The sequence below is a fragment of the Streptomyces sp. NPDC059785 genome, assembly GCF_042732375.1.
In the GTDB taxonomy this organism is placed as follows: domain Bacteria; phylum Actinomycetota; class Actinomycetes; order Streptomycetales; family Streptomycetaceae; genus Streptomyces.
Window position 1 is genome coordinate 110,128 of record NZ_JBHWHV010000010.1, and the last position, 54,381, is coordinate 164,508.

53 protein-coding genes, 1 tRNA gene, 1 pseudogene and 1 riboswitch (2 of these 56 cut by a window edge) are annotated in these 54,381 nt (G+C 71.9%); of the genes and pseudogenes, 30 read left to right on the forward strand and 25 right to left on the reverse strand.

Translation table 11 applies throughout. The annotated features are described in order from the left end of the window. Together ACFV6E_RS10475 and ACFV6E_RS10480 are read left to right on the forward strand one after the other, a co-directional pair. Positions 1 to 554 carry the 3' portion of an SDR family oxidoreductase gene (locus ACFV6E_RS10475; protein ID WP_385460480.1) on the forward strand. It extends 376 nt beyond the left edge of the window, so 554 of the gene's 930 nt are visible here — the last part of the coding sequence; its start codon lies beyond the left edge, outside the window; its stop codon occupies positions 552 to 554. Positions 555 to 839: 285 nt separating this feature from the next. Further along, positions 840 to 1,256: a hypothetical protein gene (locus tag ACFV6E_RS10480; RefSeq protein WP_385460483.1), complete on the forward strand. Its 417-nt coding sequence runs from the start codon at positions 840 to 842 to the stop codon at positions 1,254 to 1,256. 88 nt (positions 1,257 to 1,344) lie between these two features. On the opposite strand, the gene ACFV6E_RS10485 is transcribed toward ACFV6E_RS10480, so the two are convergent. After that, on the reverse strand, positions 1,345 to 1,497 hold the full coding sequence (locus tag ACFV6E_RS10485; RefSeq protein WP_385161065.1) for a hypothetical protein: 153 nt from the start codon (positions 1,495 to 1,497) through the stop codon (positions 1,345 to 1,347). A gap of 201 nt (positions 1,498 to 1,698) precedes the next feature. Then, positions 1,699 to 2,388 (reverse strand): phosphate signaling complex protein PhoU, encoded by a 690-nt coding sequence (phoU, locus tag ACFV6E_RS10490; protein ID WP_385161063.1) that lies wholly within the window; start codon positions 2,386 to 2,388, stop codon positions 1,699 to 1,701. 242 nt (positions 2,389 to 2,630) lie between these two features. Between phoU and ACFV6E_RS10495 the strand changes: the two genes are divergently transcribed. After that, complete coding sequence (locus ACFV6E_RS10495) at positions 2,631 to 3,905, forward strand: sensor histidine kinase (RefSeq protein ID WP_385161061.1); 1,275 nt, start codon at positions 2,631 to 2,633, stop codon at positions 3,903 to 3,905. Beyond that, positions 3,902 to 4,582, forward strand: a complete 681-nt coding sequence (locus ACFV6E_RS10500; RefSeq protein ID WP_009340348.1) for a response regulator transcription factor — start codon at positions 3,902 to 3,904, stop codon at positions 4,580 to 4,582. The genes ACFV6E_RS10495 and ACFV6E_RS10500 overlap by 4 nt, the downstream gene beginning before the upstream one ends. A 142-nt stretch (positions 4,583 to 4,724) precedes the next feature. Here the strand turns inward: ACFV6E_RS10500 and ACFV6E_RS10505 are convergent, their stop codons facing one another. Then, on the reverse strand, positions 4,725 to 5,429 hold the full coding sequence (locus ACFV6E_RS10505; protein ID WP_385460486.1) for a DUF461 domain-containing protein: 705 nt from the start codon (positions 5,427 to 5,429) through the stop codon (positions 4,725 to 4,727). An 841-nt stretch (positions 5,430 to 6,270) separates the two neighbouring features. Between ACFV6E_RS10505 and ACFV6E_RS10510 the strand changes: the two genes are divergently transcribed. From ACFV6E_RS10510 to ACFV6E_RS10535, 6 genes are all read left to right on the forward strand, one after another. Beyond that, a complete protein-coding gene (locus ACFV6E_RS10510; RefSeq protein ID WP_003953493.1) occupies positions 6,271 to 6,753 on the forward strand; it encodes a CarD family transcriptional regulator in 483 nt (160 codons plus the stop codon). Positions 6,754 to 7,179: 426 nt separating this feature from the next. Beyond that, positions 7,180 to 7,929 (forward strand): 2-C-methyl-D-erythritol 4-phosphate cytidylyltransferase, encoded by a 750-nt coding sequence (ispD, locus tag ACFV6E_RS10515; RefSeq protein ID WP_385161056.1) that lies wholly within the window; start codon positions 7,180 to 7,182, stop codon positions 7,927 to 7,929. Further along, positions 7,919 to 8,449, forward strand: a complete 531-nt coding sequence (gene ispF / locus ACFV6E_RS10520) for a 2-C-methyl-D-erythritol 2,4-cyclodiphosphate synthase (protein WP_385161054.1) — start codon at positions 7,919 to 7,921, stop codon at positions 8,447 to 8,449. The genes ispD and ispF overlap by 11 nt, the downstream gene beginning before the upstream one ends. Positions 8,450 to 8,608: 159 nt before the next feature. Then, positions 8,609 to 10,009: a cysteine--tRNA ligase gene (gene cysS / locus ACFV6E_RS10525; protein WP_385161052.1), complete on the forward strand. Its 1,401-nt coding sequence runs from the start codon at positions 8,609 to 8,611 to the stop codon at positions 10,007 to 10,009. 133 nt (positions 10,010 to 10,142) lie between these two features. Beyond that, positions 10,143 to 11,087, forward strand: a complete 945-nt coding sequence (gene rlmB / locus ACFV6E_RS10530; protein WP_385161050.1) for a 23S rRNA (guanosine(2251)-2'-O)-methyltransferase RlmB — start codon at positions 10,143 to 10,145, stop codon at positions 11,085 to 11,087. 135 nt (positions 11,088 to 11,222) lie between these two features. Further along, entirely contained in the window at positions 11,223 to 13,004 is a 1,782-nt protein-coding gene (locus ACFV6E_RS10535; RefSeq protein WP_385460561.1) for a DoxX family membrane protein, read from the forward strand. 163 nt (positions 13,005 to 13,167) lie between these two features. On the opposite strand, the gene ACFV6E_RS10540 is transcribed toward ACFV6E_RS10535, so the two are convergent. The 3 genes from ACFV6E_RS10540 to ACFV6E_RS10550 all read right to left on the reverse strand — a co-directional run bounded on the left by ACFV6E_RS10540 (position 13,168) and on the right by ACFV6E_RS10550 (position 15,880). Beyond that, the gene (locus tag ACFV6E_RS10540; protein ID WP_385161048.1) at positions 13,168 to 13,899 is read right to left on the reverse strand and encodes an NDP-sugar synthase; all 732 of its coding nucleotides are present in this window, start codon (positions 13,897 to 13,899) and stop codon (positions 13,168 to 13,170) included. A gap of 99 nt (positions 13,900 to 13,998) precedes the next feature. Then, the gene (locus ACFV6E_RS10545; protein WP_385161046.1) at positions 13,999 to 14,460 is read right to left on the reverse strand and encodes a hypothetical protein; all 462 of its coding nucleotides are present in this window, start codon (positions 14,458 to 14,460) and stop codon (positions 13,999 to 14,001) included. 283 nt (positions 14,461 to 14,743) lie between these two features. After that, on the reverse strand, positions 14,744 to 15,880 hold the full coding sequence (locus ACFV6E_RS10550) for an ABC transporter ATP-binding protein (protein ID WP_385161044.1): 1,137 nt from the start codon (positions 15,878 to 15,880) through the stop codon (positions 14,744 to 14,746). Positions 15,881 to 16,150: 270 nt separating this feature from the next. Here ACFV6E_RS10550 and ACFV6E_RS10555 point away from each other — a divergent pair. Then, positions 16,151 to 16,224: transfer RNA gene (locus ACFV6E_RS10555), tRNA-Thr, on the forward strand. Positions 16,225 to 16,277: 53 nt separating this feature from the next. On the opposite strand, the gene ACFV6E_RS10560 is transcribed toward ACFV6E_RS10555, so the two are convergent. From ACFV6E_RS10560 to ACFV6E_RS10570, 3 genes are all read right to left on the reverse strand, one after another. Then, positions 16,278 to 17,711: an NAD(P)/FAD-dependent oxidoreductase gene (locus tag ACFV6E_RS10560; protein WP_385161042.1), complete on the reverse strand. Its 1,434-nt coding sequence runs from the start codon at positions 17,709 to 17,711 to the stop codon at positions 16,278 to 16,280. A gap of 126 nt (positions 17,712 to 17,837) precedes the next feature. Next, positions 17,838 to 18,818 (reverse strand): zinc-binding dehydrogenase, encoded by a 981-nt coding sequence (locus ACFV6E_RS10565; RefSeq protein WP_385161040.1) that lies wholly within the window; start codon positions 18,816 to 18,818, stop codon positions 17,838 to 17,840. Between the two features lie 123 nt (positions 18,819 to 18,941). Beyond that, positions 18,942 to 20,114: an NAD(P)-binding protein gene (locus ACFV6E_RS10570; protein WP_385161038.1), complete on the reverse strand. Its 1,173-nt coding sequence runs from the start codon at positions 20,112 to 20,114 to the stop codon at positions 18,942 to 18,944. Between ACFV6E_RS10570 and ACFV6E_RS10575 the strand changes: the two genes are divergently transcribed. Both ACFV6E_RS10575 and ACFV6E_RS10580 read left to right on the forward strand, forming a co-directional pair. Then, positions 20,113 to 20,265, forward strand: a complete 153-nt coding sequence (locus ACFV6E_RS10575) for a hypothetical protein (protein WP_385460489.1) — start codon at positions 20,113 to 20,115, stop codon at positions 20,263 to 20,265. The two genes, ACFV6E_RS10570 and ACFV6E_RS10575, sit on opposite strands and share 2 nt — an antisense overlap. A 60-nt stretch (positions 20,266 to 20,325) precedes the next feature. Then, the gene (locus tag ACFV6E_RS10580; protein ID WP_385161034.1) at positions 20,326 to 21,078 is read left to right on the forward strand and encodes a pentapeptide repeat-containing protein; all 753 of its coding nucleotides are present in this window, start codon (positions 20,326 to 20,328) and stop codon (positions 21,076 to 21,078) included. 31 nt (positions 21,079 to 21,109) lie between these two features. Here ACFV6E_RS10580 and ACFV6E_RS10585 read toward each other — a convergent pair whose 3' ends face one another. Both ACFV6E_RS10585 and ACFV6E_RS10590 read right to left on the reverse strand, forming a co-directional pair. After that, on the reverse strand, positions 21,110 to 21,568 hold the full coding sequence (locus tag ACFV6E_RS10585) for a hypothetical protein (protein WP_385161032.1): 459 nt from the start codon (positions 21,566 to 21,568) through the stop codon (positions 21,110 to 21,112). Between the two features lie 90 nt (positions 21,569 to 21,658). After that, positions 21,659 to 22,159 (reverse strand): hypothetical protein, encoded by a 501-nt coding sequence (locus tag ACFV6E_RS10590; RefSeq protein ID WP_385161165.1) that lies wholly within the window; start codon positions 22,157 to 22,159, stop codon positions 21,659 to 21,661. Between the two features lie 7 nt (positions 22,160 to 22,166). On the opposite strand from ACFV6E_RS10590, the gene ACFV6E_RS10595 reads away from it, so the two are divergent. After that, positions 22,167 to 23,603: a M1 family metallopeptidase gene (locus ACFV6E_RS10595; protein WP_385161030.1), complete on the forward strand. Its 1,437-nt coding sequence runs from the start codon at positions 22,167 to 22,169 to the stop codon at positions 23,601 to 23,603. Positions 23,604 to 23,764: 161 nt separating this feature from the next. Here the strand turns inward: ACFV6E_RS10595 and ACFV6E_RS10600 are convergent. Next, positions 23,765 to 24,274 (reverse strand): annotated as a pseudogene (locus ACFV6E_RS10600) (GNAT family N-acetyltransferase); the annotation flags it as partial. Positions 24,275 to 24,512: 238 nt separating this feature from the next. After that, positions 24,513 to 25,088: a TerD family protein gene (locus ACFV6E_RS10605; protein ID WP_385161028.1), complete on the reverse strand. Its 576-nt coding sequence runs from the start codon at positions 25,086 to 25,088 to the stop codon at positions 24,513 to 24,515. A gap of 228 nt (positions 25,089 to 25,316) precedes the next feature. Here ACFV6E_RS10605 and arfB point away from each other — a divergent pair, with 228 nt between their 5' ends. Together arfB and ACFV6E_RS10615 are read left to right on the forward strand one after the other, a co-directional pair. Continuing rightward, the gene (arfB, locus tag ACFV6E_RS10610) at positions 25,317 to 25,745 is read left to right on the forward strand and encodes an alternative ribosome rescue aminoacyl-tRNA hydrolase ArfB (RefSeq protein ID WP_385161026.1); all 429 of its coding nucleotides are present in this window, start codon (positions 25,317 to 25,319) and stop codon (positions 25,743 to 25,745) included. Between the two features lie 153 nt (positions 25,746 to 25,898). Next, a complete protein-coding gene (locus tag ACFV6E_RS10615) occupies positions 25,899 to 26,906 on the forward strand; it encodes a sigma-70 family RNA polymerase sigma factor (protein WP_385460492.1) in 1,008 nt (335 codons plus the stop codon). Between the two features lie 41 nt (positions 26,907 to 26,947). On the opposite strand, the gene ACFV6E_RS10620 is transcribed toward ACFV6E_RS10615, so the two are convergent. Further along, positions 26,948 to 27,544, reverse strand: coding sequence for a flavin reductase family protein (locus ACFV6E_RS10620; RefSeq protein ID WP_385460495.1), 597 nt, complete (start codon positions 27,542 to 27,544; stop codon positions 26,948 to 26,950). A 533-nt stretch (positions 27,545 to 28,077) separates the two neighbouring features. On the opposite strand from ACFV6E_RS10620, the gene cdgB reads away from it, so the two are divergent. Together cdgB and ACFV6E_RS10630 are read left to right on the forward strand one after the other, a co-directional pair. After that, complete coding sequence (gene cdgB, locus ACFV6E_RS10625) at positions 28,078 to 29,787, forward strand: diguanylate cyclase CdgB (protein WP_385161020.1); 1,710 nt, start codon at positions 28,078 to 28,080, stop codon at positions 29,785 to 29,787. Between the two features lie 118 nt (positions 29,788 to 29,905). Then, positions 29,906 to 30,898, forward strand: coding sequence for a carbohydrate-binding protein (locus tag ACFV6E_RS10630; protein WP_385161018.1), 993 nt, complete (start codon positions 29,906 to 29,908; stop codon positions 30,896 to 30,898). A gap of 100 nt (positions 30,899 to 30,998) precedes the next feature. Here the strand turns inward: ACFV6E_RS10630 and ACFV6E_RS10635 are convergent, their stop codons facing one another. The 3 genes from ACFV6E_RS10635 to ACFV6E_RS10645 all read right to left on the reverse strand — a co-directional run bounded on the left by ACFV6E_RS10635 (position 30,999) and on the right by ACFV6E_RS10645 (position 34,234). Then, positions 30,999 to 31,928 (reverse strand): 1-phosphofructokinase family hexose kinase, encoded by a 930-nt coding sequence (locus tag ACFV6E_RS10635; RefSeq protein WP_385460498.1) that lies wholly within the window; start codon positions 31,926 to 31,928, stop codon positions 30,999 to 31,001. Positions 31,929 to 32,066: 138 nt separating this feature from the next. Continuing rightward, positions 32,067 to 33,239 carry an N-acetylglucosamine-6-phosphate deacetylase gene (gene nagA / locus ACFV6E_RS10640; protein WP_385460501.1) on the reverse strand — a complete coding sequence of 391 codons (1,173 nt, stop codon included), beginning with the start codon at positions 33,237 to 33,239 and terminating at the stop codon, positions 32,067 to 32,069. Beyond that, positions 33,239 to 34,234 carry an ROK family protein gene (locus tag ACFV6E_RS10645; protein ID WP_385460504.1) on the reverse strand — a complete coding sequence of 332 codons (996 nt, stop codon included), beginning with the start codon at positions 34,232 to 34,234 and terminating at the stop codon, positions 33,239 to 33,241. The genes nagA and ACFV6E_RS10645 overlap by 1 nt, the downstream gene beginning before the upstream one ends. Positions 34,235 to 34,427: 193 nt before the next feature. On the opposite strand from ACFV6E_RS10645, the gene ACFV6E_RS10650 reads away from it, so the two are divergent. The 3 genes from ACFV6E_RS10650 (at position 34,428) to otsB (ending at position 37,074) form a co-directional block, all read left to right on the forward strand. Beyond that, a complete protein-coding gene (locus tag ACFV6E_RS10650; protein ID WP_385460564.1) occupies positions 34,428 to 35,645 on the forward strand; it encodes an extracellular solute-binding protein in 1,218 nt (405 codons plus the stop codon). Positions 35,646 to 35,733: 88 nt separating this feature from the next. Next, a complete protein-coding gene (locus ACFV6E_RS10655; protein ID WP_385161010.1) occupies positions 35,734 to 35,970 on the forward strand; it encodes a DUF3263 domain-containing protein in 237 nt (78 codons plus the stop codon). A 249-nt stretch (positions 35,971 to 36,219) separates the two neighbouring features. Further along, positions 36,220 to 37,074: a trehalose-phosphatase gene (otsB, locus tag ACFV6E_RS10660; protein WP_385166337.1), complete on the forward strand. Its 855-nt coding sequence runs from the start codon at positions 36,220 to 36,222 to the stop codon at positions 37,072 to 37,074. Positions 37,075 to 37,100: 26 nt separating this feature from the next. Here the strand turns inward: otsB and ACFV6E_RS10665 are convergent, their stop codons facing one another. Then, positions 37,101 to 38,504, reverse strand: coding sequence for a trehalose-6-phosphate synthase (locus ACFV6E_RS10665; RefSeq protein WP_385460506.1), 1,404 nt, complete (start codon positions 38,502 to 38,504; stop codon positions 37,101 to 37,103). Between the two features lie 98 nt (positions 38,505 to 38,602). Then, positions 38,603 to 39,547 carry a glucosyl-3-phosphoglycerate synthase gene (locus ACFV6E_RS10670; protein WP_385460509.1) on the reverse strand — a complete coding sequence of 315 codons (945 nt, stop codon included), beginning with the start codon at positions 39,545 to 39,547 and terminating at the stop codon, positions 38,603 to 38,605. 181 nt (positions 39,548 to 39,728) lie between these two features. Then, a riboswitch (SAM riboswitch) is annotated at positions 39,729 to 39,876 on the forward strand. Between the two features lie 17 nt (positions 39,877 to 39,893). On the opposite strand from ACFV6E_RS10670, the gene thrC reads away from it, so the two are divergent. The 5 genes from thrC to ACFV6E_RS10695 all read left to right on the forward strand — a co-directional run bounded on the left by thrC (position 39,894) and on the right by ACFV6E_RS10695 (position 45,556). Continuing rightward, positions 39,894 to 41,210: a threonine synthase gene (thrC, locus tag ACFV6E_RS10675; protein WP_385166341.1), complete on the forward strand. Its 1,317-nt coding sequence runs from the start codon at positions 39,894 to 39,896 to the stop codon at positions 41,208 to 41,210. Further along, on the forward strand, positions 41,207 to 41,482 hold the full coding sequence (locus tag ACFV6E_RS10680) for a MoaD/ThiS family protein (RefSeq protein ID WP_385166343.1): 276 nt from the start codon (positions 41,207 to 41,209) through the stop codon (positions 41,480 to 41,482). Before thrC ends, ACFV6E_RS10680 begins: the two co-directional genes overlap by 4 nt. Positions 41,483 to 41,940: 458 nt before the next feature. Then, complete coding sequence (locus ACFV6E_RS10685; RefSeq protein ID WP_005315736.1) at positions 41,941 to 42,144, forward strand: cold-shock protein; 204 nt, start codon at positions 41,941 to 41,943, stop codon at positions 42,142 to 42,144. A 402-nt stretch (positions 42,145 to 42,546) separates the two neighbouring features. Further along, positions 42,547 to 44,169 carry a chaperonin GroEL gene (groL, locus tag ACFV6E_RS10690; protein WP_385166345.1) on the forward strand — a complete coding sequence of 541 codons (1,623 nt, stop codon included), beginning with the start codon at positions 42,547 to 42,549 and terminating at the stop codon, positions 44,167 to 44,169. Positions 44,170 to 44,422: 253 nt separating this feature from the next. Beyond that, entirely contained in the window at positions 44,423 to 45,556 is a 1,134-nt protein-coding gene (locus ACFV6E_RS10695; RefSeq protein ID WP_385460512.1) for an NADH:flavin oxidoreductase, read from the forward strand. Between the two features lie 121 nt (positions 45,557 to 45,677). Here the strand turns inward: ACFV6E_RS10695 and ACFV6E_RS10700 are convergent, their stop codons facing one another. The 4 genes from ACFV6E_RS10700 to ACFV6E_RS10715 all read right to left on the reverse strand — a co-directional run bounded on the left by ACFV6E_RS10700 (position 45,678) and on the right by ACFV6E_RS10715 (position 49,907). Continuing rightward, positions 45,678 to 46,259 (reverse strand): hypothetical protein, encoded by a 582-nt coding sequence (locus ACFV6E_RS10700; protein ID WP_385166348.1) that lies wholly within the window; start codon positions 46,257 to 46,259, stop codon positions 45,678 to 45,680. 126 nt (positions 46,260 to 46,385) lie between these two features. Continuing rightward, positions 46,386 to 47,801: a PTS transporter subunit EIIC gene (locus tag ACFV6E_RS10705; protein ID WP_385460515.1), complete on the reverse strand. Its 1,416-nt coding sequence runs from the start codon at positions 47,799 to 47,801 to the stop codon at positions 46,386 to 46,388. 94 nt (positions 47,802 to 47,895) lie between these two features. Further along, positions 47,896 to 48,888, reverse strand: a complete 993-nt coding sequence (gene murQ / locus ACFV6E_RS10710; protein WP_385166352.1) for an N-acetylmuramic acid 6-phosphate etherase — start codon at positions 48,886 to 48,888, stop codon at positions 47,896 to 47,898. Between the two features lie 95 nt (positions 48,889 to 48,983). Beyond that, a complete protein-coding gene (locus ACFV6E_RS10715) occupies positions 48,984 to 49,907 on the reverse strand; it encodes a MurR/RpiR family transcriptional regulator (RefSeq protein WP_385166354.1) in 924 nt (307 codons plus the stop codon). A 55-nt stretch (positions 49,908 to 49,962) separates the two neighbouring features. Here ACFV6E_RS10715 and ACFV6E_RS10720 point away from each other — a divergent pair, with 55 nt between their 5' ends. Then, complete coding sequence (locus ACFV6E_RS10720; RefSeq protein ID WP_385166356.1) at positions 49,963 to 50,370, forward strand: hypothetical protein; 408 nt, start codon at positions 49,963 to 49,965, stop codon at positions 50,368 to 50,370. Further along, a complete protein-coding gene (locus ACFV6E_RS10725; RefSeq protein ID WP_385460517.1) occupies positions 50,367 to 50,648 on the forward strand; it encodes a DUF4031 domain-containing protein in 282 nt (93 codons plus the stop codon). Before ACFV6E_RS10720 ends, ACFV6E_RS10725 begins: the two co-directional genes overlap by 4 nt. Before the next feature lie 237 nt (positions 50,649 to 50,885). Here ACFV6E_RS10725 and ACFV6E_RS10730 read toward each other — a convergent pair whose 3' ends face one another. Both ACFV6E_RS10730 and ACFV6E_RS10735 read right to left on the reverse strand, forming a co-directional pair. After that, entirely contained in the window at positions 50,886 to 51,956 is a 1,071-nt protein-coding gene (locus ACFV6E_RS10730; RefSeq protein WP_385166359.1) for a GNAT family N-acetyltransferase, read from the reverse strand. Between the two features lie 219 nt (positions 51,957 to 52,175). Beyond that, the gene (locus ACFV6E_RS10735; protein ID WP_385166361.1) at positions 52,176 to 52,835 is read right to left on the reverse strand and encodes a hypothetical protein; all 660 of its coding nucleotides are present in this window, start codon (positions 52,833 to 52,835) and stop codon (positions 52,176 to 52,178) included. Between the two features lie 56 nt (positions 52,836 to 52,891). On the opposite strand from ACFV6E_RS10735, the gene ACFV6E_RS10740 reads away from it, so the two are divergent. Beyond that, a complete protein-coding gene (locus ACFV6E_RS10740; protein ID WP_385460520.1) occupies positions 52,892 to 53,560 on the forward strand; it encodes a maleylpyruvate isomerase family mycothiol-dependent enzyme in 669 nt (222 codons plus the stop codon). 113 nt (positions 53,561 to 53,673) lie between these two features. Beyond that, positions 53,674 to 54,381, forward strand: partial view of a winged helix DNA-binding domain-containing protein gene (locus ACFV6E_RS10745; protein WP_385460523.1) — the 5' portion only. It continues 390 nt past the right edge of the window; only the first 708 of its 1,098 coding nucleotides appear in the window; its start codon is at positions 53,674 to 53,676; its stop codon lies off the right edge, out of view.

Below are 54,381 nucleotides of genomic sequence, written 5' to 3' on the forward strand. Positions count from 1 at the left end.
GGGACGTGCCCGCGCTCGACGGCTCGGCGACCTCCGTCCGGCAGGCCACGGCGCAGGCGGCGCTCGCCCTCGCCTCGCGCGGCGTGCGCTCCTGCGTCGTACGGCTCTCGCCGACCTGCCATGGCGACGGGGACAACGGGTTCATGGCGGCGCTGGTCGCCACCGCCCGCGCCAAGGGCGTCTCCGGTTACCTCGGTGACGGCGCCACCCGCTGGCCCGCCGTGCACCGTCTCGACGCCGGGCGGTTGTTCCGGCTCGCGGTGGAAAAGGCACCTGCCGGCTCCGTGCTGCACGGCGTCGCGGAGGAGGGCGTCGCGCTCCGCGACGTCGCCGAGGTGATCGGCCGGCAGCTCGACGTGCCGGTGACCTCCGTGGCCCCTGAGGACGCGGCCGGGCACTTCACCTGGCTGACCCCCATGCTCGGCCTGGACAGCCCTGCGTCGAACGCCCTGACCCGCGAACTGCTCGACTGGCAGCCGACCCAGCCCGGCCTCCTCGAGGACCTCGGCAAGGGGCACTACTTCGACGTGCCCGCGACGCCCGCCACCTCCTGACGCCGAGCCCCGGCACCGTCCCGTGCGCATCCCTGTCGTACGCCGGCCGCACACGCGTTCCCTGCGTGTCGCTCCACCATCGAGTGAACGAGCGTGATGAGTCAGCGCCCGCGGGGGACCGTACGGGCGGGCAGTAGTTCACGGGGCGACCGGAGCCGGATCCGCGCGACGGCGGCGACAGGGACGCTGAGGCGTTGCGCTGGATGGTCGTGGGGCGGGTTTGGATGAAGAGCCCGTGGTCGATTGCTGTTGACGACCCTTCAACCCCCGAAAAAGGGAGTCTTCATGCGTATGCGCACCATGGTCGCCGCGGCCGTGCTGTCGGCCGGATTCGTGCTGGGCGGTTCTGCCTCGGCCCTGGCCCACGGAGGCGACGGACCGGGCGACGACGACCGCGGCGCGTGCGGCATCTTCGCAGGCGCGGGCCACGGTCACGCCAACTACGGCGAGGGCTGCATGTGGGCCAAGAGCCACCGCGAGGGCTACGACGACGGCCGCTGGGACGGCGACGACGGCCGGCACAACGGCGACGACGGCCGCTGGGAGGGCAACGACGGCCGGCACGAGGGTGACGACGGCCGGCACGAGGGTGACGACGGCCGCTGGGACGGCAACGACGGCCGGCACGAGGGTGACAACGGCCGCCACGAGGGCGACGGCCACGACGACGAGGGCGGGCCGGGCTTCGACGGCCGCCACTGAGCGTTCCGCCGTCCGGGACGGATGAAGGGGCCTCGCTGGAAAGCGAGGCCCCTTCATCACTACTACGTGCTGTGTGTGCTGTATGTGCTCAGCCGCACTGGCAAGGGCTGCCCGACTGGCAGCCGCAGCCGCAGCCGGCGCCGCAGCCGCACGCGCCGACGAGCGGGAGACTCTTGATCTCGGCGGGCTGCTGGGTGTCGCGGTCCTGCGTGGGGTCGGGCGTGCTGGGGGATTCGGCCATGGTTCCCTCCTTCAGGCACCGAGGTGTGCGAGGCCCACTGCACCGCACAGCTCCTGTGGCCATTGCATGCCCGTTCCGGCGGGCGCATCAACGGCGCACAGAGGCTTTCCGGCCCGCCGCGGAGCCGTAGGGGCCCGGCGCGGGAGCCACGCCAGGCTCTGCGGTCCACCCGTGCCACAGCCGTGCGAGCCCGCCCGGCCGTCAGGCCCCCTCCACCTCCGTGACCGGCTGGATGTCCGGCTGGATCTCGTCCGCGTGCTCGCCGGTCACCAGGTACACCACCCGCTTGGCGACCGAGACCGCGTGGTCGGCGAAGCGCTCGTAGTAGCGGCCGAGCAGGGTGACGTCCACCGCCGTCTCGATGCCGTGCTTCCACTTGTCGTCCAGCAGGTGCTGGAACAGGGTGCGGTGCAACAGGTCCATCTCGTCGTCGTCCTGCTCCAGCTGGAGGGCGAGGTCGACGTCCTTGGTGATGATGACCTCGGCGGCCTTGGCCATCAGGCGCTGGGCGAGCTGGCCCATCTCCAGGATGGTGGCGTGCAGGTCGTGCGGGATGGCCCGCTCGGGGAAGCGCAGCCGGGCCAGCTTGGCGACGTGCTGCGCCAGGTCGCCGGAGCGCTCCAGGTCGGCGGACATGCGCAGCGACGTCACCACGATCCGCAGATCGGTGGCCACCGGCTGCTGGCGGGCCAGCAGGGTTATCGCCCGCGCCTCCAGCTCGTGCTGAAGGTCGTCGACCTTCTCGTCCGCCGCGATCACGGACTCGGCCAGCTTCAGGTCGGAGTCGAGGATGGCCGTCGTGGCGCGTCCGATCGCCGACCCGACGAGCCGCGCCATGTCGACGAGGCTGTCGCCGATCGAGTCAAGTTCCTCGTGGTACGCGTCCCGCATCAGGGTGTCCCTCTCTTACGTACGTCTGGTCGGGGGTCCGGGGGCCGGGTCCTGGCTGCCGGACAGGCAGGTTCTGAGACAGGTCCTGGAACCCCACGCTCCCACGTTCTGGCCTGTACGCGTCCGTTTCCGCCCGCTCAAATGAACCATTACTGGCTCCCAGGTGAACTCTGGGCGACGAGTGACGGTGCTCTCCCCGCGATGGCTGTGGCCAGGCGTTACGACGTGCCTAACCTTGACGCATGGACGTGAACGCGGCGGTCGCCGCAGCGGCAGCGATCGCCGGAGTACTCACCGGCGTCATCGCCATGCTGGCGTTCCGCTGGAGCGAGCGCGACCAGAAACGGCCGACCAGGACTTCCCTGCACACGGACCCGGTGCTTCCGCCGGGCGTCGACACGGTGCTCTCCGTGCTCCGGTCCTCCGCCGTCGTGCTCGACGAGGCGGACGCCGTCGTCAAGGCCAGCTCCGCGGCGTACGCGCTCGGCCTGGTCAGGGGCGGGAAGCTGGCCGTGGAGCCGATGCTCCAGATGGCCCGGGACACCCGCCGCGACGGCGAGATACGCCAGGTCGAGCTGGACCTGCCGCGCCGCGGCACGGGCCGCGGGGAGGGTCTCGCCGTATCGGCGCGGGTCGCGCCCCTGGGCTCGCGCCTGGTGCTGCTCCTGGTCGAGGACCTCACGGAGGCCCGCCGGATCGAAGCCGTACGGCGCGACTTCGTGGCGAATGTCAGCCACGAGCTCAAGACGCCCGTCGGCGCCCTGTCCCTGCTCTCCGAGGCGGTCATGGACGCCTCGGACGACCCGGAGGCCGTGGAGCGCTTCGCCGGGCGGATGCAGATAGAGGCCACCCGCCTGACCAACCTGGTGCAGGAGCTCATCGACCTCTCCCGGGTGCAGAACGACGACCCGCTGGAGGACGCCGAGCCGGTGCGCGTCGACGAACTCGTCGCCGAGGCGATCGACCGCTGCCGCCACCAGGCCGGCACCAAGCAGATCACCATGGCGGCGGGCGGCACCGCCGAACTGCACCTGTGGGGCAACCGCGGCCAGCTCGCCGCCGCCCTGGGCAACCTGGTGGAGAACGCCGTCAACTACTCGCCCGCCCGCACCCGGGTCGGCATAGCCGCGCGCCGGGTCGCCGCGCCCGGCGGAGACCTCATCGAGATCGCCGTGACCGACCAGGGCATCGGCATCTCGGACAAGGACAAGGAGCGCGTCTTCGAGCGCTTCTACCGCGTGGACCCGGCCCGTTCCCGTGCCACCGGAGGCACTGGCCTTGGCCTCGCGATCGTCAAGCACGTGGCCGCCTCGCACGGCGGGGAGGTCACGGTGTGGAGCTCGGAGGGACAGGGCTCCACCTTCACCCTGCGGCTGCCGGAGGCGGGTGCGGCCCGCGACCGCGTGAGCCATCACATGCCTGGACTCGACGAAGAAGACGAGGCCGCGCAGCCCGACGGGACGACCACCGTCACATCCCCGTACGAACCGCTTCCTGCCCCGGAGGTCCTTCCGTGACCCGAGTGCTCGTCGTCGAGGACGAGGAGTCCTTCTCCGACGCCCTGTCGTACATGCTCCGCAAGGAGGGCTTCGAGGTCGCCATCGCGACCACAGGGCCCGACGGTCTCGACGAGTTCGAGCGCAACGGAGCCGACCTCGTCCTTCTCGACCTGATGCTGCCCGGCCTGCCGGGCACCGAGGTCTGCCGCCAGCTCCGCGGCCGGTCCAACGTCCCGGTGATCATGGTCACCGCCAAGGACAGCGAGATCGACAAGGTCGTCGGCCTGGAGATAGGGGCCGACGACTACGTGACCAAGCCCTTCTCCTCGCGCGAGCTGGTCGCCCGGATCCGGGCCGTCCTGCGCCGCCGCGGGGAGCCCGAGGAGGTCACCCCGGCCGCCCTGGAGGCGGGTCCGGTCCGCATGGACGTGGACCGGCACGTCGTGACCGTCTCCGGCTCCAAGGTCGACCTCCCGCTCAAGGAGTTCGACCTGCTGGAGATGCTGCTGCGCAACGCCGGCCGGGTGCTGACCCGGATGCAGCTCATCGACCGGGTCTGGGGCGCCGACTACGTCGGTGACACAAAGACCCTCGACGTCCACGTCAAGCGCCTGCGCGCCAAGATCGAGCCCGACCCGGGCGCGCCGCGCTACCTGGTGACGGTCCGCGGCCTCGGCTACAAGTTCGAGCCGTAGACCGGCCGCGGCCTCCGTCGGCCGCTCCGGGCCGCTCTGGTACGACGAAGGGCGGGACCCCGTGCGGGGTCCCGCCCTTCAGCCGTGTTCAGGCCTTGAGCGACCGCGTGTTCAGGCCCTCAGCGACCGCGTGTTCAGGCCCTCAGTGCCCGGAAGCGTTGTCCGAGGCCGAGGCCGAGCCCGCGGTGTCCGACGGCGTGTCCGAAGACTCGTCGGCGTCTTCGCCGGACGCCTCGCCCGACGCCTCGCCCGACGGCGAGGAACCGGCCGACGGCTTGCCGCTCGCGGATCCGGTGCCCTCCGACTCGGAGGGCGAGGCGGAGGCGCCCGGGGCCTCGGGGATGTCGCTCGGACCCCAGTCGGTGAACTGGTGCTCGGCCGGCACCACGAACGCCCGCAGGGACACGGCGCCGGTCTTGCTGAAGTCGAAGGTGACCTTCTGCGCGTTGCCGTCCTTGACGACGTCGCCGCTGGACAGGACCGCGGAGGCGTTGTCCTTGCCGCCGACGGTGACGTAGCCGCCGGCCGGGATGCTCACCTTGCCGGAGCCCTTGGCGGGCTTGATCTCGGCGGTCTGGCCCTCGACGGTGATCGAGTCCAGGGTCTGCGCCTTGGTCCCGTTGTTGAAGAGCGTCGCGGCGACGGCGGCCGGACCGCCCGTCTCGGCGTTGGGCTGGGTGATGACCAGGGCGTTCTGCACCTTGATGTCGCCGACCGTGGTAGCCGCGTTGTCCGGCTTGATCTCCAGGGTCTGGGCGTTGCTTCCGGCGCCGCACGCGGCGAGCGAGGCGATCGAGAACGCGATGGCGGCGGCGGCGAGAGCGCCGCGTCGAAGGCTGCTGCTCACGGCGGCGGCAACTCCTTGAACGTGGGCGATACGGGGGGCGAGCGGCCGTACGGCTGTAAAGCCGCCCTAAGTGTCTGTCAGCGGGCTTAGGTTACCGAGCCGTTCCCGCGACGCCGCACCCGACCCTCCCGAGCCCGCGACTTCGCTCCACCGGCGGCACGCACGACGGCCCGCGACGCACGGCCGACGGCACTCGCGACGGCCCGTACGAGGCACGGAGGCATCCACCACGGGTCCGTACGATGCACGGAGGCGTCCCACCACGGGTCCGTACGACGCACGGCGGCGTCCGCCCCCAGCCCGCGCGGCATCCACCCCGGGCCCGCACGACGCACCGGCAGGGCTCCCGTGCGCCGCCCGCGCGCCCTGTTCCGGCGTCGCTTCCCGCAGCAGACTCCGAGGTACTCCGACGCGGCACCGGTCCGGCATTCGGATAAGAACGGCGGCCGTCCGCCCGGAGGATTTTCCGGTAAGGATCAGTAAGGGTCCGGAGGGAATGCGGAGCCGTCCGGGGAATTGATCACCGGCCGCCGTGATCAATTCCGGATTCGTCTCGTACCCGACTCCGGCCTCCGAACGGAGTAGCGGAAGTCGCTCTCTTGGACCCGGACAAAATAGGACGTTCGGATGCTGCTCGGAGGGTTCCGGCGGGTGTAGCGTGCGCGTTTCACTTGCCCTGAACAGCCGCTCCCACCTGCGAATACCGTCTTCCGCTCGGCGGCCGAAGCACGTTCCTGTTGTTGTTGTCAAGCCCCGAGATATGCCCTGACCTGCGAAAACGCCATTCAGAAGACGCCGTATCCGTGTTACCCTGGATAGCCACGGAAGGGGTACCTGTCACATGACGTTCAAGGTTGGCGACACCGTGGTCTATCCCCATCACGGGGCCGCGCTGATCGAGGCCATCGAAACTCGCCAGATCAAAGGCGTGGACAAGACCTACTTGGTGCTGAAGGTCGCTCAGGGCGACCTGACGGTGCGTGTGCCAGCGGACAATGCGGAGTTCGTCGGCGTGCGTGATGTGGTCGGTCAGGACGGGCTGGACCGGGTCTTCGAGGTGCTGCGCGCGCCGTACGCCGAGGAGCCCACGAACTGGTCGCGTCGCTACAAGGCAAACCTGGAGAAGCTCGCCTCCGGCGACGTCATCAAGGTCGCGGAAGTCGTGCGCGACCTGTGGCGCCGGGAGCGCGAGCGTGGACTCTCCGCAGGTGAGAAGCGAATGCTCGCCAAGGCCCGGCAGATCCTGGTGAGCGAGCTGGCCCTCGCGGAGAACACGAACGAGGACAAGGCCGAGGCCCTGCTCGACGAGGTCCTCGCGTCCTGACGCGGGAAGCTCAGGCAGCCCGCCGGCGCTAGGCGCAACGAAATGCCGCGGTGCCCGATGACGCAATTGCTGTCGCCGGGCGCTGCGGCATGTCCGTGTCCGGAAAGCCGGACCGGGTGCCTCGCATGTTCCGCATGTTGTGCCGTACGTCACGCGAGTCCTGCATGTCCTGCCAGTACTGCGATGAGTGCCGGGCCCGGGCAGCAGACTCGACCGGATGTCACGGAAGGGTCCGGTCAAGGCGTCGCGCCCGGCACTTCCCCCCGAACGCCAGGAGCGAGGGGCACCCCCAGGCCATACCCACCTCGCCCCCGACGCCAAACCGGCGCCTCCCGGTCGGCTCCGCGGGCCCGCCCGCCGGGCCGGACGGCCGCCCCGGTGTGGTGACATGGCCTCCGCCGTCCCACCTGACCCTGACAGGAACCGATGACTGACGAATCGCGCCCCTCGCCCGCGGAGCCGCGTACCGCCGCCGTGATTCCGGCCGCCGGACGCGGTGTGCGCCTCGGCCCGGGCGCCCCGAAGGCGCTCCGCACGCTCAACGGCACGCCGATGCTGATCCACGCCGTGCGCGCGATGGCCGCGTCCCGCGCCGTCTCCCTCGTGGTCGTCGTGGCGCCGCCCGACGGCGCGCCCGAGGTCAAGACGCTGCTCGACGCGCACGCGCTGCCCGACCGGACGGACTTCCTGGTCGTTCCCGGCGGCGAGAGCCGCCAGGAGTCGGTCAGGTACGGACTCGACGCGCTGCCGCCCGGCATCGACACCGTGCTGGTGCACGACGCCGCCCGGCCGCTGGTGCCGGTCGACACCGTCGACGCGGTCATCGAGGCGGTACGGGACGGCGCGCCCGCCGTGGTGCCTGCGCTCCCCCTCTCCGACACCGTCAAGCAGGTCGACCCGCGCACCGACGGGACGCCCGAGCCGGTCGTCGCCACCCCCGAGCGGGCCCGGCTGCGCGCCGTCCAGACCCCGCAGGGCTTCGACCGCGCGACCCTGGTGCGCGCCCACGAGACGGTCACCGGCGACGTCACCGACGACGCCGGCCTGGTCGAGCAGCTCGGGCTCCAGGTCGTGGTGGTGCCGGGCCACGAGGAGGCGTTCAAGGTGACGCGCCCGCTGGACCTCGTGCTCGCCGAGGCGGTTCTCGCGCGCAGGAGGCTGAACGATGGCTTCTGAGCAGCCCGCGGTGACGGCTTCCGGGCAGCCGGCCGTGATGCCGGTGCTGCCGCTGGTCGGCATCGGGACCGACATCCACGCCTTCGAGGAGGGCCGCGAGCTGTGGTGCGCGGGGCTGCTCTGGGAGGGCGAGGGGCCCGGTCTCGCCGGGCACTCCGACGCGGACGTCGTGGCGCACGCCGCGTGCAACGCGCTGTTCTCCGCGGCGGGCCTCGGCGATCTCGGCGCGCACTTCGGCACCGGGCGCCCCGAGTGGTCGGGCGCCCCGGGCGCCGTCCTGCTGACGGAGGCCGCCCGGATCGTCCGCGAGGCCGGTTTCACCATCGGCAACGTGGCGGTCCAGGTGATCGGTCCCCGGCCGAAGATCGGCAAGCGCCGGGACGAGGCGCAGAAGATCCTCTCCGAGGCGGCCGGGGCGCCCGTCTCGGTCTCCGGGGCCACCACCGACGGACTGGGTTTCCCCGGCCGCGACGAGGGCCTGATGGCGGTCGCGACGGCGCTGGTGGCCAGGACCGGCTGAGAGGTCCGGGCCCGCGGCGGGCGTTCTGTCCGGATCCGGCCGGTCCGCCCGCCGCCGGACGTCCGCCGGGACCGTCCGCGGGCGCCGTATGTCACGAATACGCGCTCCTTGCGGGAGAAGGGGCGCGGGGCACTGGCCAGGGCCCACTACCCTGGAGTGGTGACTATTCGCCTGTACGACACCAGCGCCCGGCAGATCCGTGACTTCACCCCGCTCGTGCCGGGTTGCGTCTCGATCTACCTGTGTGGCGCCACCGTGCAGGCCGCACCCCACATCGGGCACATCAGGTCGGGCCTGAACTTCGACATCATGCGCCGGTGGTTCGCCTACCGCGGCTACGACGTGACGTTCGTCCGGAACGTGACGGACATCGACGACAAGATCATCGCCAAGTCGGCCGAGCAGGGCCGCCCTTGGTGGGCGATCGGGTACGCGAACGAGCGCGCCTTCAACGACGGCTACGACGTGCTCGGCTGCCTGCCGCCCACGTACGAGCCGCGGGCCACCGGGCACATCACCGAGATGGTCGAGATGATGCGCGGGCTCATCGAGCGCGGCCACGCCTACGAGGCCGAGGGCAACGTCTACTTCGACGTGCGCTCCTTCCCGGGCTATCTGGAGCTGTCCAACCAGGAGCTGGACAACCTGCTCCAGCCGTCCGGCGAGGGCGAGACGGGCAAGCGGGACCCGCGCGACTTCGCGATGTGGAAGGCCGCCAAGCCCGGCGAGCCGAGCTGGGAGACGCCGTGGGGCCGGGGGCGTCCGGGCTGGCACCTGGAGTGCTCGGCGATGGCGCACAAATACCTGGGGACCGCCTTCGACATCCACGGCGGCGGCATCGACCTGATCTTCCCGCACCACGACAACGAGATCGCCCAGGCCAAGGCCTTCGGCGACGACTTCGCCCGGTACTGGGTGCACAACGCCTGGGTCACCATGAAGGGCGAGAAGATGTCGAAGTCGCTGAAGAACTCGGTGCTCGTCAGCGAGATGGTCAAGCACTGGCGCCCGATCGTGCTCCGGTACTACCTCGGCAGCCCGCACTACCGCTCGATGATCGAGTACAGCGTGGAGGCCCTGCGCGACGCCGAGTCGGCGTTCGCGCGCATCGAGGGGTTCGTGCAGCGGGTGGTGGAGAAGGCGGGGGGCGCTGTCGAGCCCGCCGCCGAGGTGCCGCCCGCGTTCGCCGAGGCGATGGACGACGACATGGGCGTGCCGCAGGCGCTCGCCGTCGTGCACACCACCGTCCGGCAGGGCAACTCCGCGCTCGCCGCCGACGACAAGGAGGCGGCCGTCGCCCGGCTCGCCGAGGTACGCGCCATGCTCGGCGTCCTCGGCCTCGACCCGCTCGACGCGCACTGGGCGGGCGAGGAGAGCCGCGGCGAGGACCTGCACGGTGTCGTCGACACCCTCGTCAGCCTGGTGCTCCAGCAGCGCGAGGCCGCCCGTTCCCGCAAGGACTGGGCGACCGCCGACGCCATCCGCGACCAGCTCAACCAGTCGGGCCTCGTCATCGAGGACAGCCCGCAGGGACCGCGCTGGACGCTCGGACCGCGCTAGCGATCCATCCGGTCCATCCGCGGATGTGCCGCCCGGGCCTCCGGGCGGCACACTCGTAAACACGCACTCGTGAACACAGACGTACGCTTGGGGCTCTTCCTTGAGCCTTTCGACGAGCAGAGACAGGTAGGTCATGGCCGCTAACAACCGCCGCATGTCCGGCAAGAAGGGCGCGCAGGTCGGCAGTGGCGGCCAGCGACGCCGGGGCCTGGAGGGCAAGGGCCCCACCCCGCCCGCCGAGATGCGCAAGGGCCACAAGAAGAACCGCATCGCCACCGCCAAGGCCAAGCAGACGGCCACGCGCAGGCCCGCGCCCCGCGGACGCGGCGGCAAGGGCACGTCCGAGATGGTCGTCGGGCGCAACCCCGTGGTCGAGGCGCTGCGCGAGGGCGTGCCCGCGACGACGCTGTACGTGCAGCAGTTCATCGACAACGACGAGCGGGTGCGCGAGGCGCTTCAGCTCGCTGGGGAGCGCGGCGGCATCCACCTCATGGAGGCCCCCCGCCCCGAGCTCGACCGGATGACCAACGGGCTCAACCACCAGGGCCTGGTCCTCCAGGTCCCGCCGTACGAGTACGCGCACCCCGAGGACCTCGCCGCCGCCGCGTACGACGAGGGCCAGGACCCGCTGATCGTCGCCCTCGACGGGGTGACCGACCCGCGCAACCTTGGTGCCGTCGTCCGGTCCGTCTCCGCCTTCGGCGGCCACGGCGTCGTCGTGCCCGAGCGGCGCGCGGCCGGGATGACCGCCGGTGCCTGGAAGACCTCGGCCGGCACCGCGGCGCGTACGCCCGTCGCGCGCGCCACGAATCTGACGCGCGCCCTGGAGGCGTACAAGAAGGCCGGGATCGCCGTGGTCGGGCTCGCCGCGGACGGCGAGCACGAGATCGGCGAGCTGGAGGCCCTGGAGGGCCCGGTCGTCATCGTCGTCGGCAGCGAGGGCAAGGGCCTGTCCCGGCTCGTCGGCGAGACCTGCGACTTCCGGGTGCGCATCCCGATGCCCGGCGGCGCGGAGTCGCTGAACGCCGGTGTCGCGGCGGGCGTCGTCCTCTACGAGGCGGCCCGCAGGCGCGCCTGAGAATTCGCAGTTTTGGGGGCGGCGAAAGCCGTCCCGACGGGACGAGCCGGATGATCGGGTTGATGTTGACGCGGTCCGGACAGATCGGCGCGGTCAAAGCAGTGTCCTAAACACACGTCACTCGGTTAGATGAGTGTGGACACCAGAACACCCCGCACACCCACGGGGGACCGCTCGTCGGGCTTCGACGACGCTCCCGCGCTGAGCATGGTGAAGGTGCCGAGCGATCCGGCGCAGATCATCGTCAATCACGCGAGCTTCCGCGTGCAGCTCGGAGCCTCGCCCCGGGCCCAGTCGCCGCGCGTCGCCCCGTACTTGAGCCCTGCGGACGGCACCGCGCGCAGGCCCGTCGTCGGCACGGCGGGCCGGGCGGACACCGGCGCGGCGCCCGCGGGCGGGCGCCGCCGGGCACCCGTCGTCTGGAGCGGGCGGTCCGCGCCCGACGACACGGGCGCCAGCCGGCTGCTCCAGGCCGTGCGGAACACGAGCGTGGGCCACGGCGACGCCGGCTCCACCCAGGTCATCCCGCGCGTCGAGAGCGGCGAACCGGGTGGCTACGCGGCCGACTTGACCGCCGAGACCATCGAGCAGCCGGTCGTCGGCAGCCAGCGCACCGCCGGCTCGGGCGAGACCCGACTGCTGCCGCACATGCGCACGGTGGGCTCCGCGTACGAGGAACCGGGCTACGCCGGCACGCACTTCACGGACGGCGGCCTCGGCGACGGCACGTTCGACGGCACCGGCTACGGCGGCACCGGGTACGACGAGCCGGGTTACGACGAGCCGGGCTACGACGAGCCGGGCTACGACGAGGCCGGGTACGACGACATCGGTCACGACCGGACCGGTTACGACGGCGACGAGGGCGCGGCGCCCGCCAAGCGGCACGGCGCCGACCCGGTCCGGCACGCGTACTATCCGGGCCGCCGGATGAACCTCGGGGTGGTCCTCCTCCCCATGCGCGTCTTCCTCGGCTTCATCTCCGTCTACGCCGGCATGGGCAAGCTCTGCGACCCCGTCTACTTCGACGGCGGCGAGCGCGGCTCCATGGTCAAGTGGCTCAACACCCTGCACCCCTGGGAAGTCGCCGAGCCGCTGCGGCAGTTCGCGCTCCAGCACCCCGTCGGCGCCGGGCTCGTCATCGCCTTCCTCCAGGTCATCGTGGGCGTGCTCACGGTGCTCGGGCTCTGGCAGCGGGTCGCGGCGGTCGTCGGTGCCGGTCTGTCGGCCGCGCTCCTGGTCACCGTGAGCTGGAAGTCGGTGCCGGTGTACGACGCGCCCGACATCATCTACCTGGCCGCCTGGTCCCCGCTGATCATCGCGGGCGCCCCCGTCTACTCCGTCGACGGACGCCTCGCGGGCGAGGCCTGGCGCAGGCTCGGACCGCGCGCCGACATCTGGCGGCTGCGCCGCCGGGTGCTGCGCCGGGGCGCGCTCGTCACGACCGTCGCCGTCGGGCTCACCCTGCTGATCGGCTCCGTCCTGGGCGGCGCCGTCCGCGACGCGGACCGGGTCGTCGTACCGGGCCCGGGTGAGGCGCCGCGCAACGAGCTGCCGGGTTCGCCGCTGCCCGAGGAGCCCGGCAAGGGCGAGCACCGCGCCGACCCGTCCGAGTCCCAGGCGCCCACCCGGGGCAGCTCCTCGTCCCCGTCGGACGCGGCCACGACACCGGGCGCGGCCCGCGAGTCGGGCAGTACGCAGGGCAGCGCGCCCAGCCAGACGCAGGGCACGGGCCAGGTGCCGCCCCAGCAGTCGGCACCGGTCGAGCAGCAGGCGCCGAGCACCAGCTCGGGCCCGTCCTCGGGCGGCACCGCCTCCGGCGGCAGCGGCTCGGACGGTTCGTCCGGCGGCAGCGGTTCCGGCGGCTCGGGCGGCTCAGGCGGCTCCGACCGGTTGGTGGGCGGCCTGCTGGGCTGACAACTCCCGGCGCCCGTACGGGAGGACCGTACGGGCGAGACGGCGAAGGACCGTACGGCACAGGACCGTACGGGCGGGACGGCTGAGGGCCTCACGCACCGGATCAGGTGTGCGGGGCCCTCAGCGGCGTGCTCAGTGGCGTGCTCAGCCGTCCGGCGGTCGGTCAGCGGCCCAGTGCGGCGAGTTCCTTGGCCGCTTCCGTCAGGTCCTTCGCGGTGTCGATGGCGCGCCAGTACGCGCCCTGCGGGATCGGGAAGCCGAACAGCCGGCGCTCGCGGGCCAGCCGCGGGAACGTGGTGCGCTCGTGGTCGCCGCGCTCGGGCAGCAGCCCGGTGAACTCGGCGGAGAAGACGTAGACGCCCGCGTTGACCTCGGTGGTGGTCGGCGGGGCCTCGATGAAGTCCGTGATGTGGCCGAAGCCGTCCGTCTCGACGGCGCCCCAGGGGATACGGGGCCGGGCCAGCGCCAGGGTCGCCGCGGCGTCGCGCTCGGTGTGGAAGTCCGCCATGTCGCGCAGCGAGAAACGGGTCCAGATGTCGCCGTTCGTCGCGTACCAGGGCCTGTCCGGGTGGGGGAGGTGGGCGGCGGCGTACTTGAGACCGCCGCCGCGGCCGAGGGGCTCGGGCTCGACGACCGTCTTCACGCTGACCGGCAGGTCCGCGCTGTCCAGCCAGTCCTGGAGGACCTCGGCGAGATGGCCGCAGCTCACGACGACGTCGGTGACGCCCTCCTCGGCGAGCCAGCCGAGCTGATGCCCGATGATCGGCGTCCCGGTCCCCGGGATCTCCACCATCGGCTTGGGCCGGTCGTCGGTGTACGGCCGCAGTCGGGAGCCCTGACCTCCGGCCAGGACAACGGCTTGAACGGGGCGCGACGCGGCGTTCGGATCGGTCATGCCCGAACTGTACGTGGCGCCCCGTCCGGGGTCGGTGGCCGGCAACCGTTCCGTGACCGGCGGCTCGGAGACGGCGGTCGGGGGACGGTGCCGGCGGGCTCAGCCGTGCTGGGCCGCGAGGCCGGCGGAGACCCCCGAGGCGAAAGAGGTGTCGCAGACCGGCCGGGCGAAGGACTGGGCGCGCGTCGGGCCGTAGACACGGACGGCCGCGCGGCCGAGCGCGCGGGCGATGGAGACGCAGTGCCGGGCCAGCGAGGGACGGCCGTTCACCGCCTGCTGGAGGTGGGTGAGCGCGACGCCAGGATCCTTCTCCTGGAGTTCCATGAGGAGTCTGTCGCGCAGGACGTCCTGCGCGGTGCGGACGGAGCGACGCTTGGAGACGTCGGTCGAGGATGCGGTGAGCACCGAGTCCGAGGAATTCCCCGACCAGTTGACTCGGGTGACCGCGAGGGTCCCGGAGAGCACCAGGACGACAGGCAGAACGAGGGCGAGGGTGCGGCCGATCCGGCGAGCGGGGCCACGGCCACGCCGGGTCCGTTGGTTAGTGGTGGAGTGCTTCACGCGAGTGAGAGTAGCGCGGGGTGATGATTTGGCGACATTTAGTCACCGGTTCGAGGGACGGGAAAGCGGCGGATACGCGGCGCCGGGTTGACGTACATCGCTCGAAATGACCGGTGTGCCGGGGTATTTGTCGACAACGAAAGAGGCCCCGCAGCAGGCTGCGGGGCCTCTTTCGTCAACTTGGGTGAAATCACCCGCGTGCGGGTGAGGAGGGGCTTTCCCGGGGGTTCTCCGGGGTTTTACGGGGTTTTCCCGGCCCCTCCCTCAGGGCCTCCCGGCAGCCTCAGTCGGTGAGGCGCTCGCCCGTGGAGGTGGAGAACACGTGGGTCTCGCCCGGACGCGGGACGACGTGCAGCGTGGCGCCCTTCTCCGGGACCGCGCGGCCGTTGACCCGGACGACGAGGTCCTTGTGCTCGTCGCCGACCTTGGCGGAGCCGTAGACGTAGCCGTCGGCGCCGAGCTCCTCGACGACGTTCACCGAGACGGCGAGACCGGCCGGGGCGTCCTCGCTCTCCTTGGAGAGGGTCTTGGCGGCGGCGCCGCCCTGCTCGACGATGTCGAAGTGCTCGGGCCGGACGCCGACCGTGACGGTGCGGTCGCCCTTGTCGGCGGCGGCCTTGAGGGCCTCGCGGTTGACCGGCACGACGGAGTTGCCGAACTTCACGCCGCCGTCGGTGATCGGGACCTCGACCAGGTTCATCGCCGGGGAGCCGATGAAGCCGGCGACGAAGAGGTTGGCCGGGCGGTCGTACATGTTGCGCGGCGAGTCGACCTGCTGGAGCAGACCGTCCTTGAGCACGGCGACCCGGTCGCCCATCGTCATGGCCTCGACCTGGTCGTGGGTGACGTAGACGGTGGTGATGCCCAGGCGGCGCTGGAGCGAGGCGATCTGCGTACGGGTGGAGACGCGGAGCTTGGCGTCGAGGTTCGACAGCGGCTCGTCCATGAGGAAGACCTGCGGCTCGCGCACGATGGCGCGGCCCATGGCGACACGCTGGCGCTGACCGCCGGAGAGCGCCTTCGGCTTGCGGCCGAGGTACTCGGTGAGGTCCAGGATCTTCGCCGCGTCCTCGACCTTCTGGCGGATCTCGGCCTTGTTGACGCCGGCGATCTTCAGGGCGAAGCCCATGTTGTCGGCGACGGTCATGTGCGGGTAGAGCGCGTAGTTCTGGAACACCATGGCGATGTCCCGGTCCTTGGGCGGCAGGTGCGTGACGTCGCGGTCGCCGATGCGGATGGCGCCGCCGTTGACGTCCTCGAGCCCCGCGAGCATGCGGAGCGAGGTGGACTTGCCGCAGCCGGACGGACCGACGAGGACGAGGAACTCGCCGTCCTCGATCTCGATGTCCAGGCCGTCGACGGCGGGCTTCTCGGAACCCGGGTAGATCCGGGTCGCCTTGTCGAACGAGACAGTGGCCATGGTGATGGGCCCCCTTCACCGGCAGGAACGTGCCGGACGATCCGTTGTAAAGGTGGTGTTCCACCGGGGAGAGATCCCTGGTGGCGCTAGTGGTGTAGTCCACACGGGTGAACTGGGTCAGGACGCTACCTGGCGTTCACCGGATCTGTCAGTACTCCGGCGCCGATGAAGTTCGAGATAATTTTCGACAGGCACCCCATGTGACGTGGGTACACTGCACGGGCGCGTACCCGCGCACCGGGGCCCGTCCACTGGTGCACGCACGCGCAGGCCTCCTTAGCTCAGCTGGTCAGAGCGCCGCTCTTGTAAAGCGAAGGTCGTCGGTTCGAATCCGACAGGGGGCTCCGGCAAGCCCAGGTCGTGCGCCGCATGGCCTGGGCTTCTTCATGGGCGCGGCTCAGTGGCGGCCCGCCACCCGGTCCGCCAGGCGGGCCAGGCGGGAGGACGTCGCGGTGGGGGCGGTCAGTTCGCGGCGGTCGGCGGCTCGGTAGGTGGCGTACATGCCGTGGACGCCCAGCCAGCGGAGGGGTTCCGGTTCCCACTTGCGGACGCGGTGGCCGGTCCAGGGCAGGGCGGTCAGCTCGGTGGGGCCCGACTGGCCCGAGTCCTGCTGGACCAGGTCGCGCAGGGTGCGGGCGGCGAGGTTGGCCGTGGCGACGCCCGAGCCGACGTAGCCGCCCGCCCAGCCGAGGCCCGTGGAGCGGTCCAGGGTGACCGTGGCGCACCAGTCGCGCGGCACGCCGAGCACGCCCGACCAGGCGTGGTCCACGCGCACGCCGGTGAGGGACGGGAAGAAGCGGATCAGGATCTCGTACAGCGCCTCGACGGTGGCGGGTCCGGTACGGCCGTCGTTGTCGGTGCGCGAGCCGAAGCGATACGGGACGCCCCGGCCGCCGAGCGCGATGCGGTCGTCGGCGGTGCGCTGGGCGTACATGTACGCGTGCGCCATGTCGCCGAGCGTCTCGCGGCCCTCCCAGCCGATGGACTCCCATTGCGAGGCGGTCAGCGGAGCCGTCGCGATCATCGAGGAGTTCATCGGGAGCCACGTGCGCTTCTGGCCCTTCAGGGAGGCGGTGAAGCCCTCCGTGCAGCGCAGCACGTACGGGGCGCGGACCGTGCCGTACGGGGTGACCGCGTGCTTGGGGCGGATCTCGGTGACGGGCGTCCCCTCGTGGATCGTGACGCCCAGCGCCTCGACGGCGGCGGCGAGGCCCTTGACCAGCTTGACGGGGTGCAGGCGCGCGCCGTGCGGGGTCCAGGTGGAGCCGACGGCGTCCGCGACCCGGATCCGCTCGGCGGTCTCCCGGGCGCCGTACAGCTCGCGGTCCTTCTCCCCGTACGACAGTTCCGTCTCGTGGAAGGACTTCAGGCGGGTCAACTGGGCCGGGGTGTACGCCACTTCGAGGACGCCGCCCCGGTGGATGTCCGCCTCGACGCCCTCCTCGGCGGCCACCCTGACGACCTCGCCGACCGTGTCGTTCATCGCCCGCTGGAGCCGTACGGCCGCGTCGTGGCCGTGCAGCCGCGCGTACCGGTCGCGGCCCGCGACCCCGTTGTAGAGCCAGCCGCCGTTGCGCCCCGAGGCGCCGTAGCCGCAGAACTTCTGCTCCAGGACGGTGATGCGCAGGAAGGGGGCGGCCTTCTTGAGGTAGTACGCGGTCCACAGGCCCGTGTAACCGCCGCCGACGATGACGACGTCGGCCGCCGCGTCACCGGCCAGCGGCTCGCGCGGGGCGGGCCGGCCGTCCTGCGCGTACCAGAAGGAGATCCCGCCGTTGACCGTGCCACCCGCGTGCGGGACGCCGCCCGCACCCCTGTCCTCGCTGCTCATGCGCGGGACGTTAGCCCCTGGGGGACGACGGTGTCTCCTTCGGAATCCGTCGTTCTGAGGGATCTGTTCTGCTGACGGGCTCCGTTGTTCCGGGTTCCGGGGAAACGGCCAGGGCCAGGGGCAGGGCTACGGCTCCAGGACGACCTTGCCCACGGTGCGGCGGGTTTCCAGGGCGCGGTGCGCGGCGGCCGCCTCGGCGAGCGGGAAGAGCTGCACGGCCGGGGTGAGGCGGCCGGCGGCGGCCTCGGCGAGGGCGCGCGTCTCCAGGGTGCGCAGGGGGTCGGGGCCGCCCGCCCGGCCCAGCATCACCGGACCGAGGACCCGCTCCGAGACCCCCTCGACCAGGTACGGTCCGCCGTCGCGGATCCCCTCGGCGGACCAGCCGAAGACGATGTGCCGGCCGCCGGGCGCCAGCAGCGCGACGGTCTCGCGCGCGACCGCGCCGCCCACGCCGTCGTAGACGACCGTGGCGCCCCGGCCGCCGAGGTGGTCGCGGGTCCGCTCCGGCCAGTCCTCCCGCGTGTAGTCCAGGGTCAGGTCGGCGCCGTTCGCACGGACCCGGGCCGTCTTCTCGGGGCCGCCCGCGAGGCCGATCACGGTGGCGCCCGCGTGCTTCGCGTACTGCACGAGGAGCGTGCCGATACCACCCGCGGCTGCGGGTATCACGGCCACGGAGCCGGGTCCCAGCTCGCCGAACTGGACGATCCCCATCGCCGTACGGCCCGTGCCGATCATGGCGACCGCCGCCGCGAAGCCGAGGCCGTCGGGGATCTCGTGGAGGCGGGCGGCGTCGGCGACGGCCAGTTCGGCGTAGCCGCCGGGGGCGAAGCCGAGGTGGACGACGACGCGCCGGCCGAGCAGCCCGGGGTCGACGCCCTCGCCGGCCGAGTCGACGGTGCCGGCGACCTCGCGGCCGGGGATCGTGGGCAGTCGCGTGGGCTCGGGAGCCGGGCCCTGCGCGCCCTCGCGCAGGGCGGTGTCCAGCAGGTGGACGCCCGCCGCGGCGACGGCGATACGGACCTGGCCGGGCCCCGGTTCGGGGTCGGCGGTCTTCTCGAGGACGAGGTTTTCGGCGGGTCCGAAGGCGTGCAGGCGGACGGCGTGCATGACGGGCTCCTCAGGGCGCGTGCGGGGCGGTGGCGCGACCGCGAGACGGTTGCGGTGTGGCCGGGACACGGTTGCGGCGCGGCCGGGACACGGTTGCGGCGCGGCCCGGCTGTCCCCAAGCCTTCAACCTCGAGCTTGCTTGAGGTCAAGACGGTCGCGGACCTTGGAGGCCAGGGTGACGGCCTCCAGCGCGCTGTTGAAGGACACCTCCGACAGCACACCGGGGGCGGCGACCTGGTCCCCGGCGAGATAGACGTCGCCGCCGCGGTCGACGGCGGGCCGGTCGCGCCAGCTCGTGCCGGGCAGGTCGACCGCGCCCGTACGCCCGAGGGCCACCGACTCCCGCCGCCAGGTGAGGCGTTCGCGCCAGCCGGGCAGGCCGAGGTCGAGCAGTTGCTCGGCGCGGGCGACGCCGTCGGCCCGCGACTGCCCCGGCCCGATCGGGAACTGGCCCTGGAGCAGCTGCTCCCCGGCCGGCGCGAGCGTACGGTCCTGCGCGGTGAAGCGCTCGATCCAGCCGGGCGCGTCCAGGTCGGACACGGCGAACGCGTCGCCGCGGCGGGTCCGCACGGCCAGGTCGACCAGGACCGTACGGCCGCTCGGCCACACCAGGGAGTCGTCCTTGAGCAGGCGGCGGGCGGCGTCCAGCGAGGTGGCGACGATGACGGGACCCCGGCCCTCGGGGAGGGTGTCGACGCGGGACAGGGTCTCCATCCGGACCCCGAGGTTCCACGCGCGGGCCGCCATCCGGTCCACCACGCCCGCCCAGCCGCCGCGCGGGTAGTGCGCCTCCGGCGGCAGCTTGGCGGCCCGCCGCAGCCGCTCCTGCACGAACGCCGCGGAGAGAGCGCCGGGGTCGTGGTGGAAGAGCGCGACGGCGGAGTAGTTCGCGGCGGCCCGGGCGCCCTCTTCGCCCGCGAGCCCGGTCGCCCAGGTCATGAAGTCGGCGTCCACGGGGGCGGGGCGGACGCCGCGGCGCAGCAGCTTGAGCATCGCGAACGGCGGGGTGCGGCGCAGGGTGCCGTGGTGGCGCAGCCGCAGCCGGGTTGCCTCCAGGGGCGGCAGGGGTGCCAGCGGGCCGATGAGGTCGCGCTGCCGGAGCCAGGTCCAGTGGGGGCCGCCGTTGTAGAGGGCGTGCGGACCGTCGTTCGTGCGGTACGGGCCCTCGGCGGTGCGCGCCCGCCCGCCGAGGGTGTGGTGGGCCTCGTACACGGTGACGCGGGCGCCTGTCTCGGCGGCGGTGATGGCGGCGGTGAGTCCGGCGAGGCCGCCGCCGATGACGGTGATGCGGTGCATGAAGGGGTCCCCCTCTGTTGCCGATGCTGTTGTCGTTGTCGTTGTCGTTGTCGTTGTCGTTGTCGATGCCGATGCCGATGCCGATGCCGATGGTGCTGGTGCTGGTCCTGTCCTGTGGTCCCTAGGACTGATCGACGGCGCCTGGATGTGACATGGGTGGCGAACCGGCAGGTCACGGGCTGTTGTCAGTGGCGGGGTGCAGCATGGGGACATGGCACGGGCGACAGCGGGAGCGGGCGGTACGGGCGGTACGGGCAGGAAGGGCGGTACGGGGAGCAGGGCCGGCGCGGGGAGCAGGGGGGCCGGCGGTGGGGCGGTGAAGGGGGCGCGGCGGCCCGAGCTGCGGCTGCCTCCGCTCGTTCCGCACGGGGGCGGGGAGCTGGAGCCCGACGGGGACTACGACGGGCTCGAGTTCCTGGAGGCCGACTTCGCCGGGCAGGACGGCGGCGGCGCGCGCTTCATGGACTGCGCGCTGACGGGCTGCGCGGTGGACGAGACGCGGCTGCGCCACGCGCGCGTGCTGGACTCCGTCCTGAGAGGCATCAGAGGCGTCGGTACGGACCTCGCCGAGGCGACCCTGCGGGACGTCGAGCTGACGGACGCCCGGCTGGGCGGGACGCAGTTGCACGGTGCCGTGCTGGAGCGCGTGATGATCCGCGGCGGCAAGATCGATTACTTGAACCTGCGCACGGCCAGACTCAAGGACGTCGTCTTCGAGGGCTGCGTCCTGGTGGAGCCGGACTTCGGGGGCGCCCGGCTCGAGCGCGTCGAGTTCGTGGACTGCGTACTGAGACAGGCGGACCTCACCGCGGCGACCCTGGTCGACGTGGACCTGCGCGCGGCGGCGGAGCTGGACATCGCCCGCGGTACGGACCGGCTGTCCGGCGCGGTGATCAGCCCGGGTCAGCTCCTGGACCTGGCACCGCTGTTCGCGGCGGAGTTGGGGGTGCGGGTGGTCGGATAAGGGCGCGGCAGGTCCCTCAGGGGTCGGTGGGTCAGACGCCCAGGTGGGTGCCGAAGGCTTCGATCGTGCGGCGGCGGGCGGTCAGGAAGGCGAGCCAGGAGCCGTCGGCGTAGTGGACCCGGAAGCGGGCCATGGCCTGGAGGCGCGGGCGGCGTTCGACGCGGGCGACCCAGTCGCGCGGGACCTCCCAGACGGGGGTGCCGTCGAGATGGCGGACCAGGCCGACACGCTGGTCCGTGACGCGCATCAGCAGCGCGCCCGAGGTGGCGGGCAGCCCGGCCGCGATGCTGCCCGCGCCGCCCGACGCGGCACCGACGCTCTGCACGAGGCGGTCCCCGAGCGCTCCGCCGAGCCGCCCGTGCCCGTGGTAGCTCGCCTTGACGCCCTTGGCGCTCTTCGCCGGCACGACGATGCCGTAGTGCAGGAGCCGTTCCCCGGGCGCCAACTGGCTGAGGGCGGAGCGCTCCTTGAGGGACATGGCCTCGGACATGTGACGGGTTCCCCTAAAGCAGCGGGCGGCGGGCTACGGACGACCGCGGGCCGTGGGTGACCCGCGGATCGCGGGTGATCGTACGTCGTGCTACGAGACGCGTGGGAAGCGGGCCTGGAGTGTCCAGATCGCCGGGTTGTCGGCCAGGTCCTCGTGCAGGTCGGTGAGGTCGGCGAGCAGATCGTGCAGGAAGTCGCGGGCCTCGCGGCGCAGTTCGGTGTGCGAGAAGGTCAGCGGCTCCTCGTCGCCCGGCATCCAGTCGGCCTCGATGTCCACCCAGCCGAAGCGGCGCTCGAAGAGCATGCGGTCGGTCGACTCGGTGAAGTCCAGCTCGGCCTGCTGGGGGCGGGCGGCACGGCTGCCGAGCGGGTCCCGGTCCAGCTGCTCGACGATGTCGCACAGCGCCCACGCGAAGTCGAGCACCGGCACCCATCCCCAGGCTGTGGACAGTTCCCGGTCCGCCTTGGTGTCGGCGAGATAGACGTCCCCGCAGAACAGGTCGTGCCGCAGCGCACGGACGTCCGCGCGGCGGTAGTCGGTCTGCGGGGGGTCGGGGAAGCGGTTGGAGAGGGCGTAGCCGATGTCGAGCACGTAGGTGATGGTGTCACGCCCTCGTAGGATCACGGGCGTGCCAAGATCTTCCGCCTCCGTACCTTTTGCCCTGGCCATGGCCCTGCTGCTCACCGCCTGCACCAGCGGGGCACACGGCAGACCCGGCGCGTCGGGCGTGGGCGACCCGTACTTCCCGAAGGCGGGCAACGGCGGCTACGACGCCCGGCACTACGCGCTGACCCTGTCCTACGAGCCGAAGACCCGGCACCTCACCGGCGAGGCGGTGATCTCGGCGCGCGCGACGCAGGACCTCGGCGCCTTCGACCTCGACCTGAAGGGCCTGCGGGTCGAGAGCGTCACCGTCGACGGGCACACCGCCGACCACCACCGCACCGGCCAGGAGCTCACCGTCCGCCCGCACGACGACCTCCCCGAGGGCAGCGACTTCCGCGTGGTGGTCCGGTACGCGGGCACCCCGGAGACGATCACCGACGAGGACGACGCGAAGGAGGGCTGGCTGCCGACCGCCGACGGCGCCCTGGCGCTCGGCGAACCCGTCGGCTCCATGGCCTGGTTCCCCGGCAGCCACCACCCCTCCGACAAGGCCACTTACGACATTGCCGTCACCGTCCCCAAGGGCCTGCGGGCCGTCTCCAACGGAGAACTGCGCGGCACTACGACGGACGGGAACGGGAAGCGGACCACCTACCGCTGGCACACGGCGGAGCCGATGGCGAGCTATCTGGCGACGGTGGCGATCGGCGACTTCGACATCGGCCGGTCGAGGACGAAGTCGGGCCTGCCGGTGTACACAGCCGTCGACCCGGGCCAGGCCGGGGCGAGCGCGGAGGTGCTGTCCCGGCTGCCGGACATCGTCGAGTGGGAGACGCGCCGCTTCGGCCCGTACCCCTTCTCCTCCACCGGCGCGATCGTGGCCGAGGCGGAGAACGTGGGCTACGCCCTGGAGACCCAGAACCGCCCTGTCTTCCCCGGCGCCCCCGACACCGGCACGCTCGTCCACGAACTGGCCCACCAGTGGTACGGCGACTCCGTCACCCCGGAGTCCTGGCGCGACATGTGGCTCAACGAGGGCTTCGCCACGTACGCCGAGTGGCTGTGGGAGGAGGACCACGGCGGCGACACGGCCGACGCCGTCTTCGACGCCCTCTACGCCGCCGACCCGGCCGCCGACCCGGAGGCCAAGGCCCGGTGGGCGTTCCCGCCCGCGAAGCCGTCCGGCGCCGCGCACATCTCCGACAGTCCCGTGTACGAGCGCGGCGCCATGGTCCTGCACAAGGTCCGCGAAACCGTGGGCGACGACACCTTCTTCGCCCTCCTGAAGGGCTGGGCCGCCGCCCACCGCCACGGCAACGCCGACACCGCCGACTTCACGGCCTACGTCGAGCGGCAGGCCCCGGACAAGGACCTGGCCCCGGTCTGGCGGGACTGGCTGTACGGGGAGGGCAAGCCGGCCGAGCGGTGACGGGCCCCTGTGCAGGTGGCTTGCGCAGGGTCCTTCACGAAGGGCTCGCGCAGGGTCCTTCACGAAGGCTCGCGCAGGATCCTTCACGAAGGGCTCGCGCAGGGTCCTTCACGAAGGGCTCGCGCAGGGTCCTTCACGAAGGGCTCGCGCAGGACCGTTCACAGCGGCTTGCGCAGGACCGTGCACGGGCGGTCGAGCCGGAGGTCCTTCCGGTGGTCGATCACCTCGTAGCCGAGGGCGGTCCAGAAGGCCAGTCCCCGGAGGTTGTTGTCGAGGACGGCGAGGCGTACGGCGGTGCGGCCCGCCGAACGGAAGCGGTCCTCCACGAGGGTCGCCAACTGCTTCCCGTACCCCTTGCGCTGCTCGCCCGCGTCGATCAGGAGCAGGCCGATCCACGGATCGGGGTCGGCCGGGTCGGGGTGGCGGGCGAGGGTGATGACCACGCCGACGAGCCGCCCGCCGCCGCGTGCCGTCAGCACCTCCACGTGCGGGGTGGACAACTCCTCGGCGAGCGCCGCCGCGACCTGTTCCGGACGGATGTCGTCGGGGTCGGGGAAGTCACCGCTCAGTGCGTAGAAGTCGCGGTTGGAGACGTAGAGAGCGGTGAGTTCGGTGAGCAGGGGGGCCGGGATGTCGTGGTCGGGGCTGAGGGGAAGGCGTTCGAGGATCACGGGGGCAAACTACCGGCGCGGGTGCGCCGGGGCCCGGCCACGGACGTGTGACGGGACATGCGACGGGACGTGCGACGGGACATGCGACGGGACATGCGACGGGACATGCGACGGGACATGCGAGGAGCCCCCGGCCCATCGGCCGGGGGCTCCTCGCAGCAACCCCGCGTGCGGGGCCGGTCGATCCCGTGGATCCGGTCGATCCCGTGGATCCGGCCGATCGCGTCGACCCGGTGGATCAGACGTTCACGCCGAAGTCCTGGGCGATGCCCGACAGGCCGGAGGCGTAACCCTGGCCGACCGCGCGGAACTTCCACTCCGCGCCGTTGCGGTACAGCTCGCCGAAGACCATGGCGGTCTCGGTCGCCGCGTCCTCGGACAGGTCGTAGCGGGCGATCTCCGAGCCGCCCGCCTGGTTGACGATGCGGATGTAGGCGTTGCGGACCTGGCCGAAGTTCTGCGAGCGGGTCTCGGCGTCGTAGATCGAGACCGGGAAGACGATCTTGTCGACGTCGGCCGGGAGGCCCGCCAGGTTGACGTTGATCGCCTCGTCGTCGCCCGCGCCCTCGCCCGTCCGGTTGTCACCGGTGTGGACGATGGTCTGGTCCGGGGTCTGCTTGTTGTTGAAGAAGACGAAGTGGGCGTCCGAGTAGACCTTGCCCTGGGTGTTGACCGCGATGGCCGAGGCGTCCAGGTCGAAGTCGGTGCCCGTGGTCGAGCGGACGTCCCAGCCGAGGCCCACGGTGACGGCGGTCAGGCCCGGAGCCTCCTTGGTGAGCGAGACGTTGCCACCCTTGGACAGGCTTACAGCCATTGTTGGGAGTCCCTTCCCTCGTTGCGTACGCGCTGGGCTCGTACGTATGAGCTTCGTACGGCACGAAGCTACAACCACCCCTAAGAACGCCGAGAGGGGTCCCGGAGGTTCCGGCCCTCTTTACTTTCTTTACCGAGCGGCTTTCCGCACCGGGCGTGCCTGATCGGATTTTCCTGGCCGGGAGGAAAACGGGGTGACTGGACGGGGCGCGGGGGCGACCATGGACTCATGTCCGGTCCCTATGTCGTCCGCGGCTCCGTCTCCCTGCCCGAGGCCGAGCTCATGTGGCGTTTCTCGCGCTCGGGCGGGCCCGGCGGGCAGCACGTCAACACCAGTGACTCGCAGGTGGAGCTGCGCTTCGACCTCGCCGCCACCGACGCGCTGCCCCCGGTGTGGAAGGAGCGCGCCCTCGCCCGGCTCGCCGGCCGGCTCGTGGACGGCGTGGTGAGCGTACGAGCCTCCGAGCACCGTTCGCAGTGGCGCAACCGCGAAGCCGCGGCCGTACGGCTGGCCGCGCTGCTCGCCGAGGCGACCGCGCCGCCGCCCAAGCCGCGCCGGCCGACCCGAATACCGCGCGGGATCAACGAACGCAGGCTGCGCGAGAAGAAGCAGCGCTCCGACACCAAGCGGGGCCGCTCCGGCCGCGACTGGGGATAACCCCGCCGATCCCGACCTCGGCACGCCCGCTCTCCCCTCCGCCGGCACGCCCGCTCTCCCCTCCGTTGTCACGTCCGCTGTCGCATCCGCTGTCACATCCACGGCCGCCGGTCCGTCAGGTCGATGACGGACCGCGACGAGGAGACGTGACCGATGACCGAGAGCGGCAGGGCCGAGAGCGGCAGGTTTGAGGACGACCGGCCCGAGGGTCACCGGCCCGAGGACGGCGGCCGGGCGTACGCAGGCGCACACGTGGACGGGGCGGCGGAGCCGAGCCGGGGACAGGCGCAGACCGGTGACCCGGCCTCCCTCGCCGCCCGCTTCGAGGCGCACCGCCCCCACCTGCGGGCCGTCGCGTACCGCATGCTCGGTTCGCTCGCCGAGGCCGACGACGCCGTCCAGGAAGCCTGGTTCAAGGCCAGCCGCTCCGACACCGCCCGGGTCGGCAACCTCGGCGGCTGGCTGACCACGGTGGTCGGCCGGGTCTGCCTCGACATGCTGCGCTCCCGCAAGAGCCGCCGCGAGGAACCGCTGGAGGAGTCCGGGCTGCGGATGCCGCAGCCGGTGGTCGGCCCGGTGACCGGCGCCGACCCCGAACAGGCGGCGCTGCTCGCCGACTCGGTGGGCCTCGCCCTGCTCGTCGTACTGGAGAACCTGGCCCCCGCCGAGCGGCTGGCGTTCGTGCTGCACGACCTGTTCGGGGTGCCGTTCGACGAGATCGCGCCCCTCGTGGGCCGTACGCCGGCGGCGGCACGGCAGCTCGCCAGCCGGGCCCGGCGCCGGGTCCAGGGCGGGGCGCCGGCCCCGGACGCGGACCTGGCGCGACAGCGGGCGGTCGTCGACGCCTTCCTCTCGGCCGCGCGCGAGGGCGACTTCGCCGCGCTGGTCGACGTACTCGACCCGGACGTGGTGGCCAGGAGCGAGGCCGGTGTCACGGCCGGCGCGGCGTCCGTCGCGGCGGGCGCGAGTTCGTTCGCCCGCCTCGCCAGGCTGAGCCGGCCGGTGCTGGTCAACGGGACCGTGGGCATGGCGGCGGTGGACGGGGACCGCTTCGTCAGCGTGATCGCCTTCACCATCGTGAACGGGCGCATCGCCGTCATGGACATCGTCGCCAACCCGGACCTGCTGGCGGACCTCGACGTGAGGGTCCTGGACCGGTAGCCGAACGGGAACCATCAAGCCAGTCCGGTGACGGGCGGGCCCTACCCCAGCTGTCGGTACCGCCCCTTGAAGTACACCAGCGGCCCCCCGTCCGCGCTGGGGACCTCCGCGGTCAGCACGCGGCCGATCACGAGGGTGTGGTCGCCCGCGGGCACCAACTGCTCGGTGCGGCACTCCAGGGTCGCCAGGGCGCCGCCGACCAGGGGCGCCCCGGACTCGGTGCCGCGGACGTACGGGATGTCCTCGAAGAGCAGGCGGTCGCTGATCCGGCCCTTCATGGCGAAGCGGCCGGCGATGTGGCGCTGGCTGCCGGCGAGCACGGAGACCGCCCAGTGCGGCTGCTCGGCCAGCAGGTCGTCCATCCTGGAGCCCTCGCGCAGGCTCACCATGACCAGCGGCGGGTCCAGCGAGACGGACAGGAACGCCGTCGCCGTCATGCCGATGTCCTCGCCGCCGGGCCCGTCCGGGTCCAGCGGCGGCTCGTGCGCGGTCACCAGGACCACGCCGGCGGCCAGCCGGGACATGGCGGCGCGAAACTCTTCATTGCTCACCCCATCAGCATGCCCGCCGACGGGAGAGGTGGTGGGCGTGGGGGCGGCGGTGGCGGCGGGACGGGCGGCGGGGGAGTTCTTGAACACGCCAGAACGCTAGTGCCCCTCCCCGGGCCTCGCATCGGCTCACGGCCCGAGCCGGGACCTAGGACCACCGACCGAACCGCACTGCCGAGCCGACCGAACCGCACCGACCGAACCGCACCGACCGAGCCGACCGAACCGCTCAGCTTCCCGGTTTCCCGGGCTTCTCGGGCGGCGTCCCGCCGACACCGGCCCGCTGCCCGTCACACGGAGTCACCATCCCGCCGGAGCGCCCATTGGATCTCCGTTCACAGGCTCTTGAAGCGATCACAACTGCTCACAGGCGTCGCACAGTCCCCAAATGCGCGTGCGGTAAACGCACACGGAAAATGCAGAAACCCGCTCCAATTGCTCATCCATAGCTGTGACTTGAGTCACAGGAGCCATATTTTGTTGACCCTGTGTACCGAGTGGGGAGCGCGCTGTGATTCAGTGGCGGGGACGTTACGAGAGGCTACGCGCGAAGCTACCAATCAGTACGCCATGAGGTACGCCTAAGGGAACCCTGGTGCTGCGAGGTCGCGGGGGGAGGGCGAGTGGAGACCGAGTCGGAGCCGTACGTCCGTCTGACGACACTGAAGCGGCTGCATCAGGTGATGGCGGACATGAACACCGCCCGGAGCCTGGCGGACACGCTCCAGACCGTCGCCGACGGCGTGGTCAACGGCCTCGGCTACGAGCTGGCCTGCGTCAACCTCGTACGCCCCGACGGCGACCTGGTGGTCGCCGCCCTCGCGGGCAACTCCGCCGCCGAGGCGCTGATCACCGGCCGGGTCGGCTCCCGGGGCTCCTGGGAGCGCCGCCTGACCATGGGCGAGGCCTGGGGCGACCTGCGGTTCATACCCCACACCGAGGGCTGGGTCCTCGACGAGGACGACGTGCCGCAGTGGTACACCGACGGCCCGGCGCCCCGCTTCGAGGACGAGTGGCATCCCTCGGACCGGCTGTTCGCGCCGATGTACACCCCGGGCGTGCAGGGCGGCGGCTCCGGCGAGCTGATAGGCGTGCTCTCGGTGGACCGCCCGCGCAACGGCCGCCGCCCGGGCGCCTGGGGCCGCGAAGCGCTCCAGATGTACGCCTTCCAGGCCGCCATCGCGATCAGCAACGCCCGGCTGCGCGCCAACATGCAGCGCGCGCTCGTCCGCCTGGAGCGCGAGCAGCAGGCCCTGCGCGCCAGCGAGGAAAGCTTCCGCCAGGCCTTCGAGTACGCGCCCTCCGGCATGGCCATCGCCGAGATGGGCGGCGACCAGCACGGCCGGATCCTGCGCACGAACGACGCCCTGTGCCGGCTGCTCGGCCGCCCCGCTTCCGCGATGCGCCGGTACTCGTTCTCCGACCTCGTCCACCCCGAGGACATCGGCACCCTGCTGCGCACCTCCGCCGAGGGCGGCCGGGCCGAACTGCGCCTCGGCCGCCGCGACGGCACGTACGTCTGGGTCAGCCTGCGCAACTCGGTGGTCGCGGACGCCACCGACGGGCCCCGCTTCCTGCTCACCCACGTCGAGGACATCGAGGACCGCAAGCGCCGCGAGCTCCAGCTCGCCCACCGGGCCTCGCACGACTCGCTCACCGGCCTGCCGAACTCGGCGGAGCTGCGCTCCAGGCTCGGCGCCCGCCTCTGCCAGCGTCCGCAGTCCCTGCCGCCCGGCGCGGTCGCCTCGCTGGACGCGGCGTACGGGGAGTACCCGCAGGACCACCCGGTCGCCTTCGACCAGGAGGGCCCCGGCGCCTCCGGCATTCACGGCACCCCCGGCCACGGCTTTGACTTCCGGCCGGGCGCCGAGGCGTACGACGGCTTCGACCACCATGTGCACACCATCGCCCCCGAGGGCGAGACCGACGACGGCACGAAGGGGCTCGCGGTGCTCTTCTGCGACCTCGACGGCTTCAAGTCGATCAACGACCGGTTCGGGCACAACGCGGGCGACGCGGTTCTCGTCGAGGTGGCCAGGCGGCTGACCAACGGGGTGCGCGACGGCGACACGGTCGCCCGGCTCGGCGGTGACGAGTTCGTGGTCCTCGCCGACGGCCTCGGCCGCGCCGACGCGGCGGACCTCGCCGTACGGCTGCGCAACGCGATCATCCCGCCGATCCGGGTGGACGGCCGGGCGGTCCGGGTGGGCGCCAGCTTCGGCATCGGATGGGCACACTGCGGCATGACGGCGGACGAGGTGTTGAAATCCGCTGACGAACGGATGTACGTAGAGAAACGGTCTCGTCCCAAACAGCATCGGCGTGCGGGATAACACGCAGATCAGCGCCCGAATGAGGTTTGAGTCACCCATTCGGGTCCCTCGAAGCGGGTAGGCTCGCCATTCATCCACCTTCCGTTTCCGACCCGCACCTGTTGAGGAGCACCAAGGGATGACGCCCGGCAACAACGGCGCGAGCACGCCCGAGGACGACGACCCGTTCGGCTATCTGTACGCCGACGGGCAGGCCGCCGGCGCCCAGCCGCCGAGTGGTGGCTACGGCTACCCGAACTCGGTCAACAGGGTGCGCGCGGTCGGCGAGCGTCAGTACGGCCAGCAGCAGTCCGCCTACGGTCAGCAGCAGCCCGGCTACGGCCAGCAGGCCCCCACCGGCCAGTACGGCCAGCCCCAGTCCGGCTACGGCCAGCAGACCACCCAGCAGCACGGCCGGCCGAACGCGCACTACGCGGCGCCCGAGACGATGCCCGGCGGCGCCCAGACCTCCCGGCAGGCCTCCGTGGGCGCGGGCGGCGGCGGGCGCGGCCGCGGCCCCAACACCAAAGGGCTGCTGATCGGCGCGATCGCCGTCGTCGCGGCCGTCGTCATCGGCATCGCCGTCGCCATGTCGGGCGGTGACACCGGCGACGACAAGAACGACGACGCGGCCGGCTCCTCCCCCTCGGCATCCCAGAGCGCCGAGCCGAGCCAGTCCGCCACGAAGGAGGCGGAGAGCGCGGCCGACCTGCCGGAGGTCGAAGCCAAGGCGCTCCGCCTGGAGGGCGGCGCCACCACTGCCTCCGAGGTCGAGGGGGCCGGCTCGGACGGCGGGGTCTACGTCGCGGGCCTGAACCAGACCGGCGCCTCGGTCACCTGGAGCGTGGACGGCATCCCGAAGGACGGCGTCTACACCCTCTTCGCCGGGTACAGCGTCGCCGGTGACGACGGCGAGATGACCCTCACCGTCAACGGCAAGACCTTCGGCAGCAAGCTCAATCTGGGCAACTTCACCGGCGCCGACGACTTCGCCAAGGGCTGGACGCAGACGTACGCCTACCCCTCGCTCAGCAAGGGCAGCAACACGATCACGATCTCCTGCCAGGACGGCGACAGCTGCGACGTACTGCTCGACCGCCTGTGGCTCAAGGAGGGCCAGGTCAAGAAGTAGCGGCACGGGCGTGGGTACGGGCACGGACACGCTGGGCGGTGCGTGCGGCGCCGGCTGCGGCTGACAGTCGGCCGGGTCGTCCGGGGCCGTCCGTACGGGCTCAGGCCGCGGTCGCCTCGCCGGTGACCGAGACCCGCTCGAGCGTCTCCTCGTACACCGCGCGGTCGTACTCGCCCGCCGCCGTGGCCGCCACCGTCGCCGCCGACAGGGCCACCGCCCGGGCCAGCCGCTCCGGCCACGGCACCTTCTCCACCAGCCCCGACAGCAGGCCCGCGACCGCCGAGTCGCCCGCGCCGGTCGGGTTGCCCCGCACCATTTGCGGCGGCGTCGCCCGCCAGCGGCCCTCCGCGGTCACCGCGAGCAGCCCCTTCGCGCCGAGCGAGGCCACCACCGCGTGCGCGCCGCGCCGCCGGGCGTCCCGGGTGGCCTGCGCCGGATCGTGCGAACCGGTGAGTTCGGCCAGTTCGTCCGCGTTCGGCTTGACGAGGTCGGGCCGGGCCGCGACGCCCCGCCGCAGCGGTTCCCCGCTGGTGTCGAGCAGGACCGGGACGGCCGCCGCGCGGGCCGCCCGCACCAGCCCCGCGTACGCGCCCACCGGCACTCCCGGCGGCAGGCTGCCGCACAGGGCCACCGCGGACGCGGAGCGCAGCAGGTCCTCGTAGACCTCCTGGAAGGCGGACCACTCGGCGGGTGTGATGACCGGACCCGGCTCGTTGAGCTGCGTCGTGTCGCCCGTCGTGGAGTCCGCCACGGCTATCGTGCGCCGGGTCGCGCCGGTCACCGGGAGCAGCGCGTCCACCACCCCGGGGGTGTGCGTGAGCCCGCGGCGCACCGCTTCCCCTGTGGCGCCGCCCGCGAAGCCGGTGACCGTCGCCTCGTGGCCGAGGGCGGCGAGCACCCTGGCCACGTTCAGCCCCTTGCCGCCGGGGCGTTCGGTCACCTCGCTCACCCGGTGCGAGGCGTGCGGGGTCAGGGCCCTGACGCGGTAGGTGATGTCGAGTGCGGTGTTCAGCGTGACCGTGAGGATCACCTGATCCCACCTCCCCCGAGATCGGCGCGAGACGCGCTCACCGGCTTTTCCGGTGGTTCGATCATGCCAAAGACGGCGCGGTCGGCCCAGACCCTGTGGACAGTCCGACCGGACCCGGGGACCGGGCCGGGGGACGGATCACCCCAGGTGGGGATCGACCACCCATTCCCCGTGGCGCATCACGCCCTTGAGCTCGAACTCCTCGTCCAGCAGCACCAGATCGGCGTCCTTGCCCGCCTCCAGCGAACCCACCCGGTCGTACGCGCCGAGCAGCCGGGCCGGGTTGGCGGACACCGCGGCGACCACGTCACCGACCGGCAGCCGGTCGACGGTCACCGCCCGCTTGAAGGCCCGGTCCAGCGTCAGCGTCGAACCGGCGATCGAGTCGCCCTCCACCAGGCGCGCGACCCCGTCGACCACGTCGACCTCCAGCGGGCCGAGCAGATAGCGGCCGTCGCCGAAGCCCGCCGCGTCCATCGCGTCGGTGATGAACGCGACCCGCCCCGCGCCCGCGTGATGGAACGCCAGTTGCAGCGCGGCCGGGTGCAGATGCGTACCGTCGTTGATCAGCTCGACGGTGACCCGATCGTCCTCCAGGAGGGCGGTGATCGGCCCCGGCGCGCGGTGGCCGATCGCGGGCATCGCGTTGAACAGGTGGGTCGCCACCGTCGCGCCCGCGTCGATCGCCTCGACCGTCTGCTCGTACGTGGCGTCGGTGTGCCCGATCGCGGCGATCACGCCGTGCTCGGCCAGCAGCCGTACGGAGTCGGTGCCGCCCGGGAGTTCGGTGGCCAGGGTGACCATGCGGGCCCGGCCGCGGGCCGCGTCGAGCAGCTTGCGGACCTCCGCGGGGTCGGGGTCGCGCAGCAGCTCCGCGGAGTGCGCGCCCTTGCGGCACGGGGAGATGAACGGGCCCTCGAAGTGGATGCCCGCGATGTCGCCCTGCTCGGCGAGTTCGGAGAGCAGCCCCGCGCGCGTGGCGAGGCCGTCCATGTCGCCGGTCACGGTCGAGGCGACGACCGTGGTGGTTCCGTGCAGGCGGTGGGTGCGGACGCCGGTCAGCACCTCGTCCACCGTCCCGGAGGTGAAGGACGCGCCGCCGCCGCCGTGGTTGTGCAGGTCGACGAAGCCCGGGACCAGCCAGTGGCCGGAGCAGTCGAGGTGTTCGGCGTCTCCCGCGCGCGCGGGGACCGGCGTGTCGGCGGGACCGCTGTCGGTGATCCGCGTGCCGTCGACGACGACGCGGCCGGCGTCCACGGTGCCGGTGGGCAGTACCACCCGGGCGCCGGCGAGAACCTTGCTAGGGGCCATCAGGTGGTTACCTCCGAGGAGTTCCGAGGAGCGGGGGGTGCGCCGGTGGGCCGCCCGGCGGCCGGGCGACGGCCGTCGGTGCCGAGCAGGTCCCAGGCCAGCAGCCCGGCGCCGAGACAGCCGGCCGTGTCCCCGAGGGCGGCGGGGACGATGGACGGCAGCTTCTGGAAGGTGACCCGCCGCTCGACCGCGGTCCTGAGCGGTGAGAACAAGGTTTCCCCGGCTTCGGCGAGACCGCCACCGACGATGAGCGTGCGGGGGTCCAGCAGGGTGAGCGCGGTGACCAGACCGTCGGCGAGCGCGTCGACGGCGTCCTGCCACACGCGTACGGCCCGTGCGTCGCCGGACTCCACGGCCTTCGCGCAGTCCGCCGCGTCGGCCTCCGGATCGCCGCACGCCGCCGCCCACGCCTCGCTGACGGCCGACGCGGACGCGTACCGCTCCAGACAGCCGTGCTGGCCGCACGGGCACGGGACGCCACCGGGGCGTACGACGATGTGGCCGATCTCGCCGGCGAAACCGTGCGCGCCCGCCTCGACGCTGCCGCCGATCCCGATCGCGCCCGCGATCCCGGTGCCGAGCGGCACGAACAGGAAGCGGTCGGCGCCCTGTCCCGCGCCGATCCGGCCCTCCGCGAGGCCGCCGGTGCGCACGTCGTGGCCGAGCGCCACGGGGACGCCGTGCAGCCGCTCGCCGAGCAGTTCGCGCAGGGGTACGTCCCGCCATCCGAGGTTGGCCGCGTACACCGCGACGCCGCGCTCGTCGTCGACGATGCCGGGGACGGCGACACCGGCCGCCGCCGCGGGCTCGCCGAAGTGCTGTTCGCCGTGGGCGCGCAGGTCGGCCGCGAAGCCGAGGATCGACCCGACGACCGCTTCGGGGCCGCGGTCCCGGCCGGTCGCCCGGCGGGCCTGGTGGAGCAGCGTGCCGTCGGCCCCCACGAGGGCGGCCTTCATCCCGGTGCCGCCCACGTCGAGGGCGATGACATGTCTCACGGGTGACAGTCTCGCCCCTGACCCCGAAAAAGGTCTAGTCCACTTACGTGGTGTAGACCTTGTTATCCATACTTCGAGACAAGTGGTACGGCCAATGAAGTGTGGGCGGCAAGTGAACAGCACGACAGGGTTTGGGGAACGAGCGGTGCAGCGGCGTAGGACTGGACTGATCGCGGTGTTGTCCGCGCTGGGCATGACGGCCACCCTCGCGGGCTGCGGCGGCTCGGGCGACGGCGGGGACGTCACGCTGCGGCTGGTGGCCGCGGACTACGGCGACTCCTCGGCCAACAGCTCCCAGAAGTACTGGGACAAGCTGGTCGAGAAGTTCGAGGCCGACAACCCCGGGATCCATGTCGAGGTCAGCGTCTACTCCTGGAACGACGTCGACAGCAAGGTCCGGGCGATGGTCGACGCGGGCAAGGCCCCCGACATGGCGCAGATCGGCGCGTACGCCGACTACGCCGCGAAGAACGAGCTCTACGCGGCCGGAGACCTGCTCTCCATCCCCGTACAGGCCGATTTCGTCTCCCAGCTCAGCGACGCGGGGGAGGTGAACCGGGTGCAGTACGGCATGCCGTTCGCGGCGTCGACGCGGCTGCTCTTCTACAACAAGAAGCTCTTCTCCGAGGCCGGTCTGACCCCGCCGCAGACCTGGGACGAGCTGGCCGAGGACGCCGAGGCGCTCAAGGCGAAGGGCGTGAAGATCCCGTACGCGCTGCCGCTGGGGTCCGAGGAGGCGCAGGCGGAGACGTTCCAGTGGCTGCTGAGCGGGGGCGGCGGCTACACCGAGGACGTCGGGTCGTACTCGCTGGACTCCAGTGACAACGTCAGCACTTTCAACTTCCTCAAGAACGACCTGGTCGGCGAGGGGCTCACCGGGCCGACCGCGCCCGGCGACCTCGACCGGGCCGATGCCTTCGCCGCGTTCGCGCGCGGCGAGGTCGGCATGCTCAACGGGCACCCCTCGCTCATGAGCATCGCCGCCAAGAAGGGCGTCAAGTTCGGCATGGTGCCGGTGCCCGGCAAGGACGGCGAGACGAAGTCCACGATGGGTGTCGCCGACTGGATGATGGCCTTCAAGCAGAACGGCCACCGCGAGCAGATCGGGAAGTTCCTCGACTTCGTCTACAGCGAGAAGAACGTGCTCGCCTTCTCCCACGAGTACAACCTGCTGCCGGTGACCAGCTCCGCGTCCGAGGCCATGGAGGCCGACCCGGACGACAACGACCTCGCGCCGTTCATCGAGCAGATGCCCACCTCGCAGCTCTACCCCGTGGACAAGACCACCTGGGCCGACGTCAGCGCCGCCGTCAAGAAGGAGATCGGCGACGCCGTCTCCCCGGGCGGCAGCCCCGCGTCCGTCCTGGGCGGCCTCCAGGACAAGGCGACGCTCGCGGAGAACGCGGAGTAGCGCGGGAGCGGGTGTCTCGGGGCGCGGTGTCCCGGGGCGCTGTGACGCCGGGCGGGGCTTGTCAGTGCTGGGCGTTACGGTGTCGGGCATGGAGTCGTCCAACGCGCTGCCCGCGCGCGAGCGGGCCCTGCTTGCCCTGGAGCGGCGGAACTGGCCGGGGCCCGGTGCCAAGGAGCGTGCGATACGCGAGGAGCTGGGGCTCGCTCCCGTTCGGTACTACCAGCTCCTCAATGCCCTGCTGGACGACACCCGGGCGCTCGCCCACGATCCCGTCACGGTGAACCGGCTGCGCCGCGTTCGCGAAGACCGTCGTGCGGAGCGCTGACGGTCGCGCGCGGGTCCGTCGGGGGTCCGCCTGACCCCGGTGGTGGGTCGGGGCCGCGCCGGTACATCCGCCCGTCGCTCACGCGGTCGGTCACGGGGTTGTTCCGGTGCCCTCGGGTACGACCGCGCGATCGACGGGCATCTGATGTACCGGCACGGCCCCTTCCGCGCGCGGGCGGCCGCGGCGCTTTCGGGGCGCGGGCGGTGGTCGTCATGCGTGCGTGCGGGGTCGCGTGGATAGGGTCGTTGTATGGGCAGCCATGCGGATTCCAGGGACTCCTTGCCGACGCCGGTGACCTCGGCGGGGCGTGACGGGCTCGACGCCGTCGTCGAGCGGCACCGGCGGGCCGTGATCGCGCTCGACTTCGACGGGACGCTCGCGCCGATCGTCGCCGATCCCGAACAGGCCCGCGCCCATCCGGACGCGGTTCCCGCGCTCGCCGCCCTCGCCCCGAAGGTCGCGTCGGTCGCGGTGATCACCGGCCGGCCGGCCGGTGTCGCGGTGCGCAACGGCGGCTTCGCGGGTGTGGCGGGGCTTGAGCACCTGGTCGTTCTCGGGCACTACGGCGTCGAGCGGTGGGACGCCGTCACCGGCACCGTCAGCGCGCCCGCCCCGCACCCCGGGGTGGCCGCCGTACGGGCCGAGCTGCCCGGCTTCCTCGACCGGATCGGCGCCTGGCGGGGCACCTGGATCGAGGAGAAGGGCCGCGCGGTGGCCGTCCACACCCGGCGCGCCGAGGATCCGCAGGCCGCCTTCGAGGCGCTGCGGGGACCTCTCGGGGAGCTGGCCGCCCGGCACGGGCTGATCGTCGAACCGGGGCGCATGGTCCTGGAGCTGCGGCCCCCGGGTGTGGACAAGGGCGTGGCCCTGACGGAGTACGTACGGGAGACCGGCGCGGAGGCCGTCCTGTACGCCGGGGACGATCTCGGTGATCTGCCCGCCTTCGCCGCCGTCGACAAACTGCGTCTGGACGGTGTCCCGGGGGTGCTGGTGTGCAGCGGCAGCTCGGAGGTGGCTGAGCTGGCCGGCCGTGCCGACCTGGTGGTGGACGGTGCGGAGGGTGTCGTCCGGCTTCTCGCCGCATTGGCCGCCCGGATCGGCTGACCCGGGCGGCGATATGGCACAGGCTCTTACGCCTCCAGTGCGTGCAGCTGGTCCAGGAACCACTGGGCGGGGGGCAGGGCCGTCGCCGCCGCAGTCAGGCGCTTGGTGCGTTCGGCCCGGTCGTCCGCCGGGAGGGTCAGGGCCTCGTGCAGGGCGCGGGCCGTGCCGGTCACGTCGTACGGGTTGACGGTGAGCGCGTCGTCGCCCAGCTCCTCGTACGCCCCCGCCTCCCGGGACAGCACCAGGGCGCAGCCGTCGTCGGAGACGACCGGGACCTCCTTGGCGACCAGGTTCATGCCGTCCCTGATCGGGTTGACGAGGGCCACGTCGGCGAGCCGGTACGCGGCCAGGGAGCGGGCGAAGTCGTCCTTGACGTGCAGCACGACCGGGGTCCAGCCGTCCGTCCCGTACTGCTCGTTGATCTCCTCGGCCAGGCGCTGCACCTCCGCCGTGTACTCCCGGTAGACCGCCAGGTCCTGGCGGGAGGGGTAGGCGAAGGCGACGTGCACCACGCGTTCGCGCCAGGACGGCTCGTCGTCGAGGAGCTGCCGGTACGCCAGCAGGCCGCGCACGATGTTCTTCGACAGCTCGGTGCGGTCGACCCGGACGATCGTGCGGCGCGGGGCGCCGTCGGGGTCCGTGCCGATCTCCTCGCGCAGGGCGGTGATCCGCTCCTCGACGTCCGCCTCGTGCGAACGCGCGCGCAGGAAGTCCGCGTCGGCGCCCAGGCCGTGCACCCCGATGCGGGTGTCGCCGGCCCCGCCGACGAGGGCGTCGCAGCAGGCCGTGAAGGCGCCCGCCCAGCGGTGGGTGAGGAAGCCGAGGCGGTCGGCGCCGAGCATGCCGCGCAGGACCTGCTCGGCGATGTCGTCGGGCAGCATCCGGAAGTACTCCACGGGCGCCCACGGGGTGTGCGAGAAGTGGCCGATGCGCAGGTCGGGGCGGAGTTCGCGGAGCATTCCGGGGACCAGGGTCAGGTGGTAGTCCTGGACCAGGACCGAGGCGCCGGGGGCCGCGCCCTCGGCGAGCGCCTCGGCGAAGGCTCTGTTGTACGCCTCGTAGGCGGCCCACTGACGGCGGAACTCCGCGTCGAAGACCGGCTCCACCGGCGTCTGGTACAGCATGTGGTGGACGAACCACAGCACCGAGTTCGCGATGCCGTTGTACGCGTCCGCGTGGACCGCGGCGTCGATGTCCAGCATCCGCACGCCGTCCTCGCCGACCCCGCGCCGCACCGCCTCGCGGTCCCCGTCGCCGAGCGCCGCGCAGACCCACAGCGCGCCCGCGTCGGGCCCGATCGCCGACAGCCCGGACACCAGCCCGCCGCCGCCGCGCCTGGCCTGCAACGAGCCGTCCTCGCGCAGCGAGTAGGAGACCGGGCCGCGGTTGGACGCGACGAGAATCTGGTGGGAGTCCCGCGTGGATGCCATACGCCTGAACCTAGCCCGGCTCGGAAACGCATAAACGTACGGGCGGCGTACGGACGGTGCGTATACAACGGCCGGATTTTGTTACGGACCGTTTACCGCTACGCGACTCTGCGTGAGCGGTACTCGGCGATCTCCGCCATCGGCGGGCGCTCCTCCGTATCCACCGAATGGGTGAACGGGGTGAAGCCGTGCTCACCTCTTTCGAACTGTGTCAGGGCCGGCCTGATCAGGTGTCCGCGGGCCAGCCGGAGCTGCGCCGTGCGGTAGATCGCGGCGGCCATCCGGCCCAGTGCCTGCCCGTCCTGGTGCCGGTGCCTGCGCACTCCGACGTCGACCTGGGCCAGCGCGTCCAGGCCCACCAGGTGCAGCGCGTCGACGAGCATGCCCAGCTCCACGCCGTAGCCGACGGGGAACGGGAGCTGTTCGAGGAGGGAGCGGCGGGCCGCGTACTCGCCGCCGAGCGGCTGCACGAAGCCCGCGAGCTGCGGCCAGTGCATGTTCAGCAGCGGGCGCGCCATCAGCTCGGTGACCCGCCCGCCCTGGCCCGGCGCGGAGCCGAGCGGCCGGTCGTACATCGCCTTGACGAGGTCCACGCCCGGGTCGGTGAGCAGCGGGCCGACGATCCCGGAGACGAAGTCCGAGGAGAACTCCCTGAGGTCGGCGTCGACGAAGCAGACGATGTCACCGCTGGTCACCAGCAGGGACCGCCACAGCACCTCGCCCTTGCCGGGCACGGCCGGGATGCGGGGCAGGATCTCGTCGCGGTGCACCACCCGGGCGCCCGCCGCGGCGGCCACCTCGGAGGTGCGGTCCGTCGAGCCCGAGTCGATCACCACGATCTCGTCGACGAGCGGCGTCCGGCGCATCAGGTCCCGGCGGACGGCGGCGACGATGTCGCCGACGGTCTCCTCCTCGTTGAGCGCGGGCAGGACGACGCTGACCGTCGACCCGGTGGTGCGTTTGGCGGCGACGAGCTTGTGGAGCGGTCGGTCGGTCACGTTCCAGGAGCGGGTGCTCAGCCAGCGCTCGACTTCTTCCAGCACAGTCTGCGGCTCCTCACTGTCTGATCGCACGGCCTGCGGGCCATGTGATCCATCTCGCGGTTCGGACGACTATCTCAACTGTCCTGGCCTTCGGTTACAGTCTTGAACAACGCGGATGACCATCGCATGTCCTGGTCGTCGGCCGTTTCGAGATCAACAACTGCGACTCACAATCGAACACCGCTCATCCAGAGGGGCAGAGGGATACGGCCCGATGAAGCCCCGGCAACCCTCCAGCCGTCTCTTGTCACATCGATGTGGCGAGGCTCACGGCTAGGGAAGGTGCCAAATCCGTCTCACGGCGAGATGCGTCGTGAGGAAGATGAGGAGAAAGGGCCTCGCCTCCATGGCTGCGCAGACAGATGCAAGCACCACGAACTCCGTGACCACCCCGGAGTCGCCCGCCGCGAACACCGTCGACCTCGGTCCCGCCACCGCCCTCTCCTGCCGCGAGTGCGGACACCGCGTGCCGCTCGGCCCGGTCTTCGCCTGCGAGGAGTGTTTCGGCCCGCTGGAGATCGCCTACGACTTCTCGGGCTACGACGCCGAGGAGCTGCGCAAGCGCATCGAAGCGGGCCCCGCCAACATCTGGCGCTACGCGCCCCTGCTGCCCGTCCCGGCCGACGTCGCCGAGAAGCCGAACATCAACCCGGGCTGGACCAAGCTCGTCAAGGCCGACAACCTCGCCCGCGAGCTGGGCGTGACCGGCGGGCTGTACGTGAAGGACGACTCCGGCAACCCGACGCACTCCTTCAAGGACCGGGTCGTCGCCCAGGCTCTGGAGGCGGCGCGCGCCTTCGGCTTCACCACCCTGTCGTGCTCCTCCACCGGCAACCTGGCCGGCGCCGTCGGCGCCGCCGCCGCCCGCGCCGGCTTCCGCTCCTGCGTGTTCATCCCGCACGACCTGGAGCAGGGCAAGGTCGTCATGGCCGCGATCTACGGCGGCGAGCTCGTCGGCATCGAGGGCAACTACGACGACGTGAACCGCTTCTGTTCCGAGCTGATCGGCGACTCGGCCGGCGAGGGCTGGGGCTTCGTCAACGTCAACCTGCGGCCGTACTACGCGGAGGGCTCGAAGACCCTCGCGTACGAGATCTGCGAGCAGCTCGGCTGGCGGCTGCCGGACCAGCTCGTCGTCCCGATCGCCTCCGGCTCGCAGCTCACGAAGATCGACAAGGGGCTCAAGGAGCTCATCGCGCTCGGCCTCGTCGAGGACAAGCCCTACAAAATCTTCGGTGCGCAGGCCGAGGGCTGCTCGCCGGTGTCCGTCGCCTACAAGGCGGGCCACGACGTCGTACGGCCGCAGAAGCCGGACACCATCGCCAAGTCCCTCGCCATCGGCAACCCGGCCGACGGGCCGTACGTGCTCGACATCGCGCGCCGCACGGGCGGCGCCGTGGAGGATGTGAACGACGGGCAGATCGTCGACGCGATCAAGCTGCTCGCCCGGACCGAGGGCATCTTCGCCGAGACGGCGGGCGGAGTGACCGTGGGTGTGACGCGGAAGCTGATCGAGAACGGTCTCCTCGACCCGGCCCTGACGACCGTCGTCCTCAACACCGGTGACGGCCTCAAGACCCTGGACGCGGTGGCGGGCACCGGCCTCACCGCGACCATCCGCCCGACCCTGGACTCCTTCCGAGAGGCTGGCCTCGCATCATGAGCGTCAACGTCCGCATCCCGACCATCCTGCGCACCTACACCGGCGGCAAGGCCGAGGTCCCGGCCGAGGGCGCGACCCTCGCCGAGGTCATCGCCGACCTGGAGAAGAACCACACGGGCATCGCCGCCCGGGTCCTGGACGACCAGGGCAAGCTGCGCCGCTTCGTCAACGTGTACGTCAACGACGACGACGTCCGCTTCGAGCAGGGCCTCGAGACGGCCACGCCGGACGGCGCGGGCGTCTCGATCATCCCGGCCGTCGCCGGCGGCTGACCGCCGAAAATCGGCTCGAACCGGCTGAGCGCCCGGTTCGATCAGTCGAATCACCGTGAGTTCATCGAATCGCCCTCTCCGTGAGAGAAACGGAGGGGGCGATTCTGCATGGTTGAGCGCGGTACAGTTGGGGAAGCTGCTTCGATTTCCATGCCGGGCGCATATGAAAACCGATCCTTCGCCCGACAAGAAGCAGCCAAAGTGCCTGACGCTTTTGAGCCCTATATGGCTTTTATGAGGCCCGACTTGCCCAGAATATGTGTGAATTCTCCACATATTCCCGATCGGGCATGCCCAGAATTCTCGTCCGATTGACCTGTTGCAGACGGCAGTTGGACAGATACATTCAGCCGCGGTCGACGCGTTCCGGCGCACACCCCCAACCGTTGGGGGGTGAGGTCTGACCCGGGTCCGCGAAGTGCGGTCCTGTGCAAGGGCCAGTAATAGGGGAGTTAGGCATGGCTCAGGGCACCGTCAAGTGGTTCAACGCGGAGAAGGGGTACGGCTTCATCGCGGTCGACGGTGGTGCGGATGTATTCGTCCACTACAGCGCGATTCAGATGGACGGCTACCGCACCCTGGAAGAAGGTCAGCGAGTCGAGTTCGAGATCTCGCAGGGCCAGAAGGGTCCGCAGGCGGACATGGTCAAGCTCGCCGTCTGATCTCGGCGCGATCGGCCACCGACGCACGCACTCACGGCGAGGGGCCCGCATCCCATTTCGGGATGCGGGCCCCTCGGTCGTTTCCGGTGATCTTTTCCGTGCTTTCGCGGTGATCTTTTCCGTGATCTTCAGGGGCGCGCGGAGGGGTGCGCGGGCGGGCGCGCGCGGGTCCTGCGCGCCTCCGGCCAGATGGGCTCAGGGTGCGGAAGCGTCTTGCACTCTCGGGGGTCGAGTGCTAATCATTGGCGTTAGCACTCTGAAGGTGAGAGTGACAACGAGGACCGGGTCGGTGAGGCCCGCAGGCCGGGTGGGGCAAGGAACCACGAGGCACGCAGGCCGTCCGTCGCGGGCGCGGGCGCGGTCCGAGAAGAATCACCCCCAGTCCTGGAGGGACCACTTCACATGGCCAAGATCATCGCGTTCGACGAGGAGGCACGGCGCGGTCTCGAGCGCGGGATGAACCAGCTCGCCGACGCCGTCAAGGTCACCCTTGGCCCCAAGGGTCGTAACGTCGTCCTCGAGAAGAAGTGGGGCGCCCCCACGATCACCAACGATGGTGTGTCCATCGCCAAGGAGATCGAGCTCGAGGACCCGTACGAGAAGATCGGCGCCGAGCTGGTCAAGGAAGTCGCCAAGAAGACGGACGACGTCGCCGGTGACGGTACGACCACCGCGACCGTCCTCGCCCAGGCCCTCGTCAAGGAAGGCCTGCGCAACGTCGCGGCCGGCGCCAACCCGATGGCCCTCAAGCGCGGCATCGAGCGTGCCGTCGAGGCCGTCTCGGGCGCGCTCCTCGAGCAGGCGAAGGATGTCGAGACCAAGGAGCAGATCGCTTCCACGGCCTCCATCTCCGCCGCCGACACCCAGATCGGCGAGCTCATCGCCGAGGCCATGGACAAGGTCGGCAAGGAAGGCGTCATCACCGTCGAGGAGTCCCAGACCTTCGGTCTGGAGCTGGAGCTCACCGAGGGTATGCGCTTCGACAAGGGCTACATCTCGGCGTACTTCGCCACCGACATGGAGCGTATGGAGGCCGTCCTCGACGACCCGTACATCCTGATCGCCAACCAGAAGATCTCCAACGTCAAGGACCTGCTGCCGCTCCTGGAGAAGGTCATGCAGTCCGGCAAGGCGCTGCTGATCATCGCCGAGGACGTCGAGGGCGAGGCCCTGTCGACCCTGGTCGTCAACAAGATCCGTGGCACCTTCAAGTCCGTCGCCGTCAAGGCCCCGGGCTTCGGCGACCGCCGCAAGGCCATGCTCGGCGACATCGCCATCCTCACGGGTGGCGAGGTCATCTCCGAGGAGGTCGGCCTCAAGCTGGAGAACGCGGGCCTCGACCTGCTCGGCCGCGCCCGCAAGGTCGTCATCACCAAGGACGAGACCACGATCGTGGACGGCGCCGGCTCCGCCGACCAGGTCCAGGGCCGGGTCAACCAGATCCGCGCCGAGATCGAGAACTCGGACAGCGACTACGACCGCGAGAAGCTTCAGGAGCGCCTGGCGAAGCTCGCCGGCGGTGTCGCGGTCATCAAGGCCGGTGCCGCCACCGAGGTCGAGCTCAAGGAGCGCAAGCACCGCATCGAGGACGCCGTCCGCAACGCGAAGGCGGCCGTCGAAGAGGGCATCGTCGCCGGTGGTGGCGTGGCCCTGCTCCAGGCCTCCCAGGTCTTCGAGAAGCTGGAGCTCGACGGTGACGAGGCGACCGGCGCCAACGCCGTGAAGCTCGCCCTTGAGGCCCCGCTCAAGCAGATCGCCGTCAACGGTGGTCTCGAGGGTGGCGTCGTCGTGGAGAAGGTCCGCAACCTCCAGGTCGGCCACGGCCTGAACGCCGCGACCGGTGAATACGTCGACATGATCGCCGAGGGCATCATCGACCCGGCGAAGGTGACCCGCTCTGCCCTGCAGAACGCCGCCTCCATCGCCGCGCTGTTCCTCACCACCGAGGCCGTCATCGCCGACAAGCCGGAGAAGGCCGCCGCGGCCGCTCCGGGCGGCATGCCGGGCGGTGACATGGACTTCTGATCCCCTCCGGGACCGGGGCTCGTCCCCCGGCCCCGTACGGATCAGGCTCGTCCTTGCCGAGGGCGGCACCCCTTCCGGGGGTGCCGCCCTCGGGCGTGTTCGGGGAGTGCGTGCCGGAGGTACGGGGAGAGCCGGGTCACACGGTGAAGTGGCGCGGGGCGGAATGCCCCGGCGCATGGGGTGGTTGGCACGGGCGGGACCTATGCATGTGCATATACCGACCGCCATTCTCATCCTGTGAAGGAGCCCCCGCATGAGCCTGAGCGTCGCCGCCGACCGCGCGGCCCAGCTGCTGTCCCGGCCCGTCTCGCTGAACGGCCTGACCGTGCCGAACCGCATCGCCATGGCCCCGATGACCCGGATGTTCTCGCCGGGCGGCATCCCCGGTGACGACGTCGTCTCGTACTACGCGCGCCGGGCCGCGGCCGGTGTCGGTCTGATCGTCACCGAGGGCACCTACGTGGGCCACGAGTCGGCCGGACAGAGCGACCGCGTACCGCGCTTCCACGGTACGGATCAGCTCGCGGGCTGGACCAGGGTGGCCGACGCCGTGCACGCCGCGGGCGGCACGATCATTCCCCAGCTCTGGCACATCGGCATGGTCCGCAAGGCGGGCGAGCCCCCGTTCACGGACGCCCCGCCGGTCGGCCCCTCCGGCCTGCGGCTCGACGGCACCGACGGCACCGAGGACGGCGGCAGGGCGATGACCCGGGCCGACCTCGACGCCGTCATCGAGGCGTTCGCCGACGCCGCGGCCGCCGCCGAGCGCATCGGCTTCGACGGCGTCGAACTGCACGGCGCCCACGGCTACCTTCTCGACCAGTTCCTGTGGGAGCGCACCAACCGCCGCACGGACGGGTACGGCGGCGACGCGGTGACCCGTACCAAGTTCGCGGCCGAGCTCGTCGCCGCGGTCCGCGCCGCGGTGTCGCCGGAGTTCCCCGTCGTCTTCCGCTACTCGCAGTGGAAGTCGGACGCGTACGACGCGCGGCTCGCCGGGACGCCGGAGGAGCTGGAGGCCGTGCTCGCCCCGCTCGCGGCGGCCGGTGTCGACGCCTTCCACGCCTCCACGCGCCGTTACTGGGTCCCCGAGTTCGACGGCTCCGACCTGAACCTGGCCGGCTGGACCAAGAAGCTCACCGGCAGGCCCGCCATCACCGTCGGCTCGGTCGGCCTGGACGGCGAGTTCACTCGCGCCTTCCAGGGCGAGGGCGCCTCGCTCAAGGGCATCGACGATCTGCTGGACCGGCTGGAGCGCGAGGAGTTCGACCTCGTCGCGGTCGGGCGTGCGCTGCTCCAGGACCCCGAATGGGCGGCCAAGGTGCTCGACGGGCGGTTCGCGGAGCTGGCGCCTTACGACGCGGGGGCGCTGCGGACGCTCAGCTGAGCCGGGCGGGCTTCGGGGGCGGGGCGCGGGGGGCGTGGGGCTCCGCGGGGTGCGGTCGCCGGGCCGGTGCGGGCGGGTGGGGGTGCGTTCGCTTCGGCGTGGTGGGGCGGGTGGGCCGCGTTCAGCCCATCGGTTCGATGTCCGTGCGGACCGGCGTGCCCCAGATGCGCAGGACCTCGTAGTCCGTGAACTCGTGCACCAGGCGGTACGCCATGCCCGGCCGGGGCGAGCGGCGCTCCGCGGCCAGGTACCGCTCCGCCTCCAGGCGGTCGCGGCGCGGGGTGCCGCAGAGCTGCCACGCCTGGCCGTTCCACACCTCCGGCAGCCAGCGCTGCTGGGGCTGCGGGCGGTCGCCGCGGACGCCGTAACGGGACGCCGAGCGCTCCGGGGCGCCGTCCGGTCCCGCCGGGCGGCCGGACGGGAAGGAGTCGTTGACCTCGGAGCGGCGGGCGGCGCGGCGGCGGGTCTCGCAGAGCAGGCACAGGTCCGGGGCGTCCATGTCGACGGGGCCCGTCGGGTGCTCGGCACAGCGGGTGCTCGGCGCCGCCGTGGTGACCGTCTCGTCCAGCAGGTCGAGGGCCCGCTTCAGGTCCGCCTTGACCTCGTGCAGCTTCGCGTCGGGGGTGTCGGCGGCGAGGGCGTCACCGTGCTCGCCGAGCAGCCGCAGGGCGCGGCCGAGGGCGGTGAGCTGGGCGTGGTTCATGGGCGGGTCTCGTCCCTCCGCGGTGACGGGGTCGTGCCGACCGCGTCCGACGTGGCCGACGTGGCTGACGTGGCTGACGTGGTCGACGTGGCCGACGTGGCCGACGTGGTCGTGCCGGTCGTGTTCTCAATTCTCGTCCACCGCAGAATCGCACACCGGAACGCCGAAGAAGTACGTCGCCGTGAAGCCGACCACGTAGCCGGTGAGCAGGCCGCCCCCGTACACCGCGGCCGTCAGGGCCGGTCCGTGGTTGCCCTGGAGCAGCGGGAACAGCGCCCAGCCCGAGGGGCCGATCGCCGTTGAACCGACCTTGTCCCCGAGCATCGAGAAGAACCCGACGAACGCGCCGCCCGCCGCGCCGCCCGCGCACGCCGTGACGAACGGGCGGCCCAGCGGCAGCGAGACGCCGTAGATGAGCGGTTCGCCCACGCCCAGCAGCCCGGCCGGGAGCGCCGACCGGATCGTCGTACGCAGCGAACGGTCGTGGCGCAGGCGTACGTACACCGCGAGCGCCGCGCCGACCTGGCCCGCGCCCGCCATCGCCAGCAGGGGGAGCAGGACGGTGTAGCCCTGCTGCTCGATCAGGGTGGTGTGGATCGGGATCAGCGCCTGGTGCAGGCCCAGCATCACCAGCGGCAGGAACAGGCCGCCGAGCAGCAGGCCCGCGAAGGCGCCGGTGTGGACCAGGAGCCAGTCCGCCGCCGTGCCGATCGCCGCCGAGACCTCGCCGGCCGCGTACATCAGGCCGTAGACCGTCACCAGCCCCGCGACCAGCACCGTCACGGTCGGGGTCAGCAGGACGTCCAGCGCGTCCGGGACCCTGCCCCGGACGCGCTTCTCGACGTACGTCGCCAGGAGCGCCGCCGCGAGTGCGCCCAGTACGCCGCCCTGTCCCGGCGAGAGGGTCACGCCGAACGCCGTCACCTCGGCGATCCCCGCGTACACGACGATCGCCGCGACCGCGCCGCCGAGGATCGGGGTGCCGCCGAACTCCTTCGCCGTGTTGTGGCCCACGAAGACGGCGATCAGCGCCATGAATCCGGACGCGATCGCCGTCAGGGCGGGGGTGATGGCGGGGAGCCAGGCCAGGTTGACCAGCAGGCCGTTGAGGCCCGCGATGATGCCGCAGCCGATCAGGGCGGGGATCAGCGGGACGAAGATGTTCGCTACGCGGCGCAGGGCGAGTTTCACGGGGGTCGCGTTGCGGCGGCGCCGGGCGGTCTTCAGCTCCTCGCCCTTGGCGCGTAGGTCGTCCGCGGTGGTGGGGGTGGCGGGGGTGGCGGGGGCGGTGACGAGTCGTTCGAGTTCCGGGGCCACTCGGGCAACCGTGCCGGGGCCCAGGACGATCTGGTACGTGTCGTCCTCCACCACGCCCAGTACGGCGGGCAGCGCCCTCAGCGCGTCCTCCCGCACCAGGGAACGGTCCCGCAGGCCCAGCCTGAGGCGGGTCATGCAGTGGGCGACCGAGGTGACGTTGCCGGGGCCGCCGACCAGGGGGAGCAGCGCGGCGGCCGTGGTTCGGGGGGTGGTCTCTGTGCTCATGGTGCGGCCTTGCTGTGCGGGGGCGCGGTACGGCGGGTGCGGGTGCGGGTGCGGATGCTGAGCGGGTGCGGGTGCGGTGGTGATGGGCCTGTTGTCAGTCGGTCCGGGGGGACAGGGCCGCTCGTAGGTGGCCGCCGCTCTGTTCCAGGAGACGTACCGCCGTCGGGCCGTCGACGCCGCCCAGGATGGTCAGGATCGCCGGTTTCACCTCGCCGTCCGTGGCCGCCAGCGCCGTCTCGATCTCCTCGTCCGAGGCGCCGGTCGCCAGCGCGACGATCCGGCGGGAGCGGGCCCGCAGCTTCTCGTTCGACGCCCGCACGTCGACCATCAGGTTCCCGAACGTCTTGCCCAGCCGGATCATCGTGATCGTCGACAGCATGTTGAGGACGAGCTTCTGCGCCGTGCCCGCCTTCAGCCGGGTGGAGCCGGTCAGCAGCTCCGGGCCCACCACGATCTCGATGCCGTGGTCCGCCGCCGCGGCCAGCGCGCTGTCCGCGTTGCAGGACAGGCCGACGGTCAGCGCCCCCAGCGCGCGGGCGTGCTCGACCGCGCCGATCGCGTACGGCGTACGGCCCGACGCCGATACGCCCACCACCGTGTCCTCCGCCGTCAGCCCCAGCGCCTCCAGGTCCGCCGCCGCCAGCTCCCTGGAGTCCTCCGCGCCCTCGACCGAGGTGACCATCGCGCTGGGGCCGCCCGCGATCAGGCCCACGACCTGCGACGGAGCCGTGTTGAACGTGGGCGGGCACTCGGACGCGTCCAGGACGCCCAGCCGGCCGGCGGTGCCCGCGCCCGCGTACACGAGCCGGCCGCCGCGCGACATCCGGGCCGCGATGTCGTCGATCGCGGCGGCGATGAGCGGCAGCCGCTCGGCGACCGCGGCCGGCACGGTGGTGTCCTCGCCGTTCATCAGCCGGGCGATCTCGACCGTGGGCAGCCGGTCGATCTCGGACAGCTCCGGCCGGAACGCCTCCGTCGTCAGGGCGTCCAGCTCGGCTCGCAGATCCCGGTAGCCGGACGAGGCGTCGTCGGCGGAGGCGTCGGCGGAAGAAGCGTCGGCAGAGGAGGCATCGGCGGTGGAAGTCATGTGGTGCGGCTCTTTCCGGTGCGAAGCGGTGCCGTGTGGTGGGGGGTGGCGAGGGGGAGGGGTGGGGTGAAGGGCGTGCGGTGGGGTGGGGGCTTTCAGCGGTGCGTGCCGCGTGGGCTGTGGCGGTGCGCCAGTGCCTCGTACGAGGCGGAGAGCGCCGGGGCCGCCGTCTCGTACGTCCGCTGGGCCACCCCCACGAACAGGCAGTCCACCACCAGCAGTTGGCTCGTGCGCGACGACATCGCCGCCGGGCGCAGCTCGCTCTCCCGCGCCGTCGACGTGGTGAGGATGTGGTCCGCGTACTGGGTGACGGGGCCGTCCGGGCGGCCGGTGATCGCGATCGTCGTCGCGCCGCGCTCGAAGGCGACCCGCAGCGGTTCGATGACGTCCCCCGTCGAGCCCGAGTGCGTGATCGCTATCGCCACGTCCTTGGCCCGGAGCTGGACCGCGTTGGTCACCGCCAGGTGCGGGTCGCTGTGCGGGTGGGCTATCAGGCCGATGCGCAGCAGCTTCTGGGCCAGGTCCTGGGCGACCAGGCCGGACGCGCCGACGCCGTAGATGTCGGCTCTGCGGGCCGTGGCGAGCGCGGTGACGGCCGCGCCGAGCTGCACCGTGTCCAGACCGGCCGCCGTGTCGGCGAGCGTCTGCTGCTCGTCGTAGGCCAGCTTGGCCACCACGTCGGCGATCGGGTCGTCCACCGCGATGTCCGCCGTGACGGCGGGCGCCCGGCCCGACTGCTGCTGCGCGGCCAGGCCCGCCAGCGCGAGCCGCAGGTCGCGGTAGCCGGGGTAGCCGAGCAGGCGGGCGGTCCGTACCACCGTCGCCTCGCTGGTGCCGGTCAGTTCGGCCAGGCCGGTGACCGTCAGCGCCGCGCAGCCCGCCGGGTCGGCGGCCACGGCCTCGGCGACGCGCTGCATGGAGCGGGTCATCGACGGGCCCAGCGTGCGCACCTTGGCCGCCAGGGCGGCGGGGGCGGGCGGTGCCTCCCCGGCGAAAATTTCCTTCACGTCGTGGGTCACGTCCTGAAAGCTATTTTCCTTTGGGTATACGGTCAAGGGTGCGCACAATGGATGCATGGACCCCATCAGCCCCTTGGAGCAGGCGTTGCACGCGGCTCGCGCGCTCGTCCTCGCCGATCTGATCGCGGGCGAGGTCGCCGAGGCGGACGTCGTCTCCCTCGTCGAGGACTCCGTGGTGCAGCGGCGGTGGTGGGTCGAGCAGTGGCCGGAAGGTGTCGACTACGTCGCCGGGCTCGTCGCCCAGGACGTGCAGGACGCGCTGCTGGAGCGGTACGGGCGGTGGCCGCTGTGTCCGGTCTGCGGGTCCGGTGATCCGCACGCCCTCGAGGTCGAGCCGGAGCTCGGGCCCGATCCGCACTGGGTGTGTCACCAGGCCGGGGTGAAGGTCGCGGCCGTGGGGGCGCTGGGAGCGGCCACGCCTGGCGGTTCCGGCGAGGGTGAGGGATTCGGTGAGGCGCCTTGACCGTCTATATAGATCCGCCCACCTGGCCGGGGCACGGGCGGGTCTGGTCCCACCTCGTCAGCGACGTCTCGTACGCCGAGCTGCACGCCTTCGCCGAGGCACTGGGCGTGCCCCGGCGGGCCTTCGAGCGCGACCACTACGACGTGCCCTCGCAGCGGTACGGGGACGCGGTGCGCGCGGGGGCCGTCGAGGTCAGCAGCCGGGACGTGGTGCGGTTGCTGCACGGGGCCGGGCTGCGGCGGCGTAAAAGAGCGGTCAGGGGGTCAGGCAGTGGTTGAGCCGGTTCGGGTGCGCTGAGTTGATTCGGGTGCGGGTGCTGAGCCAGTTCGGGTTCGCTGAGCTGGTTCGGGTGCGGGTGCGGGTGCTGAGCGGGTGCGGGTGCTGAGCTGGTTCGGGTGCGCTGAGTTGATTCGGGTGCGGGTGCTGAGCCAGTTCGGGTGCGCTGAGCTGGTTCGGGTGCGGGTGCGGGTGCGGGTGCTGAGCTGGTTGCGCTGAGTTGATTCGGGGGCGCTGAGCTAGTTCTGCCTCAGTTCGTACACGTACTGCTCCGCGTCCTCGCCCGCCTGCTTGAAGCCCGTCCGTGTCACGACCGCCTGCGACGCCGTGTTGTCCCGGTCCACCGTCGCCAGGAGCACGTCCACCTCGTCGCGGTCCAGCGCCCACGCCGACAGGGCGCGCAGCGCCTCCGTCGCGTAGCCGCGGCCCCGCGCCGCCTCCGCCAGGTCGTAGCCGATCTCCGTGCGGCCCTCCTCGTCCGGGGCGCCGTGGAAGCCCATCGCGCCGACCGCCCGGCCGTCCTCCCGCCGCACCAGGACGTACGTGCCCCACTCCGGGCGCAGCGTCCCGGAGGTGTACGCCTTCAGGACCAGGCCGGCCGCCGCCAGCGTCCCCTCGAAGGGGCCCGTCTCCACCCACTCGAAGCCGCCCGAGCCGCCTGCCGCGAGATCGGCCGCCGTCGCCGGGGTCATCGCCTCCAGGGTGAGCCGCTCGGTGGGGATGACCATGTTGTTGTGCCAGCGCCACTTGGTGAGCGGTGCCCGGCCGGGCAGGTCGCCGCGGCCGGTCGCCCACAGCAGCGTGCGCCAGTGGTCGTCGCCCGGGCGGACGTCCGGGAACAGCCGCGTGAGGACGCCCTCGCAGAGGTCCGCCGGCGGCTCGTACGGCAGGCCCAGGCCCTCGGCGATGTCGTACGTGTGCAGCAGGAGCTCGGTGACGCCCATCGCGGCGAAGCCCTCACGGTTCGCGCTGCGGAACGGGTACGGGTGGTAGGCCCGGACCTCGCGCGGGGTGGTGCGTACCGTGGCTGCCAGCAGGGCGCCGGTCGTTCTGATCACGTCGATCACGTCCGCGTTGTCCGCGCCGTTCTCCATCGTGATCTCGAACGGTACGTAGCCGCTGGTCGCGCGTCCGGCCAGTTGGCCGGCGTAGGACATCAGGGTGTCCGCGATGTGTTCGGCGGTCTCGCGGCAGTCCCACTCCGAGCGGCCCGCCTTCGCGTTGTGCCAGTCCCGCCCGGTCGCCTGCCGCAGCAGCGCCGTTGCGCTCGCTACCGCTTCTTGCACTTGGTCCCCGCCCAATTCACGCATGCGGTGAGAATAGGTGGGTCATACCTGCGTTCGCATGTGGCTTTCGGCGGGCTCGGTACCGGTGGCTGTCGCTCCGGTCGCTGCCGGTTCGGGTTGCCCAGGTTGAAGGCCGCCGTCGTGGTCGCGCCCGCCCACACCGTGGGGACCCAGCCCTCGTCGAGTCCGGCCCCTTCCGTGCGCGGGCGGCCGCGGGCCCGCTCCGGCCGCGGTTCTACGGTTCTACGGTCGGGACAGGCTCGCGAGTTCCCGGTCGAGGTTCGCCCGTGCTGGGGTCTCCCACGTGCGCTGGCCGTGGGGGGTGCGGAACAGGTGCTTCAGGTCCAGTAGTTGGCGCAGTACCGTCGCTCTGCCCTCGCGGAACGCCTCGGGCGGTACGAAGTGGTACTCCTGGCGGATGGCGCTCGCGTAGGTGTCGTACGTGGGTTCCGGTGCCGCCAGGATCGCCAGGTCCGCGTCGCACAGGACGGCGCCGTTCTTGTCGTCGGGGGCCGGGTCGTGGGTGACGGTCAGGCGGACCAGGCGGGCGACCTCGGCGGTGCGGGCCTCGTCGATGCCCAGCTCGGGCAGGGCCCGCTCGGCCAGCCGGGCGGAGCGCTCCTCGTTCTCCGACCGCTCCGGCAGGTACACCGCGTCGTGGAACCACGCCGCCAACCGCACGGTGGCCGGATCGGCCGCGTACTCCTCCAGTACGTCGATCCGCTCCAGGACCGCCAGCAGGTGGTCGGTGGTGTGGTAGCGGCGTTGCGGTTCCGACCAGCGGGCCAGCAGATTCTCGGCGTACGGGAGGGGTGACCTGGCCAACGGGGTGCGGGCCGTTTTGACGGTTTCCGTCCAGCGGGTCGTCAGGTCCTCGTGCGCGGGGTGCCGGGCTGGGCTCATGCCGTCAATTGTGCTTGCCGTCCCTGCGGGCCACCGGCACGTCCTAGCTTGGAATCATGACTTTCGTGGATGGGCGGGACCCCGGGCTTCCCGGGCGGTTGTTGCTTGCCGAGCGGGATCTTTTTATTCCCCTGTTGCGGGAGCGGGGTGATGAGGAGTTCGCCCTGCCTGTCGACGCCTGTCCCAGGTGGACGGTGCGGGACGTGCTCGCGCACTGCGGAGCCGCGCTGACCCGCGTGGTGGAGAGCCGCTTCGAGAACGGCGTGTTCACGCCCGAGGGCAATGACCGGGACATCGCCGAGCGGGCGGACTGGCCGGCCTCCCGGGTCGTCGACGAGCTGGAGCGGGGGATGACCGAGGCGGGGGATGTCATCGCCGGGGCCGGAGGGGCTCTTGACGGGGTTGCCTTCGGTGAGTGGGTGCATGCCGGTGATGTGCGTGCCGCCTTCGGGGCGCCCGGTGCCTATGGCGGTGCCGGGCTGCCTCATGCGCTCGCTCTTCTCGAGTGGATCACCCGCACGCGCGACCACGTGCCGGTCCACGCCGATCTCGACGACTTCGACGAGCCGCTGCGGCTCGGTGCGGTGCCCGGCACCCGGCCGCCCGCCCGGTTCATCGGCGACGCTACTGCTCTCGTACGGCTCTACACCGGGCGTGCGGTGGCGGCGGAGCGGTACGAGCTGGCGGGGGCGGAGGAGAGCGAGCTCAATCTGTACGGGGGCTGAGACCGGCGCGAGTAGAGGCCAGTACCTGTCCGCTACCGGGAGGAAGGTGAGGCGCGTTCGGACCGGGAGGTGGCGGGAGTGGTCATGTTCGTTACGGCGACGGGTGCCGTTCGGTGAGCGTGCTCGGGGCGCGTGCGCTCAATCGCGCCACCCTTGCCCGGCAGTTTCTGCTCGGGCGTTCCGGTGCGTCCGTGCTCGACGCCGTCTCGCATCTGTGCGGGATGCAGGCCCAGGAGCCGCAGGAACCGTTCGTCGGGCTCTGGTCACGGCTCGACGGCTTCGCGCCGGATGAGCTGGACGGGCTGCTCACCGGGCGGGCTGTGGTGCGCACCCATCTGATGCGGCGCACCGTCCATCTCGTCACCGCCGACGACGCCCTCGCCTGGCGCGGGCGGCACGACACCATGCTGCGCCAGCGCGTGCTGGCCACCTACCGGCGCGAGCTGGGTGGAATCGATGTGGAAGCCGTCGCCGCGGCCGGGCGCGCCGTCATGGGCGACGGTGTTCCGCGCACCATGGCCGAGCTCGTCGCCGCCCTCGCCGACCGCTGGCCCACGCCCCCGAGACGGGCGCTCGGCGAACTCCTCGTCGCCGGCCTCGTGCCGATGGCCCAGCTCCCTCCACGGGGGTTGTGGGGGATCAGAGCCGGGGTGCGCAATCTTCCGCTGGTGAACTGGCTCGGGCGGGAGGTCGCGGAACATGGCGGCGGTGAGGATGTGGTGGGGCGGGAGCTCGTACGGCGGTATCTGGCTGCCTTCGGGCCTGCTGCCTCCGCTGATGTGCGGGCCTGGTGCGGGCTCGCCGGGCTGCCCGCTGCCGTG

What these genes read in the sequence shown, in the direction of transcription:
- ACFV6E_RS10695 (WP_385460512.1), top strand. Translation starts at nt 44,423, where the DNA reads ATGAGCCTGAGCGTCGCCGCCGACCGCGCGGCCCAGCTGCTGTCCCGG.
- murQ (WP_385166352.1), bottom strand. Translation starts at nt 48,888, where the DNA reads ATGACTTCCACCGCCGATGCCTCCTCTGCCGACGCTTCTTCCGCCGAC.
- ispF (WP_385161054.1), top strand. Translation starts at nt 7,919, where the DNA reads ATGGCTTCTGAGCAGCCCGCGGTGACGGCTTCCGGGCAGCCGGCCGTG.
- ACFV6E_RS10585 (WP_385161032.1), bottom strand. Translation starts at nt 21,568, where the DNA reads ATGTCCGAGGCCATGTCCCTCAAGGAGCGCTCCGCCCTCAGCCAGTTG.
- ACFV6E_RS10705 (WP_385460515.1), bottom strand. Translation starts at nt 47,801, where the DNA reads ATGAGCACAGAGACCACCCCCCGAACCACGGCCGCCGCGCTGCTCCCC.
- ACFV6E_RS10720 (WP_385166356.1), top strand. Translation starts at nt 49,963, where the DNA reads ATGGACCCCATCAGCCCCTTGGAGCAGGCGTTGCACGCGGCTCGCGCG.
- ACFV6E_RS10740 (WP_385460520.1), top strand. Translation starts at nt 52,892, where the DNA reads ATGACTTTCGTGGATGGGCGGGACCCCGGGCTTCCCGGGCGGTTGTTG.
- ACFV6E_RS10485 (WP_385161065.1), bottom strand. Translation starts at nt 1,497, where the DNA reads ATGGCCGAATCCCCCAGCACGCCCGACCCCACGCAGGACCGCGACACC.
- groL (WP_385166345.1), top strand. Translation starts at nt 42,547, where the DNA reads ATGGCCAAGATCATCGCGTTCGACGAGGAGGCACGGCGCGGTCTCGAG.
- ACFV6E_RS10665 (WP_385460506.1), bottom strand. Translation starts at nt 38,504, where the DNA reads ATGGCATCCACGCGGGACTCCCACCAGATTCTCGTCGCGTCCAACCGC.
- ACFV6E_RS10605 (WP_385161028.1), bottom strand. Translation starts at nt 25,088, where the DNA reads ATGGCTGTAAGCCTGTCCAAGGGTGGCAACGTCTCGCTCACCAAGGAG.
- ACFV6E_RS10495 (WP_385161061.1), top strand. Translation starts at nt 2,631, where the DNA reads ATGGACGTGAACGCGGCGGTCGCCGCAGCGGCAGCGATCGCCGGAGTA.
- thrC (WP_385166341.1), top strand. Translation starts at nt 39,894, where the DNA reads ATGGCTGCGCAGACAGATGCAAGCACCACGAACTCCGTGACCACCCCG.
- ACFV6E_RS10595 (WP_385161030.1), top strand. Translation starts at nt 22,167, where the DNA reads ATGGTGTCACGCCCTCGTAGGATCACGGGCGTGCCAAGATCTTCCGCC.
- ACFV6E_RS10565 (WP_385161040.1), bottom strand. Translation starts at nt 18,818, where the DNA reads ATGCACGCCGTCCGCCTGCACGCCTTCGGACCCGCCGAAAACCTCGTC.
- ACFV6E_RS10570 (WP_385161038.1), bottom strand. Translation starts at nt 20,114, where the DNA reads ATGCACCGCATCACCGTCATCGGCGGCGGCCTCGCCGGACTCACCGCC.
- ispD (WP_385161056.1), top strand. Translation starts at nt 7,180, where the DNA reads ATGACTGACGAATCGCGCCCCTCGCCCGCGGAGCCGCGTACCGCCGCC.
- ACFV6E_RS10540 (WP_385161048.1), bottom strand. Translation starts at nt 13,899, where the DNA reads ATGACCGATCCGAACGCCGCGTCGCGCCCCGTTCAAGCCGTTGTCCTG.
- ACFV6E_RS10680 (WP_385166343.1), top strand. Translation starts at nt 41,207, where the DNA reads ATGAGCGTCAACGTCCGCATCCCGACCATCCTGCGCACCTACACCGGC.
- ACFV6E_RS10700 (WP_385166348.1), bottom strand. Translation starts at nt 46,259, where the DNA reads ATGAACCACGCCCAGCTCACCGCCCTCGGCCGCGCCCTGCGGCTGCTC.
- ACFV6E_RS10655 (WP_385161010.1), top strand. Translation starts at nt 35,734, where the DNA reads ATGGAGTCGTCCAACGCGCTGCCCGCGCGCGAGCGGGCCCTGCTTGCC.
- rlmB (WP_385161050.1), top strand. Translation starts at nt 10,143, where the DNA reads ATGGCCGCTAACAACCGCCGCATGTCCGGCAAGAAGGGCGCGCAGGTC.
- ACFV6E_RS10550 (WP_385161044.1), bottom strand. Translation starts at nt 15,880, where the DNA reads ATGGCCACTGTCTCGTTCGACAAGGCGACCCGGATCTACCCGGGTTCC.
- nagA (WP_385460501.1), bottom strand. Translation starts at nt 33,239, where the DNA reads ATGGCCCCTAGCAAGGTTCTCGCCGGCGCCCGGGTGGTACTGCCCACC.
- ACFV6E_RS10650 (WP_385460564.1), top strand. Translation starts at nt 34,428, where the DNA reads ATGACGGCCACCCTCGCGGGCTGCGGCGGCTCGGGCGACGGCGGGGAC.
- ACFV6E_RS10575 (WP_385460489.1), top strand. Translation starts at nt 20,113, where the DNA reads ATGAAGGGGTCCCCCTCTGTTGCCGATGCTGTTGTCGTTGTCGTTGTC.
- ACFV6E_RS10580 (WP_385161034.1), top strand. Translation starts at nt 20,326, where the DNA reads ATGGCACGGGCGACAGCGGGAGCGGGCGGTACGGGCGGTACGGGCAGG.
- ACFV6E_RS10730 (WP_385166359.1), bottom strand. Translation starts at nt 51,956, where the DNA reads ATGCGTGAATTGGGCGGGGACCAAGTGCAAGAAGCGGTAGCGAGCGCA.
- phoU (WP_385161063.1), bottom strand. Translation starts at nt 2,388, where the DNA reads ATGCGGGACGCGTACCACGAGGAACTTGACTCGATCGGCGACAGCCTC.
- ACFV6E_RS10510 (WP_003953493.1), top strand. Translation starts at nt 6,271, where the DNA reads ATGACGTTCAAGGTTGGCGACACCGTGGTCTATCCCCATCACGGGGCC.
- otsB (WP_385166337.1), top strand. Translation starts at nt 36,220, where the DNA reads ATGGGCAGCCATGCGGATTCCAGGGACTCCTTGCCGACGCCGGTGACC.
- arfB (WP_385161026.1), top strand. Translation starts at nt 25,317, where the DNA reads ATGTCCGGTCCCTATGTCGTCCGCGGCTCCGTCTCCCTGCCCGAGGCC.
- ACFV6E_RS10560 (WP_385161042.1), bottom strand. Translation starts at nt 17,711, where the DNA reads ATGAGCAGCGAGGACAGGGGTGCGGGCGGCGTCCCGCACGCGGGTGGC.
- ACFV6E_RS10735 (WP_385166361.1), bottom strand. Translation starts at nt 52,835, where the DNA reads ATGAGCCCAGCCCGGCACCCCGCGCACGAGGACCTGACGACCCGCTGG.
- ACFV6E_RS10630 (WP_385161018.1), top strand. Translation starts at nt 29,906, where the DNA reads ATGACGCCCGGCAACAACGGCGCGAGCACGCCCGAGGACGACGACCCG.
- ACFV6E_RS10480 (WP_385460483.1), top strand. Translation starts at nt 840, where the DNA reads ATGCGTATGCGCACCATGGTCGCCGCGGCCGTGCTGTCGGCCGGATTC.
- ACFV6E_RS10685 (WP_005315736.1), top strand. Translation starts at nt 41,941, where the DNA reads ATGGCTCAGGGCACCGTCAAGTGGTTCAACGCGGAGAAGGGGTACGGC.
- ACFV6E_RS10615 (WP_385460492.1), top strand. Translation starts at nt 25,899, where the DNA reads ATGACCGAGAGCGGCAGGGCCGAGAGCGGCAGGTTTGAGGACGACCGG.